Source organism: Thermocrispum agreste DSM 44070 (assembly GCF_000427905.1).
Classification (GTDB): Bacteria; Actinomycetota; Actinomycetes; order Mycobacteriales; family Pseudonocardiaceae; genus Thermocrispum; species Thermocrispum agreste.
The window spans coordinates 917422-974900 of sequence record NZ_KE386603.1; the positions used below are offsets into that span (position 1 = coordinate 917422).

Consider the following 57479-nt stretch of genomic DNA (forward strand, 5'->3'; position numbering starts at 1 on the left):
TCGCTTCCGGCGCGCACCACGGGCCATCGAAGCCGCCGAACACCGGGTCATCGACGGCTGACCGGCGACAGCGCAGGCCATGGGCGGCGTGCCGTCGCACGCGGTCCGCAGGCGACTCCGCGGGTTCCTGACGGGTGCGCAGTCACTGACGGTTGTACTGCCCGCCCTGCTGGGCCGGCTCGTCCTTGGCGATGCCTTCCCGCATCTCCGCGATCAACGACGCGACCACGGCCTTGAGGCTGCCGTTGTGCTCCCGCGCCACCGCACGCTGCCGCTGGTAGCTCGCCCCGTAGCGGAGGATCGTCTCCACCCCGGCCAGCTCGTTCTCGCAGCGCAGCTTGCGCGCGGTGGGTTCCAGCTGGTTCAGCAGCTCGACCAGCGACTCGGTGACCAGTTTCTCGTCGCCCGCGGCATTGAGGATGACGATGGCGTCCATGCCGTAGCGGGCGGCACGCCACTTGTTCTCCTGCACGTGCCACGGCGGCATGGTGGGGATCTCCTCGCCGTTGTCCAGCCGGGTGCTCAGGTCCTCCACCAGGCACTGGGTCAGCGCCGCGATCGCGGTGACCTCCTCCAGGGTGGGCACGCCGTCGCACACCCGCTGCTCGACGGTGCCCAGGCGCGGCGACGGCCGGATGTCCCAGCGGATCTCGGTGATGTCGTCGATCACGCCGGTGATGAACATGTCCTCGACGTAGGACTCGAACTCTGCCCACTCGGCGAACTGGAACGGCAGGCCCGCCGTGGGCAGCTGCTGGAACATCAGCGCTCGGTTGGAGGCGTACCCGGTGTCCTCGCCGCCCCACCACGGCGACGAGGCGGACAGCGCCTGCAGGTGCGGTGCGTAGTTGAGCAAGCCGTCCAGGATCGGCAACGCCTTCGCCTTGTGCTCGATCCCGACATGGATGTGCACGCCGTAGATCAGCATCTGCCTGCCCCACCACTGGGTGCGCTCGATCAGTTTGGCGTACCGCTCCTTGTTGGTGACCTTCTGCTGGTACCAGGCGGCGAACGGGTGGGTGCCCGCGCAGAACAGCTCCACGCCGAGCGGGTCGGTGACCTTGCGGACCAGCTCGAGCGACTCGGTCAGGTCCTCGGCGATCTCCGCGACGGTGTCGCACACCCCGGTGATGATTTCCACGGTGTTCAACAGCAGTTCCTGCTTGACCTTGGGGTGCTCGTCCATGCCCGGCTCGCACACCTCGGACAGGATGCGTTCGGCGACCGACGCGAGCTCACCGGTGCGCCGCTCCACCAGGGCCAGCTCCCATTCGGCTCCCACGGTGGATCGGCGGGACGGGGCGAAGTCGATGCGCATGACCACCTACACCTGAGCGCCGGTGGACGGGTCGGATCCCGGCGGGCGGTTGTCGTCGCGGGCGCGCAGCAGCGCCAGGCCGAGGCCGGCCGCCAGCGCCAGGATGCCCAGCGGGGTGCCGAGCACCGGGGTCATGCCGACCAGCCCTGGCGCGATCAGCAGCACCAGCCCGATGACGAAGAACAGCGCGACGACGAGCATCGCCCTGGACGGCCGCGGCAGCGGGGGCGGTTCCGGCGGGACGTAGTGTTCGTCGTCGTCGTCCAGCGGGTCCAGCGGTTTGCCGGACAGCATCAGCTCGTCCCAGCCGACGCCGGAGCCCGCGCGCCAGTCCGACGAGGGCCGCACGACGGGTTCGTCCTGCTCGCCGTCTGCCCTGCGGGCCTGCTCGGCCGCCTCCGCGGTCGCACCGAGACCTTCCGCGCGCAGCTCGGCCACGAGTTCGTCGAAGATGGCGTCGACGTCGTCCTGACCGTCCGGGCCGTTCCCCGTCTTGCTCACCCCACCATCGTCGCACGCCACGGCGCACCGTGGGACCACCGACGGCGCGGGAATCTCCAGGAATACTGACATCGTGGGTAGCCGGCAGGCTGCTGATCTGTCGCCTGCCGTACACCGCGCGTTATCGTCCTTTACGTGATCGCCGACGACGTTCGGAAGGCGGGTGGACAGTGTTCTACTGGCTGCTGAAGTACGTGTTGCTCGGACCGATCCTGCGCGCGTTCTGGCCGACCAAGGTCGTCGGCAGGCAGCACATTCCCGACCGTGGTGGCGCGATCCTGGCCAGCAACCACCTGGCCGTCGTCGATTCGTTCTTCCTGCCCGCACGGATCAAGCGGCGGGTCTATTTCCTGGCCAAGAAGGAGTACTTCACCGAAAAGGGCCTCAAGGGCTGGTTCAAACGGTGGTTCATGACGGCCACCGGGCAGCACCCGATCGACCGGTCCGGCGGCGACGCGGCGCGCGCCGCGCTGGAGACCGGGGTGCGCCTGCTGCGCCAGGGCAAGCTGCTCGGCGTCTACCCGGAAGGCACCCGTTCCCCGGACGGCAGGCTGTACAAGGGCAAGACCGGGGTGGCGCGGATGGCACTGGAGGCGAAGGTGCCGATCATCCCGGTGGCCATGATCGGCACCGACAAGGTCAACCCGATCGGGTCGAAGATGTGGTGGCCGCGGCGCATCGAGATCCGCATCGGCAAGCCGCTGGACTTCTCGCGTTACTACGGCCTGGCCGGTGACCCGTTCGTCGAGCGGTCGATGACCGACGAGTTGATGTACGCCCTGATGGAACTGTCCGGTCAGGAGTACGTCGACGTCTATGCTGCGACCGTCAAAGGGCTCACCTTCTCCTCCGGCCGCGGCAAGGCGGCAGGTGAGTCCCGCGCGGTCGGCGAACGGCAGGGCGAACCGGGAGAGCCGGTGCGCCAAGGCTGAACCGGCGCGGCGCGGGCCGGTTGGGTGGGGTGCAGCCTGTCCGTGCTGCCGTGACTGACCTGGATGAGGGCTGAAAGACGATGCGGTTCTTCTACGACACCGAGTTCATCGAGGACGGGGTGACCATCGACCTCGTCTCCATCGGTGTGGTGGATGAGCACGGACGGGAGTTCTACGCCGTCTCCACCCAGTTCGACCCGGCCAGGGCAGGCCCGTGGGTGCGCGAGCACGTGCTGCCGAAACTGCCCCCGCCGAACCACGAGGCGTGGCGCAGCCGCGAGCAGATCAAGGAGGACCTGCTGGCCTTCATCGGCACTCCGCGGGACGGAGTGCAGTTGTGGGCCTGGTACGCCGCCTACGACCACGTCGCTCTCGCGCAGCTGTGGGGCGCCATGCCGCAGCTTCCCCGGGTGCTGCCCCGGTTCACCAGGGACCTGCGGCAGCGCTGGGAGGACCTGGGCAAACCGGACCTGCCGGACCCGCCGCCGAACGCGCACGACGCCCTCGCCGACGCCAGGCACAACCTGGCCCGCTGGCGCCGGATGGAGGAGGTCCGCTGTCGGCGCGGCCTCGGCATGGGCTGATCGGCCCAGCCGCCTGGCCGGATCGGCGGATCTGCCCCTTCGTCCCTCCTGCCCCGCCCGCTCGGCTCCGCTACGGTGGGTCGGTGAATCGGTTCAGCTACCGCTCGGTACGCTGGCGACTGCAACGATGCAGTGATGGACGTCACGGCCGCGGTCGCGGCGGATTTCGGAGGACAGATGCGTGTTGGTGTGCTGACCGGCGGCGGTGACTGCCCGGGCTTGAACGCGGTCATCCGCGCGGTGGTCCGGAAGGGGATCGAAAAGCACGGGTGGGACATCGTCGGCTTCCGTAACGGCTGGGCAGGCCCGGTGACCGGGGACAGCCGTCCGCTTGGCCTGGCCGACGTGGAGGACATCCTCGCCCGCGGCGGCACCATCCTCGGGTCGTCGCGGACCAACCCGTACAAGGACGACAGTGTCGACAAGATCCGCGCGACGCTGCGCGACCAGGGCGTGGACGCCCTCATCGCGATCGGTGGCGAGGACACCCTCGGCGTGGCCAAGCGGCTCACCGACGACGGGATCAACGTCGTCGGGGTGCCCAAGACGATCGACAACGACCTGGACGCAACCGACTACACGTTCGGCTTCGACACCGCGGTGCACATCGCGACCGAGGCCATCGACCGGCTGCGCACCACCGCGGAGTCGCACCACCGGGCGCTGGTGGTGGAGGTGATGGGCAGGCACGCGGGCTGGATCGCGCTGCACTCCGGCCTGGCAGGCGGGGCGAACGTGATCCTGGTGCCGGAGAAGCCGTTCAGCGTGGACAAGGTGGTCGAGTGGGTGCTCCGCCGGTTCGAGCGGGAGTACGCGCCGATCATCGTGGTGGCCGAGGGCGCTGTGCCGGAGGGCGGCAAGGAAGTGCTGCACTCCGGGGAGCGGGACGCGTTCGGCCATGTCCGGCTGGGCGGTGTCGGCCAGTGGCTGGCCGAGGAGATCGCCGATCGGACCGGCAAGGAGTCGCGCGCCGTGGTGCTCGGCCACACTCAGCGCGGCGGCACGCCCACCGCCTACGACCGGGTGCTGGCCACCCGGTTCGGGCTGCACGCCGTGGATGCAGTGGCCGACGAGGACTGGGGCACCATGGTCGCGCTGCGCGGCACCGAGATCGTCCGGGTGAAGCTGTCCGAGGCGACCGCGAAACTCAAGGCCGTCCCGTTGGAGCGCTACGCCGAGGCGGAGGTCTTCTTCGGCTGATCACGGCCCGGTCCAGGCCCGATCCCGATCCGGTTCCGGTTCTGCCACGGCCCGGTCGCGCGGTACGGCGTGGCCGGGCCGTTCGCCGTGCCCGGCCGCCGTCCGTCCGCCCGGCCACGCTGCTGCGCTGCCGCCTGCCGTGGTGCCGCGCCGTGCCGTGGCGCGAATCGCCGGAGGGGCCAGCCCGAGCCGGGCGCCGTGAGCCCCACGGGTAACCTTCGGCCCGTGTCGCGCAGCTCTCCTGGCCCCACGCCCGGCCGTCGTCCCAGCCGGACGACGCCGATGCCGTTGACGACCCTGCTCGCCAGGGCCGACGGCAGGCTGATCGCCGACCACGACGCGATGGACACCGTGGTGACCGGAACGACGCTGCGGGCCCACGAGGTCCGCCCCGGCGACCTGTTCGCCGCGGTGCCGGGGTCGCGCGCGCACGGCGCGGACTTCGCCGGCGAGGCGCTGGCCGCGGGTGCCGTCGCCATCCTCACCGACGAGGAAGGCGCGGCCCGGCCCGCCGTGGCCGACGCCGGGGTGCCGATCCTGGTCCATCCCGAGCCGCGTGCCGTGCTGGGGGAGGTGGCGGCGTGGATCTACGGTGAGCCGTCGCTGCGGCTGGCCGTGCTGGGCATCACCGGCACGTCGGGCAAGACCAGCACGGCGTACCTGGTCGAGTCCGGCCTGCGCGCCGCGGGCCTGACCACCGGCCTGATCGGCACGGTGGAGACCAGGGTGGCGGGCGAGGTGCTGCCCAGCTCGTTCACCACCCCGGAAGCGCCGGACCTGCAAGCGCTGTTCGCGGTGATGGTCGAGCGGGGCGTCACCCACTGCCCGATGGAGGTCTCCAGCCACGCGCTGGCCATGGGCCGGGTCAACGGCACCAGGTTCACCGTCGGCGCGTTCACCAACCTGTCGCAGGACCACCTGGACTTCCACCACAACATGTCGGACTACTTCGCGGCCAAGGCCAAGCTGTTCGACGGCCGGTCGACCACCGAAGTCGTCGTGGTGGACAGCGAGTGGGGACAGCGGCTGGTGACTCCGCAGACGATCACCGTCGCGCTGGATGCCGGTTCGGGCGCGATCTGGACCGCCACGGACCTGATGACCTCGCCGACCGGGCAGCAGACGTTCACCATCCACGGACCGGACGGCCTGCAGCTGGCCGCGCAGCTGCCCATGCCCGGGGAGTTCAACGTGGCGAACGCGCTGGTCGCCGCGGCGATACTGCACGCGGTCGGGGTTGAACCGCAGCACATCCGGCGCGGCCTGGCCGAAGTGCAGGTGCCCGGCCGGATGGAACGCATCGACGTCGGCCAGCCGTTCACCGCGGTGGTCGACTACGCGCACAAGCCGGCCGCGGTGGCCCAGGCGCTCGACGCGCTGCGGGCCAGGACCACCGGTCGGGTGATCACGGTGCTGGGCTGCGGCGGCGACCGGGACCGGGGCAAGCGGCCGCTGATGGGGGAGGCGGCGGCGCGGCGCAGCGACGTGCTGATCGTGACCGACGACAACCCACGGAGTGAGGACCCGGCGGCCATCCGCGCGGCCATGCTGCAAGGGGCGCGTGCGGTGCCCGCCGAGCATCGTGGTGAGATCACCGAGATCGCCGACAGGGCGAAGGCGATCCAGCACGCCGTGTCGCTGGCGCGTCCCGGCGACGTGGTGTTCGTCGGCGGCAAGGGCCACGAGACCGGCCAGGAGATCGCGGGTGAGATCCACCCGTTCTCGGACCGGGACGAACTCACCGCGGCATTGCGAGGAGTAGTGCAGTGATCCCGTTGACCTTGGCCGCCGTGGCGGAGATCGTCGGCGGCCGGCTTCACCGTGCCTCCGGGGACGAAGTCGTCACCGGGAGCGTGGAGTTCGATTCCCGCAAGGTGACCACCGGTGGCCTGTTCGTCGCGCTGCCCGGCGAGCGGGTGGACGGCCACGACTTCGCAGGCCAGGCGGTGGCCGCGGGCGCGGCGGGCGTGCTGGCCGCCCGCGAGGTGGACGCCCCGGCGGTGATCGTGCCGCCTGCGCGGCCCGGTTCGCACCGCGGATCGGTGGCGCTCGCCGGGGACACCGACGGATCCGGCGCCGCCGTGCTGCAGGCGCTCGGGCTGCTGGCCAGGCACGTGGTGGACGCGCTGACGCCGGGCGGGCTCACCGTCGTCGGGGTGACCGGCTCGTCCGGCAAGACGTCCACCAAGGACCTCATCGCGCAGCTGCTGGAGCCGATGGGCCCCACGGTGGCGCCGCCCGGCTCGTTCAACAACGAACTGGGGCACCCGTGGACGGTGCTGAAGGCCGACCACTTGACCAAGCACCTGGTGCTGGAGATGTCCGCGCGGGGGACCGGGCACATCGCGCATCTGGCCACCATCGCGCCGCCGCGCATCGGCGTGGTGCTCAACGTCGGCACCGCGCACGTGGGCGAGTTCGGCTCGCGGGAAGGCATCGCGCAGGCCAAGGGCGAGCTGCCCGAGGCACTGCCCGCGGCGGCCGGCGACGGCGCCGGAGGCGTCGCCGTGCTGAACGCCGACGACCCGCTGGTGGCGGCGATGGCCGAGCGCACCGCGGCCAGGGTGGTCCTGGTCGGCGAGTCACCGGCGGCACACGTTCGCGCCGAGCAGGTCCGGCTCGACGAGCTGGCTCGTCCCTCGTTCCGGCTGGTGACCGAGCACGGGCAGGCCGACGTGCGGCTGCCGCTGCACGGCGAGCACCAGGTGGGCAACGCGCTGGCCGGTGCCGCCGTGGCGCTCGAACTGGGGGCATCGCCGGAGGAGGTCGCCGAACGGCTGGGCGGGCTGCAGCTCCGGTCCCAGCAGCGCATGGCGGTCACCACCCGGCCGGACGGCGTGGTGGTGCTCAACGATTCCTACAACGCCAACCCCGAGTCGATGCGGGCCGCGTTGAAGGCGCTGGCGTCGATGAGCCGGGGCCGCCGGTCGTGGGCGGTCCTCGGTGAGATGGCCGAGCTGGGGGACGCTAGCGTGTCCGCGCACGACGAGATCGGTCGGCTCGCGGTGCGGCTGAACATCTCCCGGCTGGTGGTGGTCGGCGAACGGGCGGCACCCATGCACCACGGCGCGAGCCACGAGGGATCGTGGGGTGACGAGTCGGTGCTGGTGCCGGACACCGCGGCGGCGATCGAGCTGCTGCGCCGCGAGCTCGAGCCGGGCGATGTCGTGCTGGTGAAAGCGTCCAATGCGGCGGGTCTCGGCGTCGTGGCCGACGCGTTGCTGGACCCGGCTGGTGCGAAAGGTGCAACCGCGTGATCAGCATCCTGATTGCGGCTTCGATCGGCCTGCTGGTGTCGATCCTGGTGACGCCGTATCTGATCCGTGTCTTCGCCAAGCAGGGCTTCGGACAGGAGATCCGGGAAGAGGGCCCGGAGGGGCACAAGTCCAAGCGCGGCACACCGACCATGGGCGGGGTGGCGATCATCCTGGCGATGCTGGCGGGCTACTTCGCCGCGCACGGCATCCGCTGGGTGACCGGGGGCACCCCGGGCCCGACGGTGTCCGGGCTGTTGGTGCTGTTCCTGGCCACCGGGCTGGGCCTGGTGGGCTTCCTGGACGACTTCATCAAGATCCGCAAACAGCGCAACCTGGGCCTGAACAAGACCTCGAAGCTGATCGGCCAGTTCGTGGTCGCGGTCGCCTTCGCCGTGCTGGCCATCCAGTTCCCGGATTCCGAGGGACTGACCCCGGCGTCGCTGCACCTGTCCGACGTGCGGGACATCGCGCTGATCACGTTCCCGCTGCCGGTCTTCATCGTGTTCTGCTACCTGCTCATCTCGGCGTGGTCGAACGCGGTGAACTTCACCGACGGGCTGGACGGCCTGGCCGGTGGTGCCTCGGCGATGGTGCTGGGCACCTACGTGGTCATCTCGTTCTGGCAAGCCAGGCTCTCCTGCCAGGCCGAACCCCAGGTCGGCTGCTACGACGTGCGTGACCCGCTGGACCTGGCCGTGGTGGCGGCCGCCGCGGCGGGCGCGTGCATCGGCTTCCTGTGGTGGAACGCCGCGCCCGCCAAGATCTTCATGGGCGACACCGGCTCGCTGGCGCTCGGCGGCCTGGTCGCCGGGCTGTCGGTGACCACCAAGACCGAGTTGCTGGCCATCGTCATCGGCGGCCTGTTCGTGGTCGAGATGCTGTCCGTGGTGGTGCAGATCGCGGTGTTCCGCACCACCGGGCGGCGGTTGTTCCGCATGGCGCCGTTCCACCACCACTTCGAGCTGGCCGGGTGGGCGGAGACCACGGTCATCATCCGGTTCTGGCTGCTCGCCGGGATCTGCTGCGGCCTCGGCCTCGGCCTGTTCTACAGCGAGCAGCTGAGCGTGCTGGGTGGCTGACGTGGTCGACGCCGTGATCAGCGAGCTGGCCGGCCGGAAGGTGCTGGTGGCCGGAGCCGGGGTCACCGGGCGGTCGGTGGCCGATGCGCTCACCGAAGCCGGAGCGCACGTGACGGTCACCGACGCCGACGCCGGGCGGCTCGGCGGGCTGGCCGACACCGGGGCCACCCTCGTGCCGGCTCTGGCCGAGCCCCCCGAGGGCACCGACCTGGTGGTGACCAGCCCGGGGTGGCGGCCGGAGTCGCCGCTGCTGGTGGCCGCCGCGCAGGCGGGCATCGAGGTGATCGGCGACGTGGAGCTGGCCTGGCGGATCGGCCAGCGGCAGGCCAGGCCCCCGGTGTGGCTGGCGGTGACCGGCACCAACGGCAAGACCACCACGGTCGGGATGCTCGAGGCGATCCTCAAGGCCGCCGGGGTGCACGCGGTGGCGTGTGGCAACGTCGGGTTCGCGGTGCTGGATGCGGTCCGGGCCGGATACCACGTGCTGGCGGTCGAGCTGTCCAGCTTCCAGCTGCACTGGTCGTCCTCGCTTGCCCCGCGCGCGTCGGTGGTGCTCAACGTCGCCGAGGACCACATCGACTGGCACGGCGACATGGCCGCCTACGCGGCCGCGAAGGGCCGCATCCACGCCCGGTCGGACGTGGTGATCTACAACGCGCAGGACGCCACGTCGGTGTCGGTGGCCGTCGACCATGCCGGTGCGGAGGCCAAGCGGGTCGGTTTCAGTCTGAACAGTCCGCGCCCGTACGAGGTCGGCGTGGTGGAGGACCTACTCGTGGACCGCGCGTTCGTGCCGGACCCGATCCGGGCCGCCGAGGAGCTGGCGACGCTGGCGGATGTCCGCCCGCAGGGGCCGCACAACGTGGCGAACGCGTTGGCGGCAGCGACGCTGGCACGCGCCTACGGTGTACCGCCGGAAGCGGTGCGGGACGGCTTGCGTGCCTACCAGCCGGGCGCCCACCGGGCCGTGGAAGTGGCCGAGATCGACGGCGTCCGGTACATCGACGACTCCAAGGCCACCAACCCGCACGCGGCCGCGTTCTCGCTCGCCGCGCACCGCAGCGTCGTGTGGATCGCCGGCGGGCTGCTCAAAGGCGCCTCGGTGGACCAGCTGGTCGCCGACGTGGCCGAACGGCTCCGCGGGGTGGTGCTGATGGGCGCCGATGCCGACGTGATCGGCACTGCTCTTGCCCGACACGCGCCGGATGTCCCGGTCACCAGGGTGACTTCGGGTCACGATGAGCCCATGACCGCTGCGGTGGAGGCTGCGCGTGGGCTGGCGCGCTCAGGTGATGTCGTGTTGCTTGCTCCCGCTGCGGCGTCGATGGACATGTTCCGCGACTACGCCGCGCGCGGCGAGGCGTTCGCCGCAGCCGTGCGCGCGTTGCCGCAGGGGGAGCACCGCGATGGTGACAGCTGAATCCGGCTCTCGATCGTCGCGTGCCGCCGGCAAGGCGGGCACCGCTCGTGCCGCAGGCAGGGCGGGCACGGGCAAGGCCGGTATCAAGAACGGCGCGGGCAGGCGCGGTGGCGGGGGGAAGAAGGGCCGCAAGCAGCCCAAGACCAAGCTCGACAGGCTGATCACCGCGCTCAAGCCGCTCACCGCGTGGCTGTCCCGGCCGCTGGCCTCGTTCCACCTGGTGCTGGCCATCTGCGGCCTGCTGACCTCGATCGGCATCGTCATGGTGCTGTCCGCCTCGTCGGTGCAGTCGGTGGCCAGCGGCATGTCGCCGTACTCGGTGTTCTGGCGGCACGTGCTGTACGTGGGCATCGGGCTGATCGCGTTCTGGCTGGGGCTGCGCATGCCGCTGGCCGTCATCCGGCGGTTCGCGCCCATGCTGATGTTCGTCGCGGTCGGCCTGCTGGTGCTGGTGCTCACCCCGCTCGGGTCCGAGCAGGGCGGCACCCAGGGCTGGCTCAAGTTCGGCAGCTTCCAGCTGCAGCCGGTCGAGGTGGCCAAGATCGCGCTGGCCCTGTGGGGCGCGCACATCCTGGTGCTCAAGTCCCGCTACACGTCGTCGTGGCGGCAGCTGCTCGTCCCGCTGGTGCCGGTGTCGTTGGTGATGTTCGCGCTGGTGATGGCCCAGCCCGACCTCGGGGGCACGGTCAGCCTCGGCGTGGTGCTGGTCGCCCTGCTGTGGTTCGCCGGGGCGCCGCGCGGCCTGTTCGCCGGGATGATCGCGGGCGGAGCCATCGGCGTCATCGCGCTGGCTCTGATGTCCGACTACCGCATGGCCAGGGTGCTGTCGTTTCTGAACCCGGGGGCCGACGCTTCCGGCGCCGGCTACCAGGCGAACCAGGCGCTGTACGCGTTGGCCGACGGCGGTCTGTTCGGCGTCGGCCTCGGCCAGGGCGGCTCGAAGTGGCGCTACCTGCCGAACGTGCAGCACGACTTCATCTTCGCGCTGATCGGGGAGGAACTCGGTTTCGTCGGCTGTTTCGTGGTCATCAGCCTGTTCGCCGGGCTGGCCGTCGTCGGCCTGCGGATCGCCACTCGCAACGTCGACCCGTGGATCAGCATCGTGGCGGGCACGTTGACCGCGTGGCTGGTCTCCCAGGCGTGCATCAACATCGGCTACGTCGTCGGCCTGCTGCCGGTGACCGGGGTGACGCTGCCGCTGGTCTCCTACGGGGGGACCTCGCTCATCATCACATTGGGGTTGTTCGGCATCCTGGCCAACTGTGGGCGGCACGAGCCCACCGCGGTGGCCGCGCTGCGCACCCAGGGGCCGGGTAAATTCGGACGCCTGCTCCGGTTGCCCGCTCCGCCGCCGTACCGCAAGCCGGCGACCGGACGGCCGCAGCTGGGACGCCCGCGGCGCCCCGCGCGGCAGGCCACCAGGCGCACTTCGGCCAGGCCGGCCAGGCAAGCACGCCACACGCCGGCACGACGGGGAAGGTAGGAACTTCGTGACCGAGTCATCACCCGAGTCGTCACCGCAGGGCGAAGCGGCCGAGCAGCACCGTCGGGACCCTGCAGCCACCGGGCCGACGGTGGTGGTGGCCGGGGGAGGCACCGCGGGGCACATCGAGCCCGCGCTGGCGGTGGCCGACGCGGTGCGGCGGCTGCGCCCGGACGCCAAGGTCGTCGCGCTCGGCACCCCGAAGGGCTTGGAGACCCAGCTGGTTCCCGCTCGCGGCTACCCGCTCGAGCTGGTGCCGCCGGTGCCGCTGCCGCGCAAGCTGACCGTCGAGCTGCTGCGCATGCCCGCGAAGGTGCGCGATTCGGTGCGCAAGACCCGCGACGTGCTGGAGCGGGTCGGCGCCGACGTGGTCGTCGGCTTCGGCGGATACGTGTCGCTGTCGGCCTACCTGGCCGCACGGGGCCGGATCCCGATCCTGGTGCACGAGGCCAACCTGCACGCCGGGCTGGCCAACAAGGTGGGGGCCCGGTTCGCCGAGCGGGTGTTCGCCGCCGTGCCGGGCACGACGCTGCCCAGGGCCGAGGTGATCGGGATCCCGCTGCGGCAGTCGATCACCACGCTCGACCGGGCGGCGCTGCGCAAGCAGGCCCGCGCCGAGTTCGGCCTGGACCCGGACGCCCCGACGCTGCTGGTGTTCGGCGGTTCGCAGGGGGCGCAGTCGATCAACAAGGCGGTGTCGGCCGCGGCGAAGGCTTTCGCGGACGCCGGTGTCGGGGTGCTGCACGCGCACGGCCCCAAGAACACCCTGGTGGTGCAGGAGTTCCCGGGTAGCCCGCCGTACGTCCCGGTGCCGTACCTGGACCGGATGGACCTGGCCTACGCGGCGGCCGACGCGGTGCTGTGCCGTGCCGGCGCCATGACCGTCGCCGAGGTGTCGGCGGTCGGCCTGCCCGCGATCTTCGTGCCGCTGCCGCACGGCAACGGCGAGCAGGCCAGCAACGCCAAGCCCGCGGTGGAGGCGGGCTCGGCGCTGATGATCGCGGATGCCGAGCTGACCCCGGAGTGGATCGCCGAGCACGTCGTCCCGCTGGTCACCGACGCCGACCGGTTGGCGACAATGTCGGCAGCGAGTAAGGGACTCGGCCACCGGGAGGCGGACGAGGTACTCGCCAGGATCGCTCTGGAGGCTTGCGGTGGCTGACGGTTCGACGAACGGCACACCGGCCGCTGACGGCCGCCCCGACGGACTTCCCGACGTGCTCAGGCGCGCCCACCTGATCGGCATTGGGGGCGCGGGGATGAGCGGCATCGCGCGCATCCTGCTGGCCCGCGGGGCCACGGTGTCGGGCTCGGACGCCAAGGAGTCGCGTGCGTTTCTGACCCTGCGCGCGCAGGGCGCCACGATCGCCGTCGGTCAGCGCGCCGAGAACCTTGATCAGCTGCCCGAGCCCCCGACGGCGGTCGTCGTCTCGACGGCGATCAAGGAGACCAATCCCGAGCTGGCCGCCGCCCGCGAGCGCGGGATCCCGGTGCTGCACCGGGCCGAGGCGCTGGCCGAGCTGATGAAGGGCTATCAGGTCGCCTGCATCGCGGGCACGCACGGCAAGACGTCGACGACGTCGATGCTGACCGTCGCGCTGCAGCACTGTCGGCTGGACCCGTCGTTCGCCATCGGCGGCGACCTGAACGAGTCCGGAGCCAACGCCCATCACGGCACCGGATCGGTGTTCGTGGCGGAGGCGGACGAGAGCGACGGGTCGTTCCTGGTCTACGCGCCGCGGGTGGCGGTGGTGACCAACATCGAGCCGGACCACCTGGACCGCCACAAGACGCCCGAGGCGTACTCGGCGGTGTTCGACCGGTTCGTCGACCGCATCGTGTCCGGTGGCGCCCTGATCGTGTGCGCCGACGACGAGCCGGCCGCCCAGCTGGGCGACCGGGCAGCCGACCGCGGCGTCCGCGTGCGCCGCTACGGCCGTTCGGCCACCGGCGAGCACGACGCCCAGATCCTCGACTACCGGCCGCATACCGAGGACGGGGGAGTGGTCCGGGTCCGGATCGGTGGGCGTGAACTGGACGTCACCGTCGCGGTGCCGGGCGAGCACATGGCGGTCAACGCGGTGGCCGCCCTGCTGGCGGGGGTCGAGCTGGACGCTCCCGCGGACCAGCTGGCCGAAGGGCTGGCCTCGTTCGGCGGCGTGCGCAGGCGTTTCGAGTTCAAGGGCCGGGCGAACGACGTGCGGGTCTACGACGACTACGCGCATCACCCCACCGAAGTGGCCGCCCAGTTGCGCGCGGTGCGGCAGGTGGCCGGTTCCGGGCGTGTGGTCGTGGTGTTCCAGCCGCACCTGTACTCCCGCACCAGGATCTTCGCCGACGAGTTCGCCAAGGCGCTCGAGCTCGCCGACGAGGTGGTCGTGCTGGACGTCTACGGCGCCAGGGAGGAACCTGAGCCGGGCGTGTCCGGCCAGCTGATCGCCGACCGGATCACCGAGGCCACGGTGCACTACGAGCCGGCGTTCGACCGTGCCGCCGAGCTGGCCGCCGGCCTGGTGCGCCCGGGGGACGTGCTGGTGACCATGGGTGCCGGTGACGTCACCCAGCTCGGGCCGGAGATCCTGCGGGAGCTGGACGCGCGAGCAGCCGCCGGAGCGCCCGCCACGGGAGACTGACGGTGGCCACCACACGGCAGCGGACCCGGTCCCGGCCACCGCGATCCGCCGGTCGGCGCCGCAAGCGCCGCGCCGGGCGCTCGGCCGGCCAGCGCAACGCCGTCGTCGTGCTGTCGGTGGTGACCGTGATCGCCATCGCCTACCTGCTGTTCTTCAGCTCGCTGCTGGGTGTCTCCGCGGTCGAGGTCTCCGGGCTGCACCGGCTGTCCGAGGCGTCCGTGCTCCGTAAGGCGGGCGTGGCCAAGGGGACGCCGCTGCTGCGGGTGGACACCGCCGCGGCCGAGCGGCGGATCGCCGAGCTGCCCGAGGTGGCGGCAGTGACGGTCGGCCGGTCGCTGCCGTCGACCATCACCATCGACGTGGTCGAGCGCGTTCCCCTCGCCTACCTCAAGGGCACGGGTGGTGCGCAGCTGGTGGACCGCACCGGGAAGGCGTTCCACCGGGTGGACAAGCCGCCGAAGAACCTGCCCGAGCTGCGCCTGACCCGGCCGCGCCCGGCCGACCCGGCGACCAAGGCGGCCATGGCGGTGCTGGACGGCATGCCGGAGAAGCTGCGGGAACAGGTGCGCGTCATCCAGGCGGGGTCGCCGGACGACGTGCAGTTCACCCTGGCGGGCGGCAAGCGCGTGCGGTGGGGGAGCGCGCGGCAGGGCGCGGTCAAGGCGCAAGTGCTCGCCGCGCTGCTGTCGCAGCCGGGCACGGTGTACGACGTGTCCAGCCCGGAGCTACCCACGGTCCGGTGAACGCGTTCGTCCGGAAATCACAGCGGGCACGCGGCGTGGCTGCTGGATTCGACGCTACGTGATGCCTACCGTCCAGAAACACGTCGGAAGTTGACATAACTCTCAACCTCATGTAGAGGTTCAGGGTTTCCCGGCCGCTTCCGGCGGTGCGAAGTCAAGTGCTCAAGACCAGGAAGGCGGACCCGATGACGCCCCCGCACAACTACCTCGCGGTGATCAAGGTCGTCGGCATCGGCGGCGGCGGCGTGAACGCCGTGAACCGCATGATCGAGGTCGGCCTCAAGGGGGTCGAGTTCATCGCGGTGAACACCGACGCCCAGGCGCTGCTGATGTCCGACGCCGACGTGAAGCTGGACATCGGACGGGAACTCACTCGCGGGCTGGGTGCCGGCGCGTCGCCGGAGGTCGGCCAGAAGGCGGCCGAGGACCACCGCGAGGAGATCGAAGAGGTGCTCAAGGGTGCCGACATGGTGTTCGTGACCGCGGGCGAGGGCGGCGGCACCGGCACCGGTGGGGCACCCGTGGTGGCCTCGATCGCGCGCAAGCTGGGCGCGCTGACCATCGGTGTGGTCACCCGGCCGTTCTCGTTCGAGGGCAAGCGGCGCGCCAAGCAAGCCGAGGAAGGCATCCAGAAGCTGCGCAACGAGTGCGACACGCTGATCGTCATTCCGAACGACCGGCTGCTGCAGCTCGGTGACATCGGGGTAAGCCTGATGGACGCCTTCCGCAGCGCGGACGAGGTGCTGCTGTCCGGTGTTCAGGGCATCACCGACCTGATCACCACCCCTGGCCTGATCAACCTGGACTTCGCCGACGTCAAGAGCGTGATGTCGAACGCGGGCAGCGCGCTGATGGGGATCGGCTCGGCGCGCGGCGAGGGCCGTGCGGTGCAGGCGGCGGAGAAGGCGATCAACTCGCCGCTGCTGGAAGCGTCGATGGAGGGCGCGCACGGCGCCCTGCTGTCCATCGCGGGCGGCTCCGACCTCGGGCTGTTCGAGATCAACGAGGCGGCCACGCTGGTGCAGGAGGCCGCGCACCCGGACGCCAACATCATCTTCGGCACGATCATCGACGACTCGCTCGGTGACGAGGTGCGGGTCACGGTCATCGCCGCCGGCTTCGACAACGGCACGCCGCCGCACAAGAAGCTCGACCCGCCGACGGTCGGCTCGCGGAGCTCGAGCTCCACGGCCACCGCGCAGGCGGGCAAGCTCGGCGGCGGCCAGTCGAGCGGATCCACTGGGGCAGGCTCCACCGGCGGGCAGGCCGCGCCGGTGTCCAGCCGATCGCAGCAGGCAGGCACGGAGGGTCGTCCGGTGTCGTCGAACGGCCAGCAATCCGGCGGCGCCGGCACGACCGGCAACGGCATCCAGTCGAGCACCGGTCAGCGCGGCGGGCTGCCGCAGTCCCCGTCGACCCGCGGCATCGGCCAGCCAGCCGGCCGGGGCAGCCTGCCGTCGCGCGCGGTCCCGGTGACCGACTCGATGGACGACGAGGTCGACGTCCCGCCGTTCATGCGGCGCTGACCGGCCACCCGGCGCCGCTGCCCGGGTGCTGGGGCGGATCGGCCGTGTGGCGGCCGTTGCGTGCGCGCGGGTTAGGCTCGCGGACGTGCGAATCCGCCGCATCGTGACCACCAGGGAGGGCGGGAGTTCCGCCCCGCCGTACGACAGCTTCAACCTCGGCGACCGCGTGGGGGACGATCCCCGCGCGGTCGCCGCCAATCGCAAGCGGCTGGCCACCGAACTCGGCCTGGATCCGCGCAACATCGCGTGGATGGAGCAGGTGCACGGGCGCACCGTCACCGTCGTGGACGGGCCGCAGGATCGCTCGGCGGAGGCGACCGACGCCCTGGTCACCACGACGCCGGGGCTGGCGGTCGCCGTACTGGTCGCCGACTGTGTTCCGGTCCTGCTCGGTGATCCGGACGCCGGGGTGGTGGCCGCGGTGCACGCCGGCCGCGTGGGCGCGCGCATCGGCATCGTGCCGGAGACGTTGAAGGCGATGCTGCGGCTGGGCGCCAAGCCGGAACGGATCGAGGCGTTGCTCGGACCCGCCGTGTGCGGCAAGTGCTACGAAGTTCCCGCAGACATGGCCGCCGACGTCGACAAACACCTGCCGGGCAGCAGGACGACCAGCAGGCGGGGCACGCCGAGCCTCGACCTGCGCGCCGGTCTGTGGGAACAACTGGCCGCGGCAGGAGTCGGCCGCATCGGGGTCGACCCGCGGTGCACGATGGAGGACAAGACGTTGTTCAGTCACCGCAGGGAAGGCGTGACCGGCAGGCAGGCCGCATTGACGTGGCTGGAGCAGGAGTGACCGTTTCATCACGACGCCGAGCTGAGCTGGAGGAGGCGCTGCAGCGCGTGCGGCAGCGCATCGACGACGCCGTCAAGGCCGCGGGTCGCCCGCCGGGCAGTGTCGAGCTGCTCGCGGTGACCAAGACGTTCCCGGCCACCGACGTCGCCGCGTTGATCGATCTCGGGCTGAGGGAGTTCGGCGAGAACCGTGATCAGGAGGCGGCGGCCAAGGTCGCCGAGGTGGCCGCGCTGCGGCCGGACGCCGACGTCCGCTGGCACATGGTCGGCAGGCTGCAGCGGAACAAGGCGCGCAGCGTCGCCCGGTGGGCCGACGTGGTGCAGTCGGTGGATTCCGTGCGGCTGGCCGTGGCGCTCGCCAAAGCGGTGGCGCGCGCCAGGGAGGAGGGTCACCGGCCGGACGAGCCGTTGGACGTGCAGTTGCAGGTGAGCATCGACGGCGACCCGGCACGGGGCGGCTGCCCGCTGGACGAGATCGACCGGCTGGCTGACGAGGTCGCACGGATGAGTGACCTACGGATGCGTGGCCTGATGGCGGTCGCCCCGCTGGACTGGGAGCCGGGCAAGGCGTTCGCCGTGCTGCAGAAAACCCACGAACGCCTGCGCAAGGACCATCCCGAGCTGGTGGAACTGTCCGCGGGGATGAGTGGCGACCTGGAAGCGGCAGTGGCATGCGGATCCACCCGAGTGCGTGTCGGAACCGCGTTGCTTGGTCACCGCGCGTTAGCGTGACTGTAGTGGCCGGTGTGATCGGTTGGGGTCCCGGCCGGCAGGCGCGACGGCGAGGAGTGGCATGGGCACGCTGGACAAGCTGAAGGCCTACTTCGGAATGGTTCCGGCCGACGACGAGCTGGACGACTACCGTGCCGAAGACCGTTACGACCCCGCCGACGAGGACTACCGGCGCCCCGGGCGCGGGTACCGTCCGGCGCCGGTGCGCGACGAGCACTACGAGGACGACTACCCGGAGCCGGTGATGCGCAGGCCGCGGCGCAGGCCCGCCAGGCCGGTGGAGGACCTCGACGAGATGGAGATCCCGGTGCGCGGGCGGGTGCGCCCAGTGCCTGCCGACCCGCCGCCGGCGTCCGGTTCGCTGGCCATGGACCGGGCCGCCGAGCCGGTGTCGCGCCTCCGGCAGGTCGACCCGGCCCCGGCGAGTCGCGACCCGCTCAGCAAGATCGTCACGTTGCACCCGACCAACTACGCCGAGGCGCGGCTGGTCGGGGAAGCGTTCCGGGACGGCAACCCGGTGATCATGAACCTCACCGAGATGGACAATGCCGACGCCAAACGGCTCGTGGACTTCGCGGCCGGGCTGGCGTTCGCGCTGCGCGGCAGCATCGACAAGGTGACCAACAAGGTGTTCCTGCTGTCGCCGCCGGACGCCGACGTGTCGGCGGAGGACCGCAGGCGGATCGCCGAGGACGGGTTGTTCCTGCGACGCTGACCACCTGACGCTGAGCGAACCGGCCGGATTATGGCAGAGTGGTAGCCGTGGAACTCGTCGGGATCATCATCTACTGGCCGCTGTTCGTGCTGTGGCTGCTGATCCTGGCCAGGCTGGTCGTGGAGCTCGTTCGGGCGTTCGCGCGCGAATGGCGCCCGGCCGGCGGAGTTGCGGTAACGCTCGAGACCATCTACACAGTGACGGACCCGCCAGTACGATTGTTCCGGAGAATCATCCCGACGGTGCGAATCGGCAACGTGGGGCTGGACTTGTCCATTATGGTTCTGCTGTTGGTGGTGTTCGTCCTGATGAACATCTCCTACCCCGGGTGACGGGCTCGGGTGCGGCAGTCCTGGAGTGCGTGAGGTGATCAGATGTCCTTGACCCCCGCTGACGTGCACAACGTCGCGTTCAGCAAACCGCCGATAGGCAAACGGGGCTACAACGAGGACGAGGTGGACGCCTTCCTCGACCTGGTGGAGACGGAGCTCGCCCGCCTGATCGAGGAGAACAACGAGCTTCGTCAGCAGGTCGAGCAGCTCGACGCCGAGCTGGAGGCCGCGCGCGCGGAGGCCGCAGCAGCCAGGGACGAGCGCCGGTTGTCCGCGGTGCCCGCGCCGTCGCCGATGGAGCAGACCCAGGCCCACCCGGGGCTGATGGCCGACGGGGCGGAGCCCAACGTGCAGGCCGCCAAGGTGCTCGGCCTGGCCCAGGAGATGGCCGACCGGCTGACCGGTGAGGCGAAGGCCGAGTCGGACGGCATGCTGGCCGAGGCCCGCACCAAGGCCGAGCAGCTGCTGTCGGAGGCCCGCTCGAAGGCGGACGCGATGGTCAACGAGGCGCGCGCCCGTGCCGAGACGATGCTCAACGACGCGCGCACCAGGGCTGAGACGATCGAGCGGCAGTCCAGGGACAAGGCCACGGCGCTGGAGCGGGAAGCTCAGCGCAAGTACACCGAGCAGATGAACAACCTCAACGCCGAGAAGGACGTGCTCAGTAAGAAGATCGAGGAGCTGCGCACGATCGAGCGGGAGTACCGGACTCGGCTGCGTGGGTTCTTGGAGTCGCAACTGCGTGAACTGGACGACCGGGGATCGGCGGCACCCGCATCGGCGGCGGGCAAAGGTGATCCGGCGCAAAGCGGCCAGGGGTACAACTTCGGACCACGCGCCGAAGCGGGCTAGCGCCTGACCGGCGGTAGCCGGAAGTCAGGTCTTTGCCGGGGATGGCGGCGGAGAACGCCATCCCCTTTGCGCTGCCCGCGATGGTCGTCGTGATGTAATTCGGCGTGCTCTTCTTCGTCCTGATCCTGGTTCTGGCGGCGCTGGGTGCGCTGATCGCCGCGCTGGTCACCACCAAGTCGCTGTTCGCCTGGGTTTCGATCGGTTTCTCCGCTGCCGCCGCGCTCGGGTTGTTCGTCGACTGGATCAAGCGGCGGCGGGCCGCGCGGCGCGCGGGCGCCGACGGCGGTGACCGGCCGCCCGCCCCGGAGGACGAGTCCTCTACCCGATCGGGTGAAGCTGGGGGCGACGGCGGTGAGGTGTCCGCGACGACGGACGCGACCGACGACGCCGAGGAAGCAGCAGAGAAGGCGGGCGACACCACGGGCAAACCGCAAGCAGGCTCGGACACCGAGGCTGCCGCCGGCCCGGCCGCTGCGGGGCTCCCGGCAGATCTGCCCGGCGAGGAGGAGACCGACGCTGCCGACGTGCTGATCGTCTGCGAGCTGTCCGACGAAGTGCTCGTGATCGACGAGCAGCCGCGGTATCACCTCGCCGCGTGTGGCTGGCTGACCGGCAAGGAGACCATCCCGATCGCCGTGTCGGAAGCGCGCGAGCTCGGGTTCACGCCGTGCGCCCGGTGCCGTCCGGACGCTACGCTGGCCGAGCGGGCCCGCCGCAAGCGGGTTGCGGACACCGGCTAATCTTGTTGCATCGGCGATGATCCGGCCATCACCGGGGAGCTTCCGGAAGAACGGGCCCGCGCGGCCTCAGTAGAACCGGACGGGTACGGCCCGTCACAGCCGTTCAATGAGGGGTTCGGGCGTTCTTTGTGCCCGGGCAAGCGGGGTGGTACCGCGGAGCGCCACGAGTGCGCGCCGTCCCTGCGTCAACGTTACCGGCGTTCACCGCCGCACTGCGTCGCAGCGAACCGCGAGGAGCACCCGTGCCGTACCCGAAGAACACAGACGCTGGCAAGGCCACCACGAGCACCGAGGCCGCAGGCGTTCCGGTGCAGCCGTCGTTTCCCGAGCTGGAGCGGGAGGTCCTCGACTACTGGGCCAAGGACGGCACGTTCGAGGCCAGCGTGCAGGCACGCGAAGCGGGGGAGAAGGGCAGCAACGAGTACGTCTTCTACGACGGCCCGCCGTTCGCCAACGGCCTGCCGCACTACGGCCACCTGCTGACCGGCTACGTCAAGGACGTGGTGCCGCGCTACCAGACCATGCGCGGCCGCCGGGTGGAGCGCCGCTTCGGCTGGGACTGCCACGGCCTGCCCGCCGAGGTCGAGGCGGAGAAGCAGCTCGGCATCAAGCACAAGAACGAGATCGAGCGGATGGGCATCGCCGCGTTCAACGATGCCTGCCGCAGCAGCGTGCTGCGCTACACCCGGGAATGGCAGGACTACGTCACCCGGCAGGCCCGCTGGGTCGATTTCGCCAACGACTACAAGACGCTCGACCTGGACTACATGGAGAGCGTCATGTGGGCGTTCAAGACCCTGTGGGACAAGGGCCTGATCTACGAGGGCTTCCGGGTGCTCTGGTACTGCTGGCGGTGCGAGACGCCGCTGTCGAACACCGAGACCAAGATGGACGACGTCTATCTGGACCGGCAGGACCCGGCCGTCACCGTGGGCCTGACCGTGACCTCGGACGACAAGCGGCTGGACGGGGTGCGGGCGCTGGTCTGGACGACCACCCCGTGGACCCTGCCGTCGAACCTGGCCGCCGCGGTGCACCCGGACGTGCGCTACGTGGTGGTGCGCGGCCAGGACGGGCAGCGGTACCTGCTGGCCGAGGCGCGGGTGGCCGCCTACGCCCGTGAGCTGGGCGAGAACCCGGAGGTGCTGGCGGCGTTCACCGGCCGCGAGCTGGCCGGCACCCGCTACGTCCCGGTGTTCGACTTCTTCGCGGGCCAGCAGCCGAACGCCCACCAGGTGCTGCTGGCCGACTACGTGACCACCGAGGACGGTACGGGCATCGTGCACATCGCGCCCGCCTACGGTGAGGAGGACAAGGAGGTCACCGACGCCGCCGGGATCGAGGTGGTCACCCCGGTCGACGAGCGCGGCGTGTTCGACTCCCAGGTGCCGCCGTACGAGGGCATGCAGGTCTTCGAGGCCAACCCGCACATCATCGCCGACCTGAAGAAGCGCGGGGTGGTGCTGCGGCACGAGACCTACGACCACGCCTACCCGCACTGCTGGCGCTGCGAGAGCCCGCTGATCCAGCGCGCGGTGTCGTCCTGGTTCGTCGCGGTGACCAAGTTCCGCGACCGCATGGTCGAACTGAACAAGCAGATCAACTGGGTGCCGGGGCACATCAGGGACGGTCAGTTCGGCAAATGGCTGGAGAACGCCAGGGACTGGTCGATCTCCCGCAACCGGTTCTGGGGCTCGCCGATCCCGGTGTGGAAGTCGGACGACCCGAAGTACCCGCGGGTGGACGTCTACGGTTCGCTGGACGAGCTGGCGCGCGACTTCGGCGTGCGGCCGGAGGACCTGCACCGGCCGATGATCGACCAGCTGACCCGCCCGAACCCGGACGACCCGACCGGCAAGTCCATGATGCGGCGGGTGCCCGAGGTGCTGGACTGCTGGTTCGAGTCCGGCTCGATGCCGTTCGCCCAGGTGCACTACCCGTTCGAGAACGCGGAGTGGTTCGAGCACCACTACCCGGGCGACTTCATCGTCGAGTACAACGGCCAGACCCGCGGCTGGTTCTACACGCTGCACGTGCTGGCCACCGCGCTGTTCGACCGGCCGGCGTTCCGCAACTGCATCGCGCACGGCATCGTGCTGGGCGACGACGGCCAGAAGATGTCCAAGTCCCGGAAGAACTACCCGGACGTCAACGAGGTGTTCAACCGGGACGGCTCGGACGCCATGCGGTGGTTCCTGATGTCCTCGCCGATCCTGCGCGGCGGTGACCTCATCGTCACCGAGCGGGGCATCCGGGACGCGGTGCGGCAGGCCGTGCTGCCGCTGTGGAACTCGTACTACTTCCTGGTGTTGTACGCCAACGCCGAGGGCATCGAGGGCCGGTTCCGCACCGACAGCCAGCACGTGCTGGACCGCTACATCCTGGCCAAGACGCACGAGCTGGTCACCGACGTGCAGGCTCAGCTGGACGCGCTGGATCTGGCCGGAGCATGCCAGACGGTGCGTGAATTCCTCGAAGTGCTGACCAACTGGTACGTGCGCCGCTCGCGGGACCGGTTCTGGGCGGGCAAGCAGGACGCGGTGGACACGCTGCACACCGTGCTCGAGGTCACCTGCCGGGTCGCTGCTCCGCTGCTGCCGCTGACCACCGAGGCGGTCTGGCGCGGGCTCACCGGCGGCCGGTCGGTGCACCTGACCGACTGGCCGACCGCCGAGGAGCTGCCCAGCGACGCCGCGCTGGTCGGCGCCATGGACCGGGTGCGCCAGGTGTGCTCGGCGGCGTCGGCGCTGCGCAAGGCGAACAAGCTGCGGGTCCGGCTGCCGCTGCGCAAGCTGCTCATCGCGGCCGAGGACGTGGAGCGGCTGGCGCCGTTCGCCGACATCGTCCGCAGCGAGGTCAACGTCAAGCAGGTCGAACTGACCACGGACGTGGCCGCGCACGGCGCGTTCCAGGTGGCGGTCAACGCCCGGGTGGCGGGCCCGCGCCTGGGCAAGGACGTGCAGCGCGCGATCAAGGCGGTCAAGGCGGGGCAGTGGTCCGAGCTGCCCGGTGGCGGCATCGTGGCCGACGGCGTCGAGCTGCGCGAGGAGGAGATCGAGCGGCGGCTTGTGTCCACCGATCCGGGTGCCGCCGGTGCGTTGCCCGGCAACTCCGGTCTGGTGGTGCTGGACACCGAGGTGACGCCGGAGCTGGCCGCCGAAGGGCTGGCTCGCGACGTGATCCGGGTGGTGCAGCAGGCCAGGCGGGACGCGGGCCTGGAGATCACCGACCGGATCGCGCTGACCGTCCAGGCGCCGGACGAGGTGCGCAGCGCGGTGCAGGCGCACGAGGAGTTCGTGCGCGGCGAGACGCTCAGCCAGCAGGTCAGCTACGGCACGGTCGACGGTGGCTTCGCCGGCTCGGTCGGCGACGGCCTGGACGTCCGGGTCGCGGTCACCAAGATCACCTAGACCGCTCGGTCCGACCCAGGCCGCCAGTCAGTCGTGGTCGGCCGGAGCGCCGCGCCGACGCGCGGGTAACGCTTTTGATCGCGATACCGTCTCGGCGTCGTGCCGCGGTTCAGCCGCGGTCGCGCCGGTGGCACACTGGCGGCACCTCGCTGAACTTCGCTGAATGGCGACGCCCGACGTGCCGGGGAGGTGAGCAGGCGTCGTGCAGTCCGACCGCCGCTGGGCCATCATCGCCATCGTCGCGTTGGTGGCCGGTTTCGTGGGCGCTGGTGTCGTTGTGCTGCGCAACGAACTCGAAGCGGACGACGACCGGCGGCCGCCCGGTGCGTGGGAGATCGCCTGGCAGTACGTGACCGCGTTCGACGACCGGAAGGTCTCTGCGGCGGCCGAGCTGACCACCGATCCCGCCGCGGCCAAGACCACGCTGCGCCGGATCTTCCGCAAGCTGCCCGACGTGACGGTGTCGTCGGCGCTGGGTGAGGTGAAGACGAACGGTGCGAAGGCGTCGGCCGTGGTCGCCGTCGAGTGGACGTTCGCCAACGACCGCACGTTCAGTTACCGCACCACGGTCCCGCTGGTTCAGCGGGACGGCAGCTGGCTGGTGGACTTCTCGCCCGCGGTGGTGCATCCCGAGCTGGAGGAGGGGCAGCACCTCGCGCTCGTCGACGGTGTCGACGTGCCCGCCGTGGTCGACGCCTCCGGTCGTCCGCTGCTGGTGTGGGGCGAGGTCGGGCCGAAACCGGTGCATCCGCACCGCGCCAAGCTGTTGCTGCCCGCCATGCTCGCCGAGGCGCAGGAACGCCAGCCGCCGGAGCGATGGGCGGTCGCGGCGATGAAGGGCAAGAAGCGGGTCAGGTTCCTCTCCGGCGACGGGCCGAAAGGCGGCAAGCCGCTGCCCACCACGCTGAGCATTCCACTGCAGGACGCCGCCCAGTCGGCCGTGGACAGCCAGGGCAAGCCCGCCGCGTTGATCGCGTTCCGGCCGTCCACCGGCGCACTGCTGGCGGTCGCGCAGAACGAGCACGTCGACCAGGGACCGATCTCGCTGAGCGGGCTGTACCCGCCGGGCGAAGAAGTGTTCTCCCTGGTCACGCTGGCCGCTGATGGTGATTCGGCGGCGGCGATCGCGCGTGCCGCCAGCAGCCTGGGGTGGAATGCCGACTTCGAGATCCCGGGGATCGGCACCGAGGCGGGTGCGGTACGCAAGGCGGACGACGCCGCGACGCTGATGGAGCAGCGCAAGGGACAGGGCGACGTGTTCGTCAGCCCGTTCGGGCTTGCCCTCGTGGTATCAACCGTGGCGGCAGGTGAGCCGGTGACGCCGCAGTTCTGGCGTGCCCATCCCACCAAGGTGCTGAGCGGCTACCAGGCGCCCGACAAGGAGACGGTGGCCGCCCTGCGGGAGTACATGCGGGCTGTGGTCACCGACGGGCGGGCGTCCTCGCTGAAGGCGCTCGACAAGGAGGGGGCCGAGGTCCACGGGGTGACCGGCACGGCACGGGCCGGTCACGGTGTGCGGCACAGCTGGTTCGCCGGATACGCGGGCGATCTCGCTTTCGCCGTGCTGGTGGAGGACGGCGGCACGGAGACTCGTGCGCTGTCCGTCGCCGCGCGGTTCTTGCGGGCACAGCGATGACCCGGCGATCCAGCGGATCGGTCACCTCGGGGTGCGCGCCCCGGGCCTGGGTACTGTGCAAGGCATGACGAGCAGCGTGCGGTTCGCCGTCCGCGTCAAACCGAATGCCAAGCGGAACCATGTCGGTGGTGCCCGCGGAGACGCCCTCGTCGTGGCCGTCACCGCACCCGCGGTGGACGGCAAGGCCAACGAGGCGGTCACCAAGGCGTTGGCCGCCGCGTTCGACGTGCGGCGGCAGCACGTGCACATCGTCACCGGGCTGCGTGGCCGGGACAAGGTCGTGGAGCTCGACCCGGCACCGCCGGAGGCGGAGCGTCGCCTGGCCGAACTGCTCCGGGACGAGCGACGTTGAGCCACACCAGACGGAAGATGCCCTTTTGTCCATGGCTTCGGCCGCATCCCCGTCAGTGAGGCTCGCGCTGGCTTCGCCAGGATCACGGACGTGCGGAGTACGGCGACGAGGCCATCCAATGTGACGAAGAACGACCTCCGCGCCCGTCGCCGTGGTCCCTGCCGATGCAGCGGAGCTTCTCGGACACCTCGAGGATCTGCTGGACCTGCGCAAGGTGAGCGAGGTGCTTGCCCGTGTCGAAGCAGGTTCCGAAGAGCGTATGCCGGTCCAGTGCCCGCACTCCTCGCCGTGAGGGCTGAGCAGGACACGAGATCGAGCTCACCCGTACTGCAGACAAGTGACGAGAGGCTGGCAAAAGGTCAGCCGAGCCACGCGAAAGCCATCGAAGACGCAAGCGGGGCGCTCGCCGCAGACCCCGGCCGCCTGGTTGCACACCGCTGACCGGGCAAGAATCTCCGCGACGTGTGGCGTGTCCGGGTCGTCGGCTATCGCTTTTGTTACCAGGTCGACGACGGTGCCTTGCTCACAACTTGTCGTCACCGTGCGTACTCGGGATGGCCTGTGTGACCTTGTGCGGCGCGTTCTCGGCCGATGACCCCTGTATGGCATCGAGCTCTGCGCGGCTGTTGCCCATCGGTGACGGCCTGGCTGCTTTCGTCGACGGCCAGCATCGACCAGGGCGCGGCTGTCACCCACAGGGTGTCAGCAGATCGGCGCGGCGAACACGGTCAGGAAGAATGCGCGTCCGGTTGCGGCCGCTGACGGTGTTCGTCTAGCCGTGTTGGCGAAGTCAACGCATTGCGTGCGTCCAGATCGCGTGAGCGATGGCGTCGGCGTTCCGGTCCAGCGCTTCGGTGTTGATGTTGTCCAGATCGTCGCAGCTGCGGTGGTAGCAGGAGTCGAATGCCTCCCCGGCGATGCCACCCCACTTCTCCGCCTGGGCCGCGGTCTTCCTGCCTTCCGCCCCGGTGAACATGCCCGCCGTGGGAATGCCGGCGGCGGCGAACGCCGCATGGTCGGAGCGACCGCCGATGTCGATGTCCTCGGTCGGCACGCCGAGGGCGGCGAAGTAGTCGTTCAAGGGTCGCTGCAGCTCCGCCGACCCGTCCGGCTGGCCGTCCGGGGAGTAACCGAAGTAGCCGGCGTTCGGCGATCCGATCATGTCGAAGTTGAGGTAGCCGACGATGGCCGCCTTCTCCTCGGCCGAGAGCGAGTCGACGTAGTACCTGGACCCGACCAAGCCCAGCTCTTCGGCGCCCCACCAGGCGAAACGCAGCTTCTTGACCGGGCGCAGGTCCTGTTCGGCGATGGTGAGCGCCACTTCCAGCAGGGCGGCGCTGCCCGAGCCGTTGTCGTTGATGCCCGGCCCCGCGGTGACCCCGTCCAGGTGGGAGCCCAGCATCAGCACCTGGCCGGTGGACCCGGCAGGCCACTCCGCGACGAGGTTGTATCCGGTTTCGCCGAGGAACGCGAATTCCTGCACGGTGGTGGTGTAACCCGCGGCGTCCAGCAGGCCTTGCAGGTAGTCCACCGACGCCTTGAATCCCGGTGTGCCGTGCGCACGATTGCCGTGGGTGTCGGCGATGGCCTGCAACTCGGCCAGGTGCGCCTGCACTTTGGCCACCGGGATGTCCGGCGCCGCCGTCGCCGGCGCCGTGATCGTCGCGGTGGGCACGGCGGCGGCACCCGCCGATGCGAACAGGGCGCTTGCCAGGACCAGCGCCTGTACGCTGCGGGTGAGTGTCCTGCGCGTGCTCATCGGACCCCCCGGTCGGCCGCCGGAAACAGTGACCATGACAGATCCGGCAGGCGCTGCGGTACCGCCTTTTGGTCCAGATCCCCGGACAGAGCACGCGGCTTCAGGCGCCCGCGCCGGGCCGGCGAACGTCGCGGTGATCCGGTGCCCGGCACGTGTGGACCGGGTGTGCGGCTCGGTCGTACACGTGGCGGATTCGTGTTGATCGGGTGTGCGGCACGTGGTGAACACGTGTGCAGTTAGTGTTGAGTAGTGGGCGAAACACAGCTTCCCCCGCGACGCGTGGGCCTGGTAGCGGCCGTCGCCGCGGTCGTGCTGGTGCTCGACGTCGTCACCAAGGTCATCGCCGTCGACGCGCTGGAGGGCCGCGAACCGGTGCGCGTGCTCGGCGGGCTGGTCTATCTCCAGCTGCTGCGCAATCCCGGCGCCGCGTTCTCCATGGCCACCGGCATGACGTGGGTGCTGGCCCTGGTGGCGATCGGCGTGGTGGTCGCGATCGTCTGGCTGGCCCGCAAGCTCCGGTCCACCGGCTGGGCCATCGGGCTCGGCCTGGTGCTCGCGGGTGCGCTGGGGAACCTGGTCGACCGGATCTTCCGGGCGCCAGGGCCGCTGCAGGGTCACGTGGTGGATTTCGTGTCGGTGTTCGCCCCGAACGGCGAGGTGTGGCCGGTGTTCAACGTGGCGGATTCCAGCATCGTCGTCGGCGGGATCCTCATCGTCCTGCTCACCTTCCTCGGATACGAGTACGACGGCACCAACAGCAGGAAGAAGCCGCGCGAGGACCGCCCGGCCGAAGTCGGTGAAGCCCCGGAGGCGCAGTGACGTTCCCGTCTTCGCACCGAAACCGCATGCTCCCGGTTCCGGACGGCCTCGACGGGATGCGCGTCGATGCCGGCCTGGCCCGCTTGCTCGGACTGTCCCGCACCGTGGTGGCCGAGCTGGCGGCCAACGGTGACGTGCTGCTGGACGGCAAGCCGGCCGCCAAGTCGGACCGGCTGCGCGCGGGCGGCCTGCTCGAGGTGACCATGCCGGAGCCGGAACGCCCGCCGGCCGTCGAGCCCGTGCTGGTGGACGGGCTGCGGGTGTTGCACGAGGACGACGACATCGTGGTGGTCGACAAACCGGTCGGGGTCGCCGTGCACCCCAGCCCCGGCTGGACCGGGCCGACGGTGGTCGGCGGGCTGGCCGCGGCAGGCATCCGCATCGCCACGTCCGGTGCCGCCGAACGGCAGGGCGTGGTCCATCGCCTCGACGCGGGCACCACCGGCGTCATGGTGGTGGCCAAGAGCGAGCACGCCTACACGGTGCTCAAGCGCGCGTTCAAGGAGCGCAAGGTCGACAAGGGGTATCACGCCCTGGTGCAGGGGCACCCCGACCCGACGCAGGGCACCATCGACGCGCCGATCGACCGGCATCCGCGCCACGACTACAAGTTCGCTGTCGTGGCGGGTGGGCGGCCGAGCGTCACGCACTACGAAGTGATCGAGGCGTTCCGGGCGGCGTCGCTGGTCGCGGTGCGGCTGGAGACCGGGCGCACCCACCAGATCCGGGTGCACTTCTCCGCGCTCCGGCATCCGTGCGTCGGTGACCTGACCTACGGCGCGGACCCGGTGCTGGCCCGCAAGCTCAACCTGAACCGGCAGTGGCTGCACGCCAGGAGCCTGGGCTTCGCCCACCCCGCGGACGGCCGGTACGTCGAGTTCCGTTCCGAGTACCCGCCGGATCTCGCGGCCGCGCTCGAACAGCTGCGAGCGGAGTCGTAGCGCCGTCAGTCCTCGATGGTCCAGGTGAGCGTGCGGGCGTCCGGTTCCGGGCGTGGACTCCACCGCACGGCGGTCACCCTGGTCGATTCCGGCAGGATGTACACGGTGTGCCCGCCCAGTGTCTCGCCCGGCTGCACGCCGATCTTGTGCGGCGGCCGGGACGTCAGCGCCACCGGGGCCTTGGCGATCGCCGACCCGTCCGCGGTGATCAGCTCCAGGTAGTTGTCCGGCAACGACATGTACGGGATCGACCCGGTGTTGGTGATCTCGGTGTGCACCACCACGGCCCGCTCACCGGGCTCCAGACGGTATCCGGCGGCCCCGAACAAGTAGTCGGCCGGATCCTGCACCTCGATCAACTGCACCGTCAGTTGCTCGCCCTCCAGCCCCTCGGTGCGCAGCGCGTCCCCGACCTTGCCGGTACGTGGCCCGGACGGCGGGCTCGCCGCGTGGCTGGTGAGTGAGTCCTGGTCGCCGCGCGCCCACGCCGCGGTCTGCGGCGGCCCCCACGTGCTGATCACCGGGTCCGGCTGGGCCGGTACGGGCGACTGCGCCGGGTGGCCGGGCGCCCCGGCGGGCACCGGCTGGGAGACACCGGGGTGCTGGTAGGCGCCGGCCGGGCCGGGATGGCCGCCGCCGTGGGCGGGAACCCGATGCGGGCCCGAGGGCACCCGGTGCGGGCCCGAGCCCTGCGGCTGGGCGGGAAAGCCGCCGCTCGTCGGGCCGTACGGCTGGGCGGGCTGGGCCGGGTGGGCGCCGGAGGGCGGGCCGTGCCAGGCTCCGGCCACCGCGGCGCGGATGCCGCGCGGGTCGCACTCCACTCCGACCAGCAGCGGGAGCCCGCTGCCGGACAGCGTGATCAGCCGGGTGGCGGCCTCGCGCGGATCCATCCCGACTTTGGCCGCCAGTTCGTGCACGGCGGCTTTGCCCATGTCCGCCAGCGCCGCCAGCAGACGAGCATCCATCGGATCGGTCACGGCCACGGTGAAGACGCTACAGCAGCGCTCGCGAGCGAGTGGGATGCCACGGCGCGGAGATAAGCTCGTCGGCAGGCGTCACGGTGATCTCCGAGGAGAACGATGAGCGACAACACCCCTGCTCCGTCAGCGCCGGAGGGCGAGCAAGCCCGCGCGCTGGCCGACGAGCTGCTGCAGGTGCAGTTCGACATCGACCCGGTCTGGCCGGCCATGCTCGGCATCGACACCAGCCGGGCGGGCCTGGGTGCCATCACGGAAGAGGAGGAACAGCGCGGCGCCGACGCGGTACGGGACGTGCTGCGCCGGGCACGCGAGCTGGAGCCGACGGAGCCGGAGGACCGGCTGACCCGGGACGTCGTGATCTCGCTGGCCCAGGCGCACCTGGACCGGGTCGCCGCCCGCGAGGTGGAGTACACCGTCACCGACATCTTCGTGGCCCCCGCCGTCGGGATGCTGACCACGCTGCCGATGCTGCAGATATCCGGCCCCGAGCACGCCGAGTCCTACCTCGGGCGGCTGCGCGACGTGCCGCGTTACCTGGCGGGAGCGCTGGAGCGGCATCGCGCGGGTGTGGCGGCGGGCCGGGTGCCGGTCGCGCACCTGGTCGATGCGGCCGTGCGGCACCTGGACCGGCACCTGTCCGATCCGGGCAACGACCCGCTCGCCCGCCCCGCCCCGCCGGACGGCGTGGACGTGGGGGACTTCCACGCCGAGCGGGAGCGGCTGTTGCGCGACGTGGTGCGCCCGGCGATCCGGCAGTACCGCGACGGGCTCGTCGAGCACATCGCCCCGCACGCCCGCCCGGAGGACAAGCCGGGCCTGGCCTGGCTGCCGGACGGCGAGCGGATCTACCGGTTGCTGGCGGGCGTGCACACCACCGTGGACCGTGATCCGGCCGAGCTGCATCAGGTCGGGCTGGACCTGATCGACCGGCTGGCCGGCGAGTACGCCGAGGTGGGCTCGCGGGTGTTCGGCACCACCGACCTCGGCGAGATCTTCCACCGGCTGCGCACCGATCCGGCGCTGCGCTGGTCGTCGGCCGAGGAGCTGATCGAGCACGCCAACGCCGCCATCCGCCGCGCCGAGCAGGCCGCGCCGCAGTGGTTCGGGCGGATCCCCACCCAGCCGTGGGTGGTCGAGGAGGTGCCTGCCGCTGCCGCACCCGGCGCCCCGGCCGCCTACTACATGGCGCCGTCGGCCGACGGCAGCCGTCCCGGTACCTACTTCGCCAACACCTACCAGGTCACCGAGCGCTTCAAGCACACCGCCGAGGTGACCGCGTTCCACGAGGCCATCCCCGGGCACCACTTCCAGATCAGCCTGGCGCTGAGCCTGGACGACATCCCGCTGCTGCGGCGGGTCAACGGGTTCACCGCCTACGTGGAGGGCTGGGGCCTGTACACCGAACGGCTGGCCCAGGAGATGGGCCTGTACTCCGGTGACGTGGCGCTGCTCGGCATGCTCAGCATGGACTCGCTGCGGGCCGGGCGGCTGGTGGTGGACACCGGCCTGCACGCCAAGGGCTGGAGCCGCGAGCAGGCGATCGACTACCTGCGCACCAACAGCCCGATGCCGTTGGTGGAGATCGAGGCGGAGGTGGACCGCTACATCGCCTACCCCGGCCAGGCGCTGTCGTACATGGTCGGGCGGCTGGAGATCCTGCGGATGCGCCAGGCGGCCGAGCGGCGGCTGGGGGACCGGTTCGACATCCGGGCATTCCACGACGTCGTGCTGGGCAGCGGCGCGGTGCCGCTCGGCGTGTTGGACACCCTGGTCGGCGAGTGGGTCGAGCGGCAATGAGCACCGGTTGGGGCCCGCGCGAGGAGATCGCCTCGCTCGCCGACGAGCTGGTGGCCGCCCGCTTCGAGGCCTATCCGATCGAGGCGTCCCTGCTGGGGCTGCCCGGCCCGCATCACCGGCTGACCGACTACTCGGTGCAGGGCAGGCAGCGCACCAAGAACGCGGTGCTGGCCATCGCGCGGGCGGCGACGGCGGTCGACCCGACCGTGCTCACCGAGCAGGAGCGGATCACCCGCGAGCTGATCGTGCAGCAGGCGATGGCGCTGGTCGCGGAGATCGACGTACGCAGCGAGGAGTTCTCGGTCAGCGACGGGTTGTCCTCGCCCGCGCTGTGGCCGCTCATCGCCCTGCCGATCATCACGCTGACCGACGGCGAACTCGCCGAGGGCTACCTGGAACGGCTGGCCGCCCTGCCCCGGTACCTGGAGATGGTGGCGGCGCGCCAGCGTTCCGGGATCGAGCACGGCCTCGCCCCGCCCGGTTTCCTGGTGCGCGCAGGCATCGCCTACGTCGAGCGCTATCTGGGCTCCCGGCAGGATCCGCTGGGTGCGGTGACCGCGCAGGAACCGGTCAGCGGGTTCGAGGAGCGTCGCGACAAGCTGGTCGCCGACGTGGTACGGCCGGCGTACGCCCGCTACCGGCAATTCCTGGTCGACGAGCTGCTGCCCGCGGCGCGGCCCGACGGCCAGGCCGGCCTGTGGTGGCAGCCCGAGGGCGAGACCCGCTACGCGGCGTTGATCCGGGTGCACACCACCACCGAGCGCAGCGCCGACGAGTTGCACCAATCCGGCCTGGCCATCCTGGACAAGCTCAACGCCGAGTACGCCGCGCTCGGCAAGAAGGTCTTCGGCACCAGCTCGATCGAGGACATCTTCCACCGGCTGCGCTCCGATCCGGTCCTGCGCTGGGCGGACGGGGGCGAGATGCTGCACGCGGCCCGGCAGGCGATCGCGCGTGCCGAGCAGGCCGTGCCGTCGTGGTTCGGCCAGGTCCCCACGGACAGGATCGAGGTGCGGCCGGTGCCCGCGGCGGAGGCGAGCGGCGGCTCCACGGCGTACTACACCGCTCCGCCGCTGGACGGCTCCCGGCCCGGCATCTACTACCTCAACGTCACCGACGCCCCGCAGCGCTACCGGTACCTGGCCGAGGCGATCGCCTTCCACGAGGCGATACCCGGCCACCATTTCCAGGTCACCACCGCCCGCGGGCTGAGCGAACTGCCGCTGCTGCGCCGCATCGCCGTGGTGAACGCCTACGACGAGGGCTGGGCCGTCTACGCCGAGCGGCTGGCCGACGAGATGGGCCTGTACACCGACGACGTGTCCCGGCTGGGGATGCTGGTGCAGGACTCGATGCGGGCCGCCCGGCTGGTGGTGGACACCGGCCTGCACGCCAAGGGCTGGAGCCGGGAACGCGCGGTCGGCTTCCTGCGCGAGCGGACCCCGATGGCCCCGCTGGAGATCGAGGCGGAGGTCGACCGCTACGCCGCGGTGCCCGCGCAGGCGCTGTCCTACATGGTCGGCCGGCTGGAGATCCAGCGCATGCGGGCCGGTGCGCAGGCCGTGCTCGGCAAACGGTTCGACATCAGGGCGTTCCACGACGTCGTGCTGGGCGCCGGGCCGCTGCCGATGTCGATCCTGGATCGGGTGGTGCAGGAGTGGGCCACCGGCTTGGCTTAGGTGTCACCGCGGCAGCAGGTCGACGGTTCCGGAGAAGCGCATGGCCCCGGCCAGCGGTTCGATCCGATCCACACGTGCCCCGGCGGGCAGCTCCGGCAGGTCGAACGTCCTGCCGACGCGGAGGATCTGGTCGAGCACGGCGGGCGGCGGGAATCGCGGCAGCGCGACGTCGATGCCGATGAGGTCCAGCAGTGGCACCTTGGCCGGAGTGGTCGGGGCGACGTGCACCCGGTGCACCCCGTCCATCCGCACCACCGTGTCGATCGGCAGGCCGGCGACGGTGTGCAGCGTGACGCCGTGCTCGGTGACCGACATCCTGGCCACGCCGGGCGGCAGCGGGATCAGCGCGGTGAGCTGGTCCTCGCCGAGCTGCGCGGTGAACCGGGCCGCACCGATGGACAGTGCGGGCTTGCGCCACGTCATCGTCAGCCGGACGTCCCGCACGACGACGTGCAGATGATCGATCTTGCCGTCCGCGTCGCCGATCGGCACCCCGTCGGCCCGCAGCTCGACGCGGTCGACGTGCCGTCTGAGCGCGCGCCGGGCGAGTGTGCGCGGCGGCGGGTCGAGCGCCACGTGGTCGGCGCGCAGCACGGTCATCACCGACTGCCGCACGGTCTCGAACAGGTCCACTGATCACCCGAGCTGACACGATCCGGCAAAACCAGGCGAGTATAGGTCCGCCCGGGTCATCCTGCCGCGCTCGCTGACGGCACGGACAGTGGTTGTGGGATGCTGCACTCGTGGCTGAGCAGGCAGAGGCTGTGCCGGAGACCCCAGCGATCGACCTCGTCGACGAGACGTTCATCGCGGTCCCGCCCGCCACCGTGGCGGCGGTGTTCAAGGATCCGCGCTCGTGGCGGCATTACTGGCCGGACCTGCACCTGACCGTCTACGCCGACCGCGGCGACGAAGGCCTGCGCTGGACCGTGTCCGGGGCTCTGGTGGGCACCATGGAGGTGTGGTGCGAACGCGTGATGGACGGGACGGTGCTGCACTACTTCCTGCGTGCCGACCCGGTCGGTGCGCACACCCGGCGGCAGCTGGTCCGTGCCCGTGACCGCCGGGCGAAGGCCGCCAAACAGCTCGCCTTGAACTTGAAGCTGACCTTGGAGGACGGCAGGCGCCCCGGGGTGCCGCCGACGCTGTAGCTGAGAGGATCCGCGTGCGAGTCCACGTCGTGTCCGACGTCCACGGCAACGCCAAGGCACTGGCCCGTGCCGCCGACCGCGCCGACGCCCTCGTCGTGCTCGGCGATCTGCTGGATTTCGTCGACTACCAGAACCATTCGCGCGGGATCCTCGGCATGCTCTTCGGTCCGGAGAAGGTGGCGACGTTCGCGCGGTTGCGGGCATCGGGCGACCGGGAGCGCACGGTGCAGTTCTCCCGCTCGCTGTGGGACAGCCTGCGTGATCCGGCCGCGGCGATCGAGGAAGCCATCCGGGCCCAGTACGACGAGCTGTTCGGGGTGCTCAACTCCTGTTCCGTGCCGGTGTACGCCACGCCGGGCAACGTCGACCTGCCTGCGCTGTGGCCGGAATACGCCGGGGAGAACGTGCGGGTGCTGGACGGTTCGGCGGTCACCATCGGAGGGTTGCGCTTCGGTTTCGTCGGCGGCACGCTGCAGCCACCCGGCTACCGGCCCCGTCCTGGGGCGGCTTGGCGGCCCTACATGCGCACCGTGGAGGAGTTCGGGGAAGTCATCGAGTCGCTGGGCGACGTCGACGTGCTGTGCACGCACATCCCGCCGCGGGTACCGGAGCTGACCTACGACGTGGTGGCCCGGCGGGTGGAGCAGGGAGCAGCCGGCGTGCTGGAGACGATCACGACGCGGCGGCCACGCTGGTCCCTGTTCGGCCACGTGCACCAACCGCTGGCGGCTCGCATGCGGATCGGGCAGACCGAGTGCTGCAACGTCGGGCATTTCCGCGCCGTCGAGCGGCCGTTCGTGCTGAAGTGGTGACCTGGGCGGCAGCGGCGGGCTGACCGGTTGCTGCAGGCCACCGGCGGCTGTGGGCACGCGGACAGGTAGGCCTGCTTGATCGCCGAGATCTCGAACTCCAGCGTCACCTTGTCGCTGACCAGCACGCCGCCGGTCTCCAGGGCGGCGTTCCGGGTGATGCCGAACTCCTTGCGGCTGATGGTGGTGCTGCCTTCGAAACCGATCCGCTGGTTGCCCGGCTCGGGCGCGCAGGCGTACAGCCATGCTGCGCGACCGGCCACTGGCACTTGGTGCACCGAAGCTTGCCGCCGGGGCGAACAGTCAGCGTGCGCCTGCGCACGTCGCACCTCCGCCGGTCACCAAGCGCAGTAGGCTCGGTACATGCCTGATGAGTCGACCCAGTCGATCGTGGTCGACGCCCCAGCGGATCGCGTCATGGCGGTGATCGCCGACCTGGAGTCCTACCCGGAGTGGGCCAAGGCGGTACGCCGGACCGAGGTGCTGGAGCGTGACGACCACGGACGGCCGTACCGCGTGAAGTTCACCTTGGACGCCGGCCCGGTCCAGGACGTGTACACGCTGTGCTACGACTGGGCGCCGGACGGCCTGCGCGTCAACTGGCACCTGGTCGAAGGGCAGATGCAGCGTGCGCAGAAGGGGGAGTACGCGCTGCGCCCGCTGGGTGACGGCTCCTCGACCGAAGTCACCTACACGCTGTCGGTCGAGCTCGCGCTGCCGATGATCGGCCTGCTGCGCCGCAAGGCGGAGAAGGTGATCATGGACATCGCACTCAAGGAGCTCAAGCGCAGGGCCGAGTCGAGCTGAGGGGACCATCGTGCGGTTGTTGCTGTTCACCGGGAAAGGTGGCGTCGGGAAGACGACGCTGGCCGCCGCGACGGGGGCCACGCTCGCCGCACACGGCCGTCGGACGCTGGTGATCTCCACCGATCCGGCGCATTCGCTGGCCGATGCCTACGGCGTTCCGCTGGGCCCGGAGCCGAAAGAGATCACCCGGCGGCTGGACGGCGTGCAGATCGACTCCCGCAACCTGGTCGATGCGGCGTGGGAGGACCTGCGGCGGCAGTTGCGCGACGCGCTGGCGGGCGCGGGGCTGGACGCGCTGGACGCCGAGGAGCTGACCGTGCTGCCGGGCATCGACGAGCTGCTGGCGTTGACCGAGGTCCGGCGGCTGGCGATGACCAAGCACTGGCACAGCGTGGTGGTGGACTGCGGCCCGACCGCGGAGACGCTGCGGCTGCTCGCCCTGCCCGAGGCCATCGCCGCCTACCTGCGGCGGCTCTACGGCTGGCAGCCGTGGCAGGGGGCGGGCAAGGTCAGCAAGGGCGTGGCCGGCTCGGTGGCCAAGCTCGGTGAGCACCTGGAGCGGCTGCGCGACCTGCTCACCGACCACGACGTGACCTCGGTCCGGCTGGTGCTCACCCCGGAGCGGGTGGTGGTGGCCGAGACCAGGCGGACGCTGACCGCGCTGGCGCTGCGCGGGATCAAGGTGGACGGCCTCATCGCCAACCGGCTGATGCCCGCGCCCGGGATGTGGCGCGGCGGTGCGGCCAGCTGGCTGCGCGCCCGGCGCAAGCAGCAGGACGAGGTACTGGCCGAGCTGCGCGGGGTCGGCATGCCCGCGCTGACCGTGGTCGAGCACCGGGCCGAGGAACCGGTCGGCCTGGAGGCACTGGCGGACATCTCCGAGCAGCTGTACCGCGGCGGTGACCCGCTCGCCCCGATGGGCGGCAGGGACGCGGTGAGCGGCAAGGACACCACGGGTGAGGCGGCGATGATGCACATCACCGCCAACCCGCGCGGCGGCTACCGGTTGCGCATCGCGGTGCCGCTGGATCCGCGGACCGACGTCGACCTGGCCAGGGTCGACGATGACTTGGCCATCACAATCGACGGTTTCCGTCGCCTGGTCGCGTTGCCGAGGCTGTTACGATCCTGCGCGGTCGTGGGCGCGGAATCCGACGCCGAAGGCATAGTGGTCCATCTTGCCGAACCGGAGGAGATCCGATGAGCACTGCCGGTGCCGACAAAGCGGACACCGCGGCCGCCGGAAACCCCGCCGGGACGCTTGGCCACGAGCTCAAGCTGCTGGTCGAGATGGTCCTGGAACGGTCCGCGCCCTGGCTGGAGCGGCTCCGTGCGGGTGACCACCCCGCTCTGGGGGAGCACTCGGCGGAGCGGCAATGTGTCAGTTGGTGTCCGATCTGCACCGCGGTCAGCATTGCCAAAAGCCAGGGGCCGGAATTCAGCGCCAGGGCGTGCGAGCAGGCCGCCCAGGCCGTGTCCCTGCTCCGCGCGGTGTTGGCCGACCGCTGGCATCCGGAACAGGGCGTGCACATGCCGGGCTTCGACCCACGGACTTCCGGCAACGGGTCGGCGGCGTCGTCGGCGTCGGCACCCCCACCCGCTGCGGGGACGCCGCGCACGCCTGCCGCCGATGGGGAGGGCGGCGGAGGTCAGCGCCGGTCTTCGTCCCGCGTGCAGCGTGTCGCGGTGCGGAAGTCCGAGAACGGGGAGCGACTGCGCTGAACACAGTCACGATTGGGGTCGACGTCGGAGGAACGAGCATCCGGGCAGGGGTCGTCGATGAGCGCGGAGCGATCATCGACAGCTGCCGGGTGGCCACACCGGACGACGAAAGCACGCTGGAGAAGGCCATCGTCGGGGTCGTCACGCGGCTGCGCCGGGAGCACCCGGTGGCCGGGGTGGGGCTGAGCGTGGCCGGGTTCGTCGCGCCGGACGGCAAGACGGTGCAGTTCGCACCGCACCTGGCGTGGCGGCAGGCGCCGGTGGCGCAGCGAATATCCGCCCGCACCGAGTTGCCGGTGACCCTGGAGCACGACGCCAATGCCGCGGCATTGGGCGAGTACGTCTACGGGGCCGCGGCGGGCGCGTCGGTGGTGGCGTTGGTGGCGCTGGGCACGGGCATCGGCTGCGGCCTGCTGCTCGACGGCGAGATCTACCGCGGCGCCAACGGCGTGGCGCCGGAGCTGGGTCACCTCCGGCTCGTCCCGGACGGCCGCCAGTGTTCGTGCGGCAAGCGTGGCTGTTGGGAGCGCTACTGCAGCGGCACCGCGCTGGCCATGACCGCGCTGGAGCTGCTGTCCCGCTACCCGGGCCGATCGACCGTGCTGGCTCGTGAGGCCGCAGGCGATCCCGGTTCGGTGACCGGGCGGCGGGTCGCCGCGGCCGCCAGGGACGGCGACGAGATCGGCATGATGGCCATGGCCGACCTGGCCACGTGGCTGGGGGAGGGCCTGGCACTGGTCGCCGACGTCTTCGACCCGGAGATCATCGTGATCGCCGGCGGGGTGTCGGAGTCGGCGACGTTGTTCCTGGACGAGGCGCGCGAGCACTACGCCCGGGTGGTGACCGGGGCGGGCAACCGGCCGTTGGCGCGGATCCGTACCGCCCAGCTGGGCGACGACGCCGCCATCGTCGGCGGCGCGCTGCTGGCGCGGGAGGCGGTGTCCGGCGTGCCCGGCTCGTGGCGCAAACGGACGCGCAGGAACGGTTAGCGGCAGTGGCCAGCGGCGATGGCTTCGTCCGATGCGCGTGCGGCCAGTGGCACTGGGGCAGGTACGGCGCGGCGGGGCTGTTACTGAGCGATCCGGAGCGCAGGGTGCTGCTGCAGCACCGCGCCCGTTGGGTGCATCAAGGAGGCACCTGGGCGCTGCCCGGCGGCGCCCTGCGCCGCGCCGAGTTCCCGTGGGACGCTGCGGTGCGGGAAGCGGGCGAGGAAGCCGACGTCCCGCCCGACGCGGTGGAGCTGACCGCGAGCGTGGTGGTCGATCACGGGAACTGGCGCTACACCACGGTCCTGGCCACGGCCCGGCGGCCGGTGGCCGCGCGCGCCGTGTCCGCGGAGGCGGCGGGTATGCGCTGGGTGCCGGTCGAGGAGGTCGCCGGCTACCCGCTGCACCGGGACTTCGCCGCAGCGTGGCCCAAGCTGCGGGAACACGTGGGCAGGCGGCTGGTTCTGGTGGTGGACGCGGCCAATGTCATCGGGTCACGGCGCGACGGATGGTGGAAGGACCGGGCGGGCGCGGCCGCCCGCCTGCGCGACAAGCTGGCCCGCCTGGCGGGCGCGGGCATTCCGGCGGGTTACGACGGGTTGCCCGGCTGGGGCGAGTTCAGCTGGTGGCCGGACGTCCGGCTGGTCGTGGAAGGCGACGCCCGTACGACTGCGCCGGCCGACGGCGTCGAAGTCGTCGCCGCACCCGAGGACGGTGACTCTGCGATCGTGGCCGAGGTAGCTGCGGTCCGGTCCGAGCGCGCCGACGACCACCTGGTCGTGGTGACTGCGGATCGTCGGTTGCGCGCGCGGGTGGAAGAGGCCGGTGCCGTCGTCGTCGGGCCGCGCACCCTGAACGCGATGCTGGATGAGCTGGACTGACCCGTCAAACGCGCCACAGCGCCCTGGGCGCCGTGCGACGTGTCACACCGATCGTGCATTCCTAGTGACCGGCGAGCGCCACCGCGACCTGGGCGGCGAGCCGTGCGTTGACCAGCACGAGTGCTTCGTTCACCCGCACGCTGACTCCTTCGCTGGCCCGGTGGAAGTGCTCCAGCATCGCCGGGGTCACGTCCGACCCTTGCACGCTGCGGTCGTGCAGCAGCGTCATCGCCTCACGCAGCAGCCGTTCGTGCAGCTCGTGGTCCATCTCGGCATCCGCAGGCACCGGGTTGGCCAGCAGCATCCCAGAGCTGCTGATCCGGCTATGCGCGGCGAACACCGCGGCGGCTTCCGCCGGGCTCTCGACCCGCCACGACACCCGGTGTCCTGAGGAGCGGAGATAGAACGCGGGAAAGTCGTCGGTGCGGTACCCGACGACGGGGACCGAACGGGTTTCCAGGGCTTCCAGCGTCGCCGGGACGTCCAGCACCGACTTCACGCCCGAGCTGACCACCAGCACCCCGGTCGTGGCCAGCGCATCGATGTCGGCGGAGACGTCCCAGCTCACCTGGCTGTCGCCGACCGGCCGGTGGACCCCGCCCAGCCCGCCGGTGGCGAAAACGCGGATGCCGGTGGCGTGGGCAAGTGCGGACGTGCTGGCCACGGTGGTCGCGCCGGTCCTGCCGAGGGCGACGGCCGGGCCGAGGTCGCGGGTGGACAGCTTCACCACGTCGTCGCCGGTGCACAAGGCGTGGATCTGATCGCCGGTCAACCCGACCGTCGGCGTGCCCGACAGCACGGCGATGGTGGCGGGCACGGCGCCCTCCGCTCGCACCACTTCCTCCAGGCGGCGGGCGATGGAGAGGTTGTCGCCCGGGGGAAAGCCGTGGGCCAGCAGGGTGGACTCCAGCGCGACGACCGGGCGCCCGGCGGCGACGGCGTCGGCGACCTCGTTCGACATCTCGATGCGCACGCACGCATCATGGCCCACCGGGCGATGATCGATGCGGCCGGTGCTCGATCGCGTGCCAAGGGCGCCGTCGGTACCCCGGCGGGCAGTTTTGGCGGGGCGCCCGGGTTGGTGTCGTCCGGAGGCCGGTGCTGCGGCGGCAGTTTTGGCGGGATGTCGAGTTCGTGGCAGGGGTGCTGCCGGTGCTGCGGCGGGCAGTTTTGGCGGGGCGCCCGGGTTGGTGTCGTCCAGAGCCCGGTGTGCGGCACAATGGACCCGTGGCTACTACTCAGGTTCTCCCCGACGTCGACACTCGACCGGAAGGCACCGACGCCACCGACAACGACTCGCCGGATCTGTTCCACTACGTGCGGAAGAACAAGATCGCCGAGAGCGCGGTGCTGGGTACCCACGTGGTGGCCCTGTGCGGTGAGGTGTTCCCGGTGACCAAGACGCCGAAGCCGGGGTCGCCGGTGTGCCCCCGATGCAAGGAGATCTACGAGAGCTTGCCGCCCGGCGGGGACGACAACGACTGATGTCGGCCGTGGCCAGGGGAGTCGCCCGGCAGTCCGCGGCCGTCTCGAGGCGCTGAACCCGGGTCGTCGGTGGTCGCTTCGCCCACCGGTGGCCGTTCGCCGTGCGGCGTCTGCTCCGGCTGATTCCTTTCCTGCGGCTGCGTGTCTTGACTCGGCGGCTGCGGCGGCGTGGCCGGATTTCGTGTCCGGGGCTGCGCGGCCTGATCCGATGTGGGCGGCTGCGCGGTCCGGCCTTCTGCCTGCGGCCGCGGGGCCTGTGCCTGGTTCGTGTCCTGTTCCGGCGGCCGGTTGGGCCTGCGCAGCGGCGCGGTGGTGCGTTCCCACAGGCTGCGGGCGTTGTCGGCCTTGAGCTTCTCGTTGGCCCGTTCCAGTTCGAGCTTGCGCCAGCGGCGGCGCTGCCGCCGGGTCGGCTTGGCAGGCCACAGCTCCTGGATCGCGCTGTTGAAGTACGCGCCGACCACGATGCCCATGCCGATGAAGAACAGGAACAGCAGGAACGCCACGAACGTGGCCAGCGCGCCGTAGGTGTAGCCGGTGGCGGTGATGATCTCCAGGTAGAACCGCAGGCCGGAGCTGGCCAGCAGGAAGATGATCATGGCCAGGACCGCACCGGGCAGCCCGCGATGCCACGGCAGCTTGCGCGGCAGTGCCACCTTGTACAGCGTGGCCAGCGCCAGCACGATCAACACGCCGAGGGTCGGGTAGTACAGGATCGACACCCAGGTGGCGATGTTGTCCCGGATGTCGGTGGGGAACAGCTCGGGCAGCAGCTCGGGGCCGATGGCGATCAGCGGCAGGCCGATGACCAGCAGGATCAGGCTGGCCACGTAGAGCAGCAGGGCGAAGATGCGCTGCCAGACGCTGTTGCGCACCCCGTACTGGTCGTGCGCCACGGTGATGGCGTCGACGAACGACGACATGGCGGACGAACCGGCCCACAGCGCGATCAGGAACCCGACCGAGGCGATCGCCGCCTTGCCCTCGGTGAGCATGTCCTCGACCGTGGGCTGCACGATGTTGCGGACCACCTCGTCGCTGAAGATGTTTTCGCAGATGGTGAGGATCTGCTGGCCGACACGGTCGGCGACGTCCCTGCCGAACCAGTCCTCGACGTAGCCCAGCAGGCCGAGCAGCCCGAGCATCAGCGGTGCCAGCGACAGGGCCTGCCAGAAGCCGGCTTCGGCCGACTCGGAGAAGAAGTTGCCGTCCCACGCCTTCTGCAGCGTGCGCCCGATCAGCCGCCCGACGCCCTTGCGGCGTGCCCGCGGCTGCTCGGCCGGCTTCCGCTCGCCCTGTGTCGTCATAGCGAGTCCAGCATGCTCCATTCGAGCCACTTTGGCTCGGTGACATTCTCGGCGTGTCCACCCGGACCGTCACGCACGGGTCCCAGGTACGCTCGTTCGGGCGCCCTCACGCACGCGCTCGACAGGCCGGTCGACGATGACGGCCGGCGAGCCGGCGCCTCAGAGCCTGTCATCACCGACGGTACCGGTCCGTGAGGGTCTTCGTCCGTCTGACGTGTGATGTTGCGCCCGTGCCGGGCACGAGCCTGCGAGGAGGATGGCTTGTCCCAGGACGCGTTCGTCGCGCCGGAACCAGCCCATGACGCCACCGCTCGTCCGCTGCGCGCCTGGCAGCGGCGTGCCCTGACCAAGTACCTGGCCACCAATCCGCGGGACTTCCTGGCGGTGGCCACGCCGGGGGCGGGCAAGACCGTCTTCGGGCTGCGCATCGCCGGGGAACTGCTGTCCGACCGCACGGTGGACGCGGTCACTATCGTCACGCCCACCGAGCATCTGAAACACCAGTGGGCGGCGTCCGCGGCCACGGCCGGGATCCCCATCGACTCGAACTTCCGCAACTCCGACGGCACCGTCTCGCCCGACTTCCGCGGCGTGGCGCTCACGTATGCCCAGGTGGCCGCGCACCCCACGCTGCACCGGGTACGGACGGAGAACCGCAGGACGCTGGTCATCCTCGACGAGATCCACCACGGCGGTGACTCGCGTTCCTGGGGGGATGCGATCCGGGAAGCGTTCACCCCCGCGGTACGCCGACTGGCGCTGACCGGCACCCCGTTCCGCAGTGACGACTCACCCATCCCGTTCGTGCACTACGAGCCGACCGGCGACGGGGGCATGCGCAGCGTGGCCGACCACACCTACGGCTACGCCGAAGCACTCGCGGACGGCGTGGTGCGGCCCGTGGTGTTCCTGGCGTACTCGGGCGAGGCACAGTGGCGCACGAGCGCCGGGGAGGAGTTCACGGCACGCCTGGGCGAGCCGATGACGGCCGAGCAGACCGCCCGCGCGTGGCGTACCGCGCTGGATCCGCGCGGTGAGTGGGTGCCCGCCGTGCTGCACGCCGCCGACGTGCGCCTGGAGCAGCTGAGGGCGTCGGGCATGCCGGACGCCGGTGGCCTGGTCATCGCCAGCGATCAGGAATCGGCCCGCGCCTACGCGAAGCTGCTCCGCAGGGAGACGGGTGTGGACCCGGTGGTGGTGTTGTCCGACGACCCCACCGCGACGCGCAAGATCGGTGAGTTCGCCGAGTCCGACGACAAGTGGATGATCGCGGTGCGCATGGTCTCCGAGGGCGTCGACGTGCCCAGGCTGGCCGTCGGCGTGTACGCCACCAGCGCGTCCACGCCGCTGTTCTTCGCCCAGGCGGTGGGCCGCTTCGTACGGGCGCGCAAGCCGGGGGAGACGGCCAGCATCTTCCTGCCCAGCGTGCCGGTGCTGCTCGAACTGGCCAGCCAGCTGGAGGCGCAGCGCGACCACGTGCTGGGCAAGCCGCACCGGGAGAAGGACGGCTGGGACGACGAACTGCTCGCCGCCGCGAAAGCGCGCCGGGACGAGCCGGGGGAGCAGGAGAAGGGGTTCACCTCGCTGCACGCTTCGGCCGAGCTGGACCAGGTGATCTACGACGGCAACTCGTTCGGCACGGCCGCATTGGCCGGATCCGAGGAGGAGCAGGAGTACTTGGGCCTGCCCGGCCTGCTCGAGCCGGAGCACGTGCGGGCATTGCTGCGCAAGCGGCAGGAGGAACAGCTGGCTGCGGAGCGACGGAAGGCCAAGCAGGCCGCCAAGCAGGAGCCGGAGCAGAAACCGCGGCCTGCCGCGCCCGCCACCGCGGCGGAACGGCGCAAGGCGTTGCGCAAGGAGCTGAACGCCCTGGTGGGCCTGTATCACCACCGCACGGGCAAGCCGCACGGGCAGATCCACGCGGCGTTACGGGAGGCCTGCGGCGGGCCACCCACCGCCATGGCGACGATCGAACAGCTCGAGGAGCGGATCGCCACGCTGCGCAGCTGGTAGCGGCGGCCCGCGGCGTCGGCGGCCGGGTCCCGCGGCGCGCGGCCGCAGGGCGGGTTCCCACGGCCCCGCCCGTCGCGGGGCGAGCCACCGCGAGCGTCCGGCGAGCGGCCCCGGACACGGCGCGAGGCGGGGACCCGATGGGATCCCCGCCTCGCGGTAGGTCTTGCTCAGTGGTGGTCAGCCGTGCTGGATCTCGACCTCCAGCTCCTTGAGCTTGGCTTCGTGCTGGCGCGCGTGGTGTCCGCAGAACAGCAGCTCGCCGCCGGACGGAAGCACGGCGCGAACCTTGGCGGCCGCTCCGCAGCGGTCGCAACGGTCGAGGGCGGTCAGGGCGGGGCGGGTGAGTGTCGATGGGGTCATGAGGGTCTCCCTCCATCCGTCCCGGCATCGGCGATGCCAGCGCGTAACGCGGTGTGCGTTACCTCTACTGTTGCAGACGAATTCCGTAGGGCAAGTGTTCCCCGCAAGCTGGGACGTTGGTCACGCGCCGGTATCGGCGAAGGGCTCCCGACGTGCTCTTTTCGGCCGGATCACCACCCCGCCATTCGGGTGTTTTCGCACGTCAGGCACCATGCGCAGGGTGAGGCGCATACCGGTAGGACACCTCGTGTCGCGGGCCCCGGCACCGGCGCTGTTCGTTGTCAGCGGAATTTCCATGTACGTCGGCGCGGCGATGGCGGTCTGGCTGTTCGACGTCGCATCTCCGTCCGGCGTCGCGTGGCTGCGTTGCCTGGGCGCGGCGATCGTGCTGCTGGCATGGCGTCGGCCTCCGCGTGCCGCATGGCGCGGCAGGTCGCTCGTGCTTGCCGGGACGTTCGGCACCGTCACCGCCGGGATGAACGTGGTGTTCTACGAGGCGATCGCCCGGCTGCCGCTCGGCACGGCGGTGGCCATCGAGTTCGCCGGTCCGGTCACCGTGGCCGCTGTCGGGTCGCGGCGGCTGCGCGACGTCGGAGCCTTGCTGCTAGTGGCGCTGGGCGTGGTGCTGATCGCCGACGTGCAGCTGGAGGGGAGCCCGCTGGGCGTGCTGTTCGCGCTGGCAGCCGCCGCGGCCTGGGCGGGCTACATCGTGCTGGGAAAACGGGTGGCGCTGGCCCCGGACGGCGTCTCCGGGCAGGACAGCCTGGCGGTCGGCATGGCCGTGGCCACCGTCGTGCTGTCCCCGCTGGCGGTCGGCACCGGCCCGGTGTGGGGCTCGGCCGAACTGCTCACCATCGGAGTCGGCGTCGGGGTGCTGTCGACCGTGGTGCCGTACGCGCTCGACCAGGTGGTGTTGCGGCGTGTCGGGCAGACGTCGTTCGCTTTGCTGCTGGCGCTGCTGCCGGTGACGGCCACAGCGATCGGGTTCCTCGTCCTGGCGCAGATTCCGGCCCCGGTGGAGGCGGTGGGCATCCTCGCGGTGGTGTGCGGCCTGCTTGTCCGGTCGCGCGACGACCAAGCCGCGGGCGAACCGCCTTAGTGCGCCACGCGATCCACCAGCAGGCGTTTGAGGATCTTGCCGGTGGTGTTGCGCGGCAACCGGGTGAGGAACGTGACGTCCCGCGGCACGGAGAAACGGGACAGCCGCTGGTGGATGTAGGAACGCACCATCGCCGGGTCCAGCCGGGCGCCGGGCTTGGGCACGATGAACGCCGCGAGTCGCTGACCGTACTCCTCGTCCGGGACGCCGACCACGGCGACCTCGGCGACCTGCGGCAGCGCGGCGATCGCCTCCTCGACCGGGCGGGGGAAGACGTTCTCGCCGCCGGAGATGATCATCTCGTCGTCGCGTCCGGAGACGAACAGCCTGCCGTCGGCGTCCAGGTAGCCGAGGTCCCCGGTGTCCATCAGGGTGTCCTTGACCTCCGGCGGCTCGTCGCCAGCGGTGTAGCCGTGGAACGGTTGCTCGTTGCCGACGAAGATGCGCCCGACCGCGCCGCGCGGGACCAGCAGCCCGTCGTGGTCGAGGATGGCCACGGTCGACCCCAGCGGCGGGTGCCCGGCCGTGGTGGGGGCGACCCGCAGGTCGGTCGGGCTGGCCGTGGCGGCCTGGGACACCTCGGTGGAGCCGTAGAAGTTGTAGAGGATGTCGCCGAAGGCGTCCATGAACTCGGTGACCAGCGTGCCCGGCATGGCCGATCCGCTGCTGGCGACGATCCGCAGGCTGGAGGTGTCGTACCTGGCGCGCACCTTCTCCGGCAGGTTGAGAATGCGCTGCAGCATGATCGGCACCGCCATCAGGGCGGTCACCCGGTGCTGGTCGATCGCCTGCAGGCAGCGTTCCGGGTCGAACCGGTCCTGCAGGACGACCGTGGCCCGCAGCGGCGTGCTGATCTGCAACGCGCCCAGCCCCCAGGTGTGGAAGATCGGCGCGGAGATCAGCATGGTGTCCTCGGCCCGCAGCGGCAGCACGGACAGCATGGCGGCCACGCTGATCCAGCCCGGCGGAGTGGCACGTTTGGCGCCCTTCGGTGTCCCGGTGGTGCCGGAGGTCAGCACGATGAGCAGCCCGTCCCGCTCCGGCGTGCGGAGCGTCCCGCGCGGTGCCTTGTCGACGAGATCGTCCAGCGTCGCCCTGCCTGCCACGCCGCTGGGCGCGATGGCGCTGATGCGGGTGACCGTCGGCGGCAGGTACTGCACCAGCGGCTCGAACTCGTCGTCGGTGATCAGCACCCGGATGTCGTGACGCTCGACGATCTGCTCGATCTGCCTGCTGGCCAGCCCCGTGTTGAACAGCACGGCGTCGCAGCCGAGCATGGCGCAGGCGACCGCGGTGAGCACGAAGCCGCTGTGATTGCGGGCCAGGATGCCCACCGTGGCCTTGGTGTCCACACCCATGTCGGCCAACGCCCTGGCCAGCCGCTGCGACCGGTCGTAGACCTCGCCGAAGGTGAGGGTGCGGCGGTCGTCGACAACGGCGATGCGCTCCGGGCTCCGCGCCGCGGCGGCGGCATATCCGCCTGCCACCGTGAATCCCCACCGGCGCAGCCGGTTCAGCTGCCGGAGTCCGCGTAGCGGGTGCGACGCCTCGAGGATCCCGGCGTCCAGCAGGGTCTTGACGATCTTGCGCTGGATCTGGGCGGGTGATCCGCCGGTGGTGATCGGGACGTCGGGCTTGCCCGCCAGGTAGTCGTCGATCCGCCGCAGGCCGTCCCGCACCCAGCGGTGGATCGCCGTCCGGCCGTGCTGCCCGCCGAAGTCGACCCCTTGCGGCTTGGCCACCACCACGGTGACCTGGGTGCCGCCGTTGCTGGCGTCGGCCAGGGACACCGACACCCAGCTGTCCGATTCGCCGACACCGGCCAGGACGAGTTCCTCCTGGGGCTGGTTGGCGGCCAGCCGGGCGAGGTATTCCGCTGGATGCCCGCCGGAGGACACCGCCGAGATCACGTAGTGCGGGTCGCCGGCGTTGTTCGGCAGGTGGGTGATGGTGCCGAGGCTGCGGAAGAACCGCGGGTACAGCTCCGGCTTGCCGATGACGTCCCACACCGCGGCGCGCGGGTGGTCGAGCACCATCTCCACCGTCACGTAGTCGGACGGCACCCGATGTCCCGGTCCAGTCACCGCTCACCCACCCGTTTGCCTCGGCAAAGGACATTCCTAGCGAGTCGGCGCGTGCCGGGTCAAGAGCTGCGGGTATGCCCCTGGGCGAGATGTGGCCGCTGGGCATGGGGTGGGGATGGGCACTGGTGTGAGTCGGCGCGTTCCGGGCCGGGGGTGGCGGGTGCGGGGCCGTGGTGGGTGTTTCTGGTGGTGTGGGTCGGCGGGGTTTGCGCGGGGTCGGTGGGTGGGCTGTGGCGGGTGAAGGGTGGCGAGGCCGTAGTGGGCGCCACCGGCGGCATGGGGCAGCAAGGGTCACGTGGACCAGCGTCGGCTGTGGCGGGTGAGAGGCGTCGGGTAGGTCGCCCGGGCGAGGCGGCGCAGGGGCCATGGGGCCGGACGGGCACGCGTGCCCGCGAGCGTTTTCCCGGGACGAGGGTAGGCCGGTCAGCTCACCGGAATGTCGTCCTTGTCGGTCTGGTCGCCGTTGCCCGGGGCCAGGTGCGAGTGTTTCCTGCCGTAGGCGAAGTAGATGACCATGCCCAGCCCCAGCCACACGGCGAACCGCAGCCACGTGATGACGTCCAGGTTGAGCATGAGGTAGAAGCAGGCAGCCGCCGTCAACGCGGGCACCACCGGGGAGAACGGCACCCTGAACGGACGCCGCAGGTCCGGCCGCTGCTTGCGCAGCACCGGAACGGCCACCGCGACGATGATCATCGCCGACAGCGCGCCGATCGAGACCATGTCGGCCAGCTCGTCGATCGGCACCAGTGCGGCCAGCACGCCCACCAGCACCGCGGCACCGACGGTCATCCGGTGCGGGGTGCCCCACCTCGGGTGCACCGTGCCCAGCTGCCGCGGCAGCAGGCCGTCCCGGCCCATCGAGAAGCCGATGCGGCCGATGGTGACCAGCTGCACCAGGATGACCGAGGTCAGGCCGGTGACCGCGCCCAGCGAGATGATCCCCCCGACCCAGGACAGCCCGACGGCGTCGAACGCCTTGGCCAGCGGGGCGCCGGAGTCGATCTCGGCGTAGGGGACCATGCCGGTCAGCACCAGCGAGACGCCGACGTAGAGCACCGCGCAGATGCTCAGCGCGCCGAGCAGCCCGATGGTCAGATCGCGCTGCGGCCGCCGGACCTCCTCGCCGAGGTTGGCCAGCGCCTCGAACCCGGTGTAGGCGAAGAAGACCACCGCGGCGGCGGTCAGCAGGCCGATGGTGCCGTACATGGTCGGCTCGATGCCCAGCCCGGCCTCGATGATCGGTTGCTTGAGCACGTCCGGCGCTTCCGCCTGCCGCGATTCGGGCACGAACGGGCGCCAGTTGGCCGCGGTCACGAAGAACGCACCGATGCCGATCACCAGCACGCAGACGATCAGCTTCACCACCACCAGCGCGTTGGTGAACAGCGCGGACATCTTGATGCCCACCACCGCGACCACGGTGAGGATGGCCAGGATCAGCACGGCGCCGACGTTCACCACCGCCTCCTCGCCGAACAGCTCCGGCGGCAGGCCGAACAGGTCGGCGAGGTATCCGGACCAGCCACGGGAGACGACCGCGGCGCCGAGCGAGAACTCCAGCAGCAGGTCCCAGCCGATGATCCACGCGAAGCCCTCGCCGAGCGTGGCGAACGCGTAGGTGTAGGCGCTGCCCGCCGTCGGCACGCTGGAAGCCATCTCGGCGTAGCAGATGGCGGCCAGGGCGGCCACCACCGCGCCGATCACGAACGACAGCGTCACCGCGGGCCCGGCGTGCTGCTTGGCCTCGACGCCGGCCAGGGTGAAGATCCCGGTGCCGATGATGATGCCGACACCGAAGCCGATCATGTCCTTCGCGCCGAGCCGTTTGCGTAGCCCGTCCTTGCTCTTGCCCCGGTCGAGGACGGCCGAGACGCTGATCGTGCGGCGGAAAGCGCTCGTCATGCGGTGGACGTTAGAAGATCGCCGACACCCTCGCATCCCGGTTGGGCACGACTGTTCGGAGAGTCCGAATTCGCCCGTGTGGTCTTGGCTACGCCGGAGGCACGTCGGTGCGCAACGGCAGGTGCTCGGCGGCCAGGATCGCGGCCTGCACGCGCGACTGCAGCCCGAGCTTGGCCAGCACCCGCGACACGTGCGTCTTCACCGTGGTCTCGCTGATGGCCAGCTTTCTGGCGATCTGCGCGTTCGACAGCCCGTCGCCCAGGCACGCCAGCACGTCGCGTTCCCGTTCGGTGAGATCGGCCAGCCCGCGCGGCTGCTCCGGCTCCGGCCTGCTCACCTCGGCGAACGCGGTGATCAGCTTGCGGGTGACCTGGGGGGCCAGCACGCCGTCGCCCGCGGCCACCAGGCGGATGGCCTCGACCAGCCGATCCGGCTCGACGGACTTCAGCAGGAATCCCGCGGCACCCGCGCGCAGTGCGCCGTAGACGTACTCGTCCAGGTCGAACGTGGTGAGCACCAGGACCTGGCAGTCACCTGTCGCGGTGATCTCCCGGGTGGCGGCGATGCCGTCCATGCCGGGCATCCGGATGTCCATGAGCACCACGTCCGGCCGTAGCGCGCGGACCTGGTTGATCGAGGTCCGGCCGTCGGCCGCCTCGCCGACCACGGTGATGTCGTCGGCGCCGTCGAGGATCATCGCCAACCCGGCCCGGATCGCCCCGTGGTCGTCGGCAAGCAGTACGCGGATGCTCATCGGTCACCGTCCCCGTACGCGCCACCGGACCGCACAGGCAGCGAGGCGCAGACCAGCCAGCCCCGTCCGCCGGGCCCGGCCTGCACGGTTCCGCCGACGGCTTTGGCACGTTCTCGCATGCTCAGCAGCCCGACACCGCCTGCCTGCTGGCCGGCGATCCTGCTGGTCTCGTCGGACAGCTCGTTGGTCACCACGATCTCCACCTTTCCGTCGCGCCTGCGCAGCGTCAGCTCGGCACGGCACCCCGGCGCGTGTTTGATGGCGTTGGTCAGTGCCTCCTGGGCGATGCGATAGGCGGTCAGGTCGACCGCGGCGGGCAGCTGGGTGGCCTCGTCCAGTTCCGTCCGGACGTCGACGGTCATGCCGCTGGCCCGCGCGGATTCCACCAGCTTCGGCAGATCGGCAAGGCCGGCGGGTGCGGTCGCGCCGTCGGTTTCCGCTCCCTCGGTGCGCAGCAGCCCGATCATGGCACGCATTTCCGCCAGCGCCGCCACACTGTTGTCCCGTACCGCTTGCAGCACCGTGGTGATCTGGTCGGCGCGTTCCGGGTGTTTGGCCATGTTCAGCGCCGCGGCGGACTGGATGGCGATGGCGGACAGGTGTCCGGCAACGACGTCGTGCAGGTCACGGGCCATGCGGGCGCGTTCGTTGGCGACCGCGGCCTGCCGGTCCAGTCGGGCGATCTCGGCCAGCTGTTCGGCGTTGGCGCGCTCCGACTCGGCGATCTCCCGTTGTTGCCGGACGTTGGTCGCCCACCACACCGGGATCACCAGGAACGAAGCGAGCGCGGCCAGTGCCGCCACCCCGGCACGCCAGTCGGACGCCACGACCAATGCCAGTGCCAGGCCACCGATGATGGTCACCGCGACCGCGGGCACCATGGCCCTGCTGAGCCGCTGTGACCCGTACAGGGTGGCCGCGAACAGCAGATCGGAGAACACCACCATGACCGGCAGGGTCAGCCCGAACCAGGCGTCGACACCGACCATCAGCAAACCCGCCGCCAGACCGACCCCGGGCGCCCGGCGCCGCGCCAGCTCGATCAGGCAGAACGCGCCGAAGACGGCGATGCGCCACCACGGAAGCTCCGGCTCCGGCGGCGCGAACAGCCGGTAGAGGCCGGACGCGTACAGCAAACACCCCAGCAGGAACATGCCTGCCGCGATGAGTGCGTTCTGCTGCCAGATCGGCAAGGCGCGATACAGCGACAGGGGAGCAGGCAGCCTTCCCGCGGACACGTCCCCATCACAGCACAGGCCCGCTGACGCCACCTCCTACGAAGTGATGACGCCGACCTCATGCTGCCGGCCGATGGCAGGCGGGCATGCCGCAGCCATCGTCGATGACGTGCAGAACGTCGTCGACTTCATGACCGCCAATCCCATGGCGATCGTCATCGCCGCCGGAGAGATCGGCTTCTGGGTGTGCGTCGTCACGGGATTGGCCGCCCGTTATCTGCTGCGCATGCGCCGGACGAGCACCGTGTTGCTGGCTGCGACGCCGCTCATCGACCTGCTGGTGCTCGTCGCCACCATGGTCGATCTGGCCGACGGCGCGCTCGCCACCACGGTGCACGGCCTCGCCGCGGTCTATCTGGGGTTCAGCGTGGTCTTCGGGCCCAGCATGATCCGCTGGGCGGACGCGCGCTTCGCGCATCGGTTCGCCGGCGGGCCCGCGCCGGGCAAGCAGCGCCGTGACTGGTCCGGCCGGGTCCGCCACGAATGGACGCAGTGGGGCAAGTGTGTTCTTGCGTGCGCCATTGCCGCGGCGATCATGCTGGTGCTGATCTTCGTCGCCGGTACCCCGGAGCAAACCCGGGCGCTGTGGGCCGACGGCGGTTGGGTGCCGCGGCTGGGGCTCGTCGTCGTCATCTGGCTGGTCGCGGGGCCGGTATGGGAGCTGCTGTCCCGGCCTGGCGCCGGGGACCGTACCGCTGCGGCAGGCGACGAGACCGCGGGCGCGGTAGAGCGGGGCAGGCGATGATCGGGCTATTGGGGATCCTGCTGGTGGTGCAAGGCGCCGGTGGCCTGATCAACCGCGCGGCGGGCAGCGACGCCAAGAGCTGGTTCGTGCAGTTGCACGTGTTGCCGCCCAGCATGCACGTCGCGGCCAGCATGCTGATGCTGCTGGTGGGAGCGGCGCTTGCGGTCGCGGGGGAGCGCAAGCGCAAGGGGAAGGGTGCCGGCACCGGCTGATGGCCGGCACGACGAAGGGCCGGCGGGGAGACCGCCGGCCCTTCTCGTTCGCCTGGAGTGCGTCAGTCGAGGTAGTCGCGCAGCACCTGGGAGCGCGACGGGTGACGCAGCTTCGACATCGTCTTCGACTCGATCTGCCGGATCCGTTCCCGGGTGACGCCGTAGACCTGGCCGATCTCGTCCAGCGTGCGCGGCTGCCCGTCGGTGAGACCGAAGCGCAGCCGGACCACGCCGGCCTCCCGCTCGGACAGCGTCTGCAGCACCGACTGCAGCTGGTCCTGCAGCAGCGTGAACGAGACCGCGTCGACGGCGACCACCGCCTCGGAGTCCTCGATGAAGTCGCCGAGCTGCGAGTCGCCTTCGTCGCCGATGGTCTGGTCCAGCGAGATCGGCTCGCGGGCGTACTGCTGGATCTCCAGGACCTTCTCCGGGGAGATGTCCATTTCCTTGGCCAGCTCCTCCGGGGTGGGCTCGCGCCCCAGGTCCTGCAGCAGCTCGCGCTGGATGCGGCCGAGCTTGTTGATGACCTCGACCATGTGCACCGGGATGCGGATGGTGCGGGCCTGGTCGGCCATCGCCCTGGTGATCGCCTGCCGGATCCACCACGTGGCGTAGGTGGAGAACTTGTATCCCTTGGTGTAGTCGAACTTCTCCACCGCGCGGATCAGGCCCAGGTTGCCTTCCTGGATCAGGTCCAGGAACGCCATGCCGCGGCCGGTGTACCGCTTGGCCAGCGAGACCACCAGCCGCAGGTTGGCCTCCAGCAGGTGATTCTTGGCCCGCTCGCCGTCCCGCACGATCCATTTCAGGTCGCGGCGCAGCTGGGTGGGCAGCTCCTCGCCCTCCTCCTCGGCCTGCCGCAACCGCTCGGCGGCGTACAGCCCGGCCTCGATCCGCTTGGCCAGCTCGACCTCTTCGGCCGCGTTCAGCAGCGCCACCTTGCCGATCTGCTTCAGGTAGGCGCGCACCGAGTCGGCGGAAGCGGTCAGCTCGGCGTCCTTGCGCGCCTGCCGCAGGGCCTCGGACTCCTCCTCGTCCCAAACGAAGTCCTCGCCCTTGTCCGCGTCCTTGCCGACCTCGTCGTCGTCGAGGTCGTCCGCCAGGTCGCCGTCCACCACGTCGACCTCGACCTCGGCTTCGAGATCGGAAAGGTCCGGAGTCTCGTCGACGAGTTCGGCGTCGTCGAGCTCGGGCTCGGTCGCTTTCGCGGCCTTGCGGCTCTTGGCGGTCGACTTGGTCGTTCGCTTGCGGCCCTTCGCCGCGCCGGACTTGCCCGCGTCGACGCCGGACGCGCTCTTGGCCGCTTCGTCCTTCGCCGACGACTTGGTCCCGCGCCTGGTTGCGGTCTTTGCGACAGCCACTGACACCCTTTCGCAGCTTCGTGATCTGCTACGCCGAGGAAAACGACCTCAGCTGCATCAGGTTTCGGGGTGGGCACCCGCCTGCGGCATGACTATCGACCGATCCACCCGCCGACAGGGCCACGTTCCATTGTAACGACGATCGCGCCTTCCTCCGAAGTGCGCGTGATCGGCCGGTGATCCGCTCGTTGCCGGCCACGCCCACCCGGCTAGTGCGCGATCCCCTCGGCGACCGCCGCGGCGGCGCCGATGATGCCCGCCTGGTTCTGCCTGGTCGCCACCGTGATCGGGGTGCGGATCTGCAGCAGCGGCACCCATTTCTCCGCCTTCTTGCTGACGCCGCCACCGACGATGATCAGGTCCGGCCACACCAGGTTCTCCAGTACCGACAGGTACCGGTTGACGCGCTTGGCCCAGTCCGGATAGCTCAGCCCCTCGTTCTCCTTCGCCGACGCCGCCGCCTTGGTCTCGCCGTCGTGCCCGTCGACTTCGATGTGGCCGAACTCGGTGTTGGGCACCAGCCTGCCGTCGACGAACAGCGCGCTGCCGATCCCGGTGCCGAACGTCAGCAGGAGCACCACGCCGCGGCGGAAGCGCTCGTCGCCGAACCGGACCTCGGCGATCCCCGCGGCGTCGGCGTCGTTGAGCACGCCGACGTCCTCCGGCTCCCTGCCCAGCCTGCGCGCGAACAGCTCGTCGGCGTCCACGCCGATCCATGCCGGATCGATGTTGGCCGCGGTGTGCGTGATGCCACCCTTGACCACGCCCGGCACGGTGATGCCGATCGGGCCCTGCCAGTCGAACGTCTCCACGATCTCGGCGACCACGTCGGCGACTGCGTCCGGGGTGGCCGGCTGCGGGGTGGGGATCTTCAACCGGTCGCCGTGCAACCGGCCGGTGGACAGGTCGACGAGGGCCCCCTTGATGCCGCTGCCGCCGATGTCGACGCCGAACCCCATGCCACCGTCGGTGGAGGGATCCTGCGCACGTCGCGCGGCGGCTGTCGTGGTGTGTCGGGCCATCCGGCGGTCCTTCCCGCTCGATACCTGGAAGCGTTGTCTGCTCGACTTTAGCCACGTCCGCGGTGTGCCGGACGCGAGGTGTGCGCCTGCCGGACGGGTGTGGTCGGATAGTCGGGTGAGCAGTCACGAATGGGCAGAACTGGCCACGATCGCCGAGCAGGTGGCCGTCGAAGCCGGCCAGCTGGTGTTGCGCGCGCACCGCGACCGGTGGGAGTCCGGCGCGGGCGCGGGCGAAGACGGTCTGCAGGTCGACACCAAGTCGACGATCACCGACCTGGTCACCGCGGTGGACAAGGCGTCCGAGCGCCTGATTCGCACCCGATTGAGTGAGCTGCGACCGGGTGATCCGGTGCTGGGGGAGGAGCACGGCGCGGACGGCGAGGCCGAGCCGGGCCGGGTGGCGTGGGTGGTCGACCCCATCGACGGCACCGTCAACTTCGTCTACGGCCTGCCCGAGTTCGCCGTGTCGGTGGCCGCGCAGGTCGACGGGCAGTCGGTGGCCGGCGCGGTGGTCGACCCGGTCGGCGGGCGGACGTGGACCGCGTGGCGGGACGGCGGTGCGTGGCTGAACGGAACGCGGCTGCGCGCCTCGGCGGTGCAGAAGTTGGAGCTGAGCCTGGTGGCCACCGGGTTCGCCTACGACGGCGAGCGCAGGCTCCGGCAGGCCGATCTGGTCCGGTCGCTGATCGGCCGGGTGCGGGACATCCGGCGCGGCGGGTCGGCGGCACTGGACCTGTGCGCGGTCGCCACCGGCTGGGTGGACGCCTCGTTCGAGAACGGCCTGTCCCGCTGGGACTGGGCCGCGGGCGCGCTGGTCGCGCAGGAGGCGGGCGCCAGGGTCATCGTGCCCGGGCAGGACCCGGCGCTCGGTGACGGGACGTTCGCGGCCGCGCCCGGTATCGCCGACGAGCTGTACCGGGTGCTCGTGGAAGCCGGGGCAGCGCGCATCTGACGGGCGGGACACCTGGCACCGGGGTCCCTCCGCGGCGCAGCCGGGATCTCCGGTGCCGGGTGACTGCGCGGCCTCGACGGCACTGACGGCACTGACGGCACCGACGGGACTGACGACACGTCCGGGATCGACTGTGGCCAGGGACGCGATCACCGGGCGAACGAGTGAGCAGGACCGCCGGCCGGTGCGGACGGTACGGGCCGGCGGACGGTCAGCACTGGCCGCTGCGGGCGGCCGCCAGCAGCTCCTTGCTCAGCTGCGGTTTGTCGTCGTTCGCCGACAACTCGCTGGACCGGCCGCGATACTTGTCCGCCCACTGGCTGAGCGCTTCCAGGGCGGTCAGCGCCTCCCGGCGCGGCCGCACGTCCACGAAGTCC

Annotated in this window: 54 protein-coding genes and 1 pseudogene (2 of these 55 only partly in view); 39 read left to right on the plus strand and 16 right to left on the minus strand. The window is 70.9% G+C overall.

Translation table 11 applies throughout. The annotated features are described in order from the left end of the window. A protein-coding gene (locus tag YWY_RS0114360) for a DUF3099 domain-containing protein (protein ID WP_028848175.1) crosses the window boundary here: on the plus strand, positions 1 to 61 show its 3' portion. 257 nt of this gene lie to the left of the window's left edge; 61 of the gene's 318 nt are visible here — the last part of the coding sequence; the start codon falls outside the window, past its left edge; the stop codon is at positions 59 to 61. 81 nt (positions 62 to 142) lie between these two features. Here YWY_RS0114360 and YWY_RS22115 read toward each other — a convergent pair whose 3' ends face one another. Both YWY_RS22115 and YWY_RS0114370 read right to left on the minus strand, forming a co-directional pair. After that, the gene (locus YWY_RS22115; RefSeq protein ID WP_051310289.1) at positions 143 to 1318 is read right to left on the minus strand and encodes a glutamate--cysteine ligase; all 1176 of its coding nucleotides are present in this window, start codon (positions 1316 to 1318) and stop codon (positions 143 to 145) included. Positions 1319 to 1324: 6 nt separating this feature from the next. After that, the gene (locus tag YWY_RS0114370) at positions 1325 to 1819 is read right to left on the minus strand and encodes a hypothetical protein (protein ID WP_028848176.1); all 495 of its coding nucleotides are present in this window, start codon (positions 1817 to 1819) and stop codon (positions 1325 to 1327) included. A 170-nt stretch (positions 1820 to 1989) separates the two neighbouring features. On the opposite strand from YWY_RS0114370, the gene YWY_RS22120 reads away from it, so the two are divergent. From YWY_RS22120 to YWY_RS0114475, 21 genes are all read left to right on the plus strand, one after another. Further along, positions 1990 to 2751, plus strand: a complete 762-nt coding sequence (locus YWY_RS22120) for a lysophospholipid acyltransferase family protein (RefSeq protein ID WP_051310234.1) — start codon at positions 1990 to 1992, stop codon at positions 2749 to 2751. Positions 2752 to 2831: 80 nt separating this feature from the next. Further along, positions 2832 to 3335: a polyadenylate-specific 3'-exoribonuclease AS gene (locus YWY_RS0114380; protein ID WP_028848177.1), complete on the plus strand. Its 504-nt coding sequence runs from the start codon at positions 2832 to 2834 to the stop codon at positions 3333 to 3335. Positions 3336 to 3512: 177 nt separating this feature from the next. Continuing rightward, entirely contained in the window at positions 3513 to 4535 is a 1023-nt protein-coding gene (locus YWY_RS0114385) for a 6-phosphofructokinase (RefSeq protein WP_028848178.1), read from the plus strand. Between the two features lie 282 nt (positions 4536 to 4817). Beyond that, positions 4818 to 6305 (plus strand): UDP-N-acetylmuramoyl-L-alanyl-D-glutamate--2,6-diaminopimelate ligase, encoded by a 1488-nt coding sequence (locus YWY_RS0114390; RefSeq protein WP_028848179.1) that lies wholly within the window; start codon positions 4818 to 4820, stop codon positions 6303 to 6305. Next, entirely contained in the window at positions 6302 to 7792 is a 1491-nt protein-coding gene (locus YWY_RS0114395; protein ID WP_028848180.1) for a UDP-N-acetylmuramoyl-tripeptide--D-alanyl-D-alanine ligase, read from the plus strand. Before YWY_RS0114390 ends, YWY_RS0114395 begins: the two co-directional genes overlap by 4 nt. After that, the gene (mraY, locus tag YWY_RS0114400; RefSeq protein WP_028848181.1) at positions 7789 to 8871 is read left to right on the plus strand and encodes a phospho-N-acetylmuramoyl-pentapeptide-transferase; all 1083 of its coding nucleotides are present in this window, start codon (positions 7789 to 7791) and stop codon (positions 8869 to 8871) included. The genes YWY_RS0114395 and mraY overlap by 4 nt, the downstream gene beginning before the upstream one ends. Before the next feature lies 1 nt (position 8872). Next, a complete protein-coding gene (murD, locus tag YWY_RS0114405; RefSeq protein WP_245566676.1) occupies positions 8873 to 10291 on the plus strand; it encodes a UDP-N-acetylmuramoyl-L-alanine--D-glutamate ligase in 1419 nt (472 codons plus the stop codon). Beyond that, a complete protein-coding gene (gene ftsW / locus YWY_RS22125) occupies positions 10278 to 11774 on the plus strand; it encodes a putative lipid II flippase FtsW (protein ID WP_051310235.1) in 1497 nt (498 codons plus the stop codon). Before murD ends, ftsW begins: the two co-directional genes overlap by 14 nt. A gap of 7 nt (positions 11775 to 11781) precedes the next feature. Further along, the gene (murG, locus tag YWY_RS0114415) at positions 11782 to 12936 is read left to right on the plus strand and encodes an undecaprenyldiphospho-muramoylpentapeptide beta-N-acetylglucosaminyltransferase (RefSeq protein ID WP_084609260.1); all 1155 of its coding nucleotides are present in this window, start codon (positions 11782 to 11784) and stop codon (positions 12934 to 12936) included. Next, the gene (gene murC, locus YWY_RS0114420; protein WP_051310236.1) at positions 12929 to 14407 is read left to right on the plus strand and encodes a UDP-N-acetylmuramate--L-alanine ligase; all 1479 of its coding nucleotides are present in this window, start codon (positions 12929 to 12931) and stop codon (positions 14405 to 14407) included. The genes murG and murC overlap by 8 nt, the downstream gene beginning before the upstream one ends. A gap of 2 nt (positions 14408 to 14409) precedes the next feature. Next, positions 14410 to 15150 carry a cell division protein FtsQ/DivIB gene (locus YWY_RS22130; RefSeq protein WP_084609261.1) on the plus strand — a complete coding sequence of 247 codons (741 nt, stop codon included), beginning with the start codon at positions 14410 to 14412 and terminating at the stop codon, positions 15148 to 15150. Positions 15151 to 15335: 185 nt separating this feature from the next. After that, a complete protein-coding gene (gene ftsZ / locus YWY_RS0114430) occupies positions 15336 to 16676 on the plus strand; it encodes a cell division protein FtsZ (protein ID WP_028848185.1) in 1341 nt (446 codons plus the stop codon). A gap of 85 nt (positions 16677 to 16761) precedes the next feature. Beyond that, positions 16762 to 17469 carry a peptidoglycan editing factor PgeF gene (gene pgeF, locus YWY_RS0114435; RefSeq protein ID WP_028848186.1) on the plus strand — a complete coding sequence of 236 codons (708 nt, stop codon included), beginning with the start codon at positions 16762 to 16764 and terminating at the stop codon, positions 17467 to 17469. After that, positions 17466 to 18200 (plus strand): YggS family pyridoxal phosphate-dependent enzyme, encoded by a 735-nt coding sequence (locus tag YWY_RS0114440; protein ID WP_028848187.1) that lies wholly within the window; start codon positions 17466 to 17468, stop codon positions 18198 to 18200. The genes pgeF and YWY_RS0114440 overlap by 4 nt, the downstream gene beginning before the upstream one ends. Before the next feature lie 61 nt (positions 18201 to 18261). Beyond that, on the plus strand, positions 18262 to 18915 hold the full coding sequence (locus YWY_RS0114445; RefSeq protein ID WP_028848188.1) for a cell division protein SepF: 654 nt from the start codon (positions 18262 to 18264) through the stop codon (positions 18913 to 18915). A 47-nt stretch (positions 18916 to 18962) separates the two neighbouring features. Beyond that, complete coding sequence (locus YWY_RS0114450; RefSeq protein ID WP_028848189.1) at positions 18963 to 19247, plus strand: YggT family protein; 285 nt, start codon at positions 18963 to 18965, stop codon at positions 19245 to 19247. Between the two features lie 42 nt (positions 19248 to 19289). Beyond that, positions 19290 to 20099 carry a DivIVA-like cell division protein Wag31 gene (gene wag31, locus YWY_RS0114455; RefSeq protein ID WP_028848190.1) on the plus strand — a complete coding sequence of 270 codons (810 nt, stop codon included), beginning with the start codon at positions 19290 to 19292 and terminating at the stop codon, positions 20097 to 20099. A 104-nt stretch (positions 20100 to 20203) separates the two neighbouring features. After that, complete coding sequence (locus YWY_RS0114460; RefSeq protein ID WP_028848191.1) at positions 20204 to 20839, plus strand: hypothetical protein; 636 nt, start codon at positions 20204 to 20206, stop codon at positions 20837 to 20839. Positions 20840 to 21081: 242 nt separating this feature from the next. Continuing rightward, entirely contained in the window at positions 21082 to 24249 is a 3168-nt protein-coding gene (ileS, locus tag YWY_RS0114465) for an isoleucine--tRNA ligase (RefSeq protein WP_028848192.1), read from the plus strand. A 202-nt stretch (positions 24250 to 24451) separates the two neighbouring features. Continuing rightward, positions 24452 to 25885, plus strand: a complete 1434-nt coding sequence (locus tag YWY_RS0114470; RefSeq protein ID WP_028848193.1) for a penicillin-binding transpeptidase domain-containing protein — start codon at positions 24452 to 24454, stop codon at positions 25883 to 25885. A gap of 64 nt (positions 25886 to 25949) precedes the next feature. After that, positions 25950 to 26237, plus strand: a complete 288-nt coding sequence (locus YWY_RS0114475; RefSeq protein ID WP_211227538.1) for a DUF167 domain-containing protein — start codon at positions 25950 to 25952, stop codon at positions 26235 to 26237. Between the two features lie 790 nt (positions 26238 to 27027). Here the strand turns inward: YWY_RS0114475 and YWY_RS0114485 are convergent. Continuing rightward, a complete protein-coding gene (locus YWY_RS0114485) occupies positions 27028 to 27996 on the minus strand; it encodes a M28 family metallopeptidase (protein WP_028848195.1) in 969 nt (322 codons plus the stop codon). 249 nt (positions 27997 to 28245) lie between these two features. Here YWY_RS0114485 and lspA point away from each other — a divergent pair, with 249 nt between their 5' ends. Continuing rightward, positions 28246 to 28815, plus strand: a complete 570-nt coding sequence (lspA, locus tag YWY_RS22135; protein WP_051310237.1) for a signal peptidase II — start codon at positions 28246 to 28248, stop codon at positions 28813 to 28815. Positions 28816 to 28841: 26 nt separating this feature from the next. Continuing rightward, positions 28842 to 29756 (plus strand): RluA family pseudouridine synthase, encoded by a 915-nt coding sequence (locus YWY_RS0114495; RefSeq protein ID WP_028848196.1) that lies wholly within the window; start codon positions 28842 to 28844, stop codon positions 29754 to 29756. A 5-nt stretch (positions 29757 to 29761) separates the two neighbouring features. On the opposite strand, the gene YWY_RS0114500 is transcribed toward YWY_RS0114495, so the two are convergent. Continuing rightward, entirely contained in the window at positions 29762 to 30739 is a 978-nt protein-coding gene (locus YWY_RS0114500) for an AsnC family protein (RefSeq protein ID WP_028848197.1), read from the minus strand. 96 nt (positions 30740 to 30835) lie between these two features. Here YWY_RS0114500 and YWY_RS0114505 point away from each other — a divergent pair, with 96 nt between their 5' ends. Further along, entirely contained in the window at positions 30836 to 32533 is a 1698-nt protein-coding gene (locus YWY_RS0114505) for a DUF885 domain-containing protein (RefSeq protein WP_051310238.1), read from the plus strand. Further along, entirely contained in the window at positions 32530 to 34212 is a 1683-nt protein-coding gene (locus YWY_RS0114510; protein ID WP_038045083.1) for a DUF885 domain-containing protein, read from the plus strand. Before YWY_RS0114505 ends, YWY_RS0114510 begins: the two co-directional genes overlap by 4 nt. 3 nt (positions 34213 to 34215) lie before the next feature. On the opposite strand, the gene YWY_RS0114515 is transcribed toward YWY_RS0114510, so the two are convergent. Beyond that, positions 34216 to 34845, minus strand: a complete 630-nt coding sequence (locus YWY_RS0114515) for an LmeA family phospholipid-binding protein (RefSeq protein ID WP_028848200.1) — start codon at positions 34843 to 34845, stop codon at positions 34216 to 34218. Positions 34846 to 34955: 110 nt separating this feature from the next. On the opposite strand from YWY_RS0114515, the gene YWY_RS0114520 reads away from it, so the two are divergent. Both YWY_RS0114520 and YWY_RS0114525 read left to right on the plus strand, forming a co-directional pair. Then, a complete protein-coding gene (locus YWY_RS0114520) occupies positions 34956 to 35363 on the plus strand; it encodes a polyketide cyclase / dehydrase and lipid transport (protein WP_425426131.1) in 408 nt (135 codons plus the stop codon). Between the two features lie 14 nt (positions 35364 to 35377). Beyond that, positions 35378 to 36175 (plus strand): metallophosphoesterase family protein, encoded by a 798-nt coding sequence (locus YWY_RS0114525; RefSeq protein ID WP_028848202.1) that lies wholly within the window; start codon positions 35378 to 35380, stop codon positions 36173 to 36175. A gap of 68 nt (positions 36176 to 36243) precedes the next feature. Here YWY_RS0114525 and YWY_RS23775 read toward each other — a convergent pair. Continuing rightward, positions 36244 to 36390 (minus strand): annotated as a pseudogene (locus YWY_RS23775) (YceI family protein); the annotation flags it as partial. A gap of 145 nt (positions 36391 to 36535) precedes the next feature. Between YWY_RS23775 and YWY_RS0114530 the strand changes: the two are divergent. Genes YWY_RS0114530 through YWY_RS0114550 form a run of 5 tightly spaced genes read left to right on the plus strand, consistent with a single transcriptional unit; the run spans position 36536 to position 40568 of the window. Then, positions 36536 to 36979, plus strand: coding sequence for an SRPBCC family protein (locus tag YWY_RS0114530; protein WP_028848203.1), 444 nt, complete (start codon positions 36536 to 36538; stop codon positions 36977 to 36979). A 10-nt stretch (positions 36980 to 36989) separates the two neighbouring features. Beyond that, positions 36990 to 38183, plus strand: a complete 1194-nt coding sequence (locus YWY_RS0114535) for an ArsA family ATPase (protein WP_028848204.1) — start codon at positions 36990 to 36992, stop codon at positions 38181 to 38183. After that, positions 38180 to 38701 carry a hypothetical protein gene (locus tag YWY_RS23780; RefSeq protein WP_084609262.1) on the plus strand — a complete coding sequence of 174 codons (522 nt, stop codon included), beginning with the start codon at positions 38180 to 38182 and terminating at the stop codon, positions 38699 to 38701. The genes YWY_RS0114535 and YWY_RS23780 overlap by 4 nt, the downstream gene beginning before the upstream one ends. Beyond that, entirely contained in the window at positions 38698 to 39690 is a 993-nt protein-coding gene (locus YWY_RS22145; protein ID WP_211227604.1) for an ROK family glucokinase, read from the plus strand. The genes YWY_RS23780 and YWY_RS22145 overlap by 4 nt, the downstream gene beginning before the upstream one ends. 5 nt (positions 39691 to 39695) lie before the next feature. Next, on the plus strand, positions 39696 to 40568 hold the full coding sequence (locus tag YWY_RS0114550; protein WP_028848205.1) for an NUDIX domain-containing protein: 873 nt from the start codon (positions 39696 to 39698) through the stop codon (positions 40566 to 40568). Positions 40569 to 40629: 61 nt separating this feature from the next. On the opposite strand, the gene YWY_RS0114555 is transcribed toward YWY_RS0114550, so the two are convergent. After that, positions 40630 to 41529 carry a pseudouridine-5'-phosphate glycosidase gene (locus YWY_RS0114555; protein ID WP_038045378.1) on the minus strand — a complete coding sequence of 300 codons (900 nt, stop codon included), beginning with the start codon at positions 41527 to 41529 and terminating at the stop codon, positions 40630 to 40632. Between the two features lie 266 nt (positions 41530 to 41795). Between YWY_RS0114555 and YWY_RS0114560 the strand changes: the two genes are divergently transcribed. Continuing rightward, a complete protein-coding gene (locus YWY_RS0114560; RefSeq protein WP_028848207.1) occupies positions 41796 to 42053 on the plus strand; it encodes a DUF3039 domain-containing protein in 258 nt (85 codons plus the stop codon). Here the strand turns inward: YWY_RS0114560 and YWY_RS22150 are convergent. Beyond that, a complete protein-coding gene (locus YWY_RS22150) occupies positions 42014 to 43357 on the minus strand; it encodes a YihY/virulence factor BrkB family protein (RefSeq protein ID WP_156899244.1) in 1344 nt (447 codons plus the stop codon). The genes YWY_RS0114560 and YWY_RS22150 overlap by 40 nt on opposite strands. Before the next feature lie 261 nt (positions 43358 to 43618). Between YWY_RS22150 and YWY_RS0114570 the strand changes: the two genes are divergently transcribed. Continuing rightward, positions 43619 to 45370: a DEAD/DEAH box helicase gene (locus YWY_RS0114570; RefSeq protein WP_028848208.1), complete on the plus strand. Its 1752-nt coding sequence runs from the start codon at positions 43619 to 43621 to the stop codon at positions 45368 to 45370. A gap of 177 nt (positions 45371 to 45547) precedes the next feature. Here the strand turns inward: YWY_RS0114570 and YWY_RS0114575 are convergent, their stop codons facing one another. Then, complete coding sequence (locus YWY_RS0114575; protein ID WP_028848209.1) at positions 45548 to 45730, minus strand: DUF7455 domain-containing protein; 183 nt, start codon at positions 45728 to 45730, stop codon at positions 45548 to 45550. A gap of 295 nt (positions 45731 to 46025) precedes the next feature. Between YWY_RS0114575 and YWY_RS0114580 the strand changes: the two genes are divergently transcribed. Beyond that, positions 46026 to 46829 carry an EamA family transporter gene (locus tag YWY_RS0114580; RefSeq protein WP_038045084.1) on the plus strand — a complete coding sequence of 268 codons (804 nt, stop codon included), beginning with the start codon at positions 46026 to 46028 and terminating at the stop codon, positions 46827 to 46829. Here the strand turns inward: YWY_RS0114580 and YWY_RS0114585 are convergent. The 4 genes from YWY_RS0114585 to YWY_RS0114600 form a co-directional block, all read right to left on the minus strand. After that, on the minus strand, positions 46826 to 48913 hold the full coding sequence (locus YWY_RS0114585) for an AMP-binding protein (RefSeq protein WP_245566677.1): 2088 nt from the start codon (positions 48911 to 48913) through the stop codon (positions 46826 to 46828). The two genes, YWY_RS0114580 and YWY_RS0114585, sit on opposite strands and share 4 nt — an antisense overlap. Positions 48914 to 49336: 423 nt before the next feature. Continuing rightward, positions 49337 to 50818 (minus strand): APC family permease, encoded by a 1482-nt coding sequence (locus YWY_RS0114590; RefSeq protein ID WP_051310240.1) that lies wholly within the window; start codon positions 50816 to 50818, stop codon positions 49337 to 49339. Between the two features lie 88 nt (positions 50819 to 50906). After that, positions 50907 to 51572, minus strand: coding sequence for a response regulator (locus YWY_RS0114595; protein ID WP_028848213.1), 666 nt, complete (start codon positions 51570 to 51572; stop codon positions 50907 to 50909). Continuing rightward, positions 51569 to 52810 carry a sensor histidine kinase gene (locus tag YWY_RS0114600; RefSeq protein ID WP_245566678.1) on the minus strand — a complete coding sequence of 414 codons (1242 nt, stop codon included), beginning with the start codon at positions 52808 to 52810 and terminating at the stop codon, positions 51569 to 51571. The genes YWY_RS0114595 and YWY_RS0114600 overlap by 4 nt, the downstream gene beginning before the upstream one ends. Positions 52811 to 52883: 73 nt before the next feature. On the opposite strand from YWY_RS0114600, the gene YWY_RS22155 reads away from it, so the two are divergent. Together YWY_RS22155 and YWY_RS0114610 are read left to right on the plus strand one after the other, a co-directional pair. Next, the gene (locus YWY_RS22155) at positions 52884 to 53555 is read left to right on the plus strand and encodes a hypothetical protein (protein WP_245566679.1); all 672 of its coding nucleotides are present in this window, start codon (positions 52884 to 52886) and stop codon (positions 53553 to 53555) included. After that, entirely contained in the window at positions 53552 to 53767 is a 216-nt protein-coding gene (locus YWY_RS0114610; RefSeq protein ID WP_028848215.1) for a hypothetical protein, read from the plus strand. The genes YWY_RS22155 and YWY_RS0114610 overlap by 4 nt, the downstream gene beginning before the upstream one ends. 62 nt (positions 53768 to 53829) lie before the next feature. Here YWY_RS0114610 and YWY_RS0114615 read toward each other — a convergent pair whose 3' ends face one another. Together YWY_RS0114615 and ppgK are read right to left on the minus strand one after the other, a co-directional pair. Further along, a complete protein-coding gene (locus YWY_RS0114615; protein ID WP_028848216.1) occupies positions 53830 to 55128 on the minus strand; it encodes an RNA polymerase sigma factor in 1299 nt (432 codons plus the stop codon). A gap of 209 nt (positions 55129 to 55337) precedes the next feature. Continuing rightward, positions 55338 to 56087 (minus strand): polyphosphate--glucose phosphotransferase, encoded by a 750-nt coding sequence (gene ppgK, locus YWY_RS0114620; RefSeq protein WP_028848217.1) that lies wholly within the window; start codon positions 56085 to 56087, stop codon positions 55338 to 55340. A gap of 178 nt (positions 56088 to 56265) precedes the next feature. Between ppgK and YWY_RS0114625 the strand changes: the two genes are divergently transcribed. After that, positions 56266 to 57102 carry an inositol monophosphatase family protein gene (locus tag YWY_RS0114625; RefSeq protein ID WP_038045085.1) on the plus strand — a complete coding sequence of 279 codons (837 nt, stop codon included), beginning with the start codon at positions 56266 to 56268 and terminating at the stop codon, positions 57100 to 57102. Between the two features lie 211 nt (positions 57103 to 57313). On the opposite strand, the gene cei is transcribed toward YWY_RS0114625, so the two are convergent. Beyond that, positions 57314 to 57479: the final stretch of an envelope integrity protein Cei gene (cei, locus tag YWY_RS0114630; RefSeq protein WP_028848219.1), read on the minus strand. The gene runs 512 nt beyond the window's last position; only the last 166 of its 678 coding nucleotides appear in the window; the start codon falls outside the window, past its right edge — the gene reads right to left on this strand; its stop codon occupies positions 57314 to 57316.

Bases quoted from the DNA above. Each gene is read 5' to 3' on its own strand.
- YWY_RS0114530 (WP_028848203.1), top strand. From the start codon at position 36,536: ATGCCTGATGAGTCGACCCAGTCGATCGTGGTCGACGCCCCAGCGGAT.
- YWY_RS0114445 (WP_028848188.1), top strand. From the start codon at position 18,262: ATGGGCACGCTGGACAAGCTGAAGGCCTACTTCGGAATGGTTCCGGCC.
- YWY_RS0114555 (WP_038045378.1), bottom strand. From the start codon at position 41,529: ATGTCGAACGAGGTCGCCGACGCCGTCGCCGCCGGGCGCCCGGTCGTC.
- YWY_RS0114485 (WP_028848195.1), bottom strand. From the start codon at position 27,996: ATGAGCACGCGCAGGACACTCACCCGCAGCGTACAGGCGCTGGTCCTG.
- YWY_RS0114380 (WP_028848177.1), top strand. From the start codon at position 2,832: ATGCGGTTCTTCTACGACACCGAGTTCATCGAGGACGGGGTGACCATC.
- YWY_RS22150 (WP_156899244.1), bottom strand. From the start codon at position 43,357: ATGACGACACAGGGCGAGCGGAAGCCGGCCGAGCAGCCGCGGGCACGC.
- YWY_RS0114390 (WP_028848179.1), top strand. From the start codon at position 4,818: ATGCCGTTGACGACCCTGCTCGCCAGGGCCGACGGCAGGCTGATCGCC.
- ppgK (WP_028848217.1), bottom strand. From the start codon at position 56,087: ATGGGGTTCGGCGTCGACATCGGCGGCAGCGGCATCAAGGGGGCCCTC.
- YWY_RS0114590 (WP_051310240.1), bottom strand. From the start codon at position 50,818: ATGACGAGCGCTTTCCGCCGCACGATCAGCGTCTCGGCCGTCCTCGAC.
- YWY_RS0114595 (WP_028848213.1), bottom strand. From the start codon at position 51,572: ATGAGCATCCGCGTACTGCTTGCCGACGACCACGGGGCGATCCGGGCC.
- YWY_RS22115 (WP_051310289.1), bottom strand. From the start codon at position 1,318: ATGCGCATCGACTTCGCCCCGTCCCGCCGATCCACCGTGGGAGCCGAA.
- YWY_RS0114510 (WP_038045083.1), top strand. From the start codon at position 32,530: ATGAGCACCGGTTGGGGCCCGCGCGAGGAGATCGCCTCGCTCGCCGAC.
- wag31 (WP_028848190.1), top strand. From the start codon at position 19,290: ATGTCCTTGACCCCCGCTGACGTGCACAACGTCGCGTTCAGCAAACCG.
- YWY_RS0114575 (WP_028848209.1), bottom strand. From the start codon at position 45,730: ATGACCCCATCGACACTCACCCGCCCCGCCCTGACCGCCCTCGACCGT.
- YWY_RS0114495 (WP_028848196.1), top strand. From the start codon at position 28,842: ATGCTCCCGGTTCCGGACGGCCTCGACGGGATGCGCGTCGATGCCGGC.
- YWY_RS0114385 (WP_028848178.1), top strand. From the start codon at position 3,513: ATGCGTGTTGGTGTGCTGACCGGCGGCGGTGACTGCCCGGGCTTGAAC.
- YWY_RS0114505 (WP_051310238.1), top strand. From the start codon at position 30,836: ATGAGCGACAACACCCCTGCTCCGTCAGCGCCGGAGGGCGAGCAAGCC.
- YWY_RS23780 (WP_084609262.1), top strand. From the start codon at position 38,180: ATGAGCACTGCCGGTGCCGACAAAGCGGACACCGCGGCCGCCGGAAAC.
- ftsW (WP_051310235.1), top strand. From the start codon at position 10,278: ATGGTGACAGCTGAATCCGGCTCTCGATCGTCGCGTGCCGCCGGCAAG.
- YWY_RS0114580 (WP_038045084.1), top strand. From the start codon at position 46,026: ATGTACGTCGGCGCGGCGATGGCGGTCTGGCTGTTCGACGTCGCATCT.
- YWY_RS22155 (WP_245566679.1), top strand. From the start codon at position 52,884: ATGGCAGGCGGGCATGCCGCAGCCATCGTCGATGACGTGCAGAACGTC.
- ftsZ (WP_028848185.1), top strand. From the start codon at position 15,336: ATGACGCCCCCGCACAACTACCTCGCGGTGATCAAGGTCGTCGGCATC.
- YWY_RS0114610 (WP_028848215.1), top strand. From the start codon at position 53,552: ATGATCGGGCTATTGGGGATCCTGCTGGTGGTGCAAGGCGCCGGTGGC.
- YWY_RS0114475 (WP_211227538.1), top strand. From the start codon at position 25,950: ATGACGAGCAGCGTGCGGTTCGCCGTCCGCGTCAAACCGAATGCCAAG.